Genomic DNA, 47,656 nt, shown 5'->3' on the forward strand with positions numbered 1-47,656 from the left:
GATAAAGTGAAACTTTAATCAGTGGGTTTTAGGGAATTTCCCTTCAGTCAAAAAAACGCTCCATGTCTATTAGGAATCTCAAGCAGTTGAAATACTTACTTGGACTCACTAATAAGACTGGAGCGAGCTAATGATTTATTTTACAATTATATTCAAAATTTCAAAGTGACTTTAGCTTTCTTCCTCAACAGTAACTTCTTCATAAATGCTGTATTGATCTTTACCAGCATTTTTCGATTGATATAATGCCTTATCTGCACGCTCAAATAAGCTTCTTTCCGACTCATTTGGATGACTGCAAATGGCACCGCCCATACTGACTGAAAGTACAGACCATTTATCATCAGAAATTGTATCCGCATACTTCAAGTGATGAATTTTCTCCAAAATAGAATGCGCTAATCTTTCCATATATTCATCTTTCGTATCATACAAAACAATTGCGAATTCATCTCCACCAAATCTAACAACAAAGCCATTTTTCCCTACTTCTTGTTTTAAAATTCTAGCTGTTTCAATCAGGATCTTGTCACCTTCAACATGTCCAAATCGATCATTTACTTGTTTGAAATTATCTAAATCTAACAGCAATAAACCAGGTTGATTCGTCTTCCTTCTTCTTAATAAATTGCCCATTTTTCTAATATAGGTAGCACGATTGTAAACATTTGTTAATGGATCATATGTTGCGAGATGAATCGTTTTGGAAAGGAGTTTGTTGATGACTAATAGCATGACGAAAGAAGTTACTAAGGCAATACCCAGTAACAGTCTAAACTGCTTTGTATTTTTAGTTAGCGCTCTAATTTCTGTGAAATTACCGTATTTTACATATACAACTCTTTTAGAGGATGCTCCCCGAACCGTTTCTGCTTTATATGGTAAAAAACGGTACCTTTCAATATAGCCGTTTTTAAACTTCTTTTGATATTCCGTTGGCTTCATCGTTTTTTTCGCTAGCTCAAAATGCTCTTGAAATATTTCCGATTGATCTTTTACAGTTTTACGAGATTTAGAATCATCAAAGAAAATCCCTCCCGCACTTATCGTTTGTACTTCCAACAAATCAGCATATTTATCAATTAGATAGTCAGCAGTCTTTACGAAGTTAAAAGTTTGGAATACAGGATCTTCAAGTAAGTCTATACCTACCTCGAACAAATATTTTTTGTCAGGTGTTGCTAAATAACCAAATTTTCGATATCCCCCAGTAGTTGTTGAAATATCTATACCATCAGCATAGTATTCCCCGCTTACTCGACGCTTGTCTAGTAAAGTAGAAAAACTTGTACAGCATTGAGAAAAATTTAAACCTTTATCTTTTTCAAAAGTTGTATAAATTACGGTATTTGATTGATCGAGTATGTACACATCCATTCCATGCTCGTTTTTTATTTTCTGCAAATCCCACTTTGCTATATGTGGGTTTTCCTCATAATTTGTAATTAGTTTTCGTAGTACTGCTTCCATTTTCTCAGAGAGATTTTTATCAAAATAATAATGTGCATTATCTACCGTTTGCATATCTGTCAGAATGTGATTTTCAATTAATGTTCTATTCATGACTTCTTGTTTTTCGATATCCGCCGTAAGTATTTGCCTATTGAAATAAAAAATTACAGTAACAAGTATTAATGCAAAGGCAATTAAAGATATTAATAATTTAATTCTTAGGTTTTTCATTAACGTGACCTCTACTTATTTTCACCATCATTTTTTCGAAACATTTAGTGATTTTTAGACTAAATAGCCTTTCACCAAAGGTTACATCAATTATACAGTTACTGGTATAAGTATGTATATAAAAAATACCTCGATACTAATCATCGTTAGCATCGAGGTATTCTTTAATCCCTATTTTGTAAGCAGGCTAGCTCTTCAGCCGTTAATTCTCGATATTCACCTAAATCTAGACTGTCATCTAACTTTAGATTGCCCATTGATAGACGTTTTAAATAGGTTACACGTTTTCCAACAGCCTCAAACATACGCTTCACCTGATGAAACTTACCTTCTTGGATCGTTAACTCAATTTCTGATTGTTGAGCAGATTTTAATATGATGAGCTCTCCTGGTTTGGTTACATAACCATCATCTAGCTCAACACCTTGAGCAAATTTCTCACAATCTTCCTCAGTCACAATTCCTTCTATTTGTGCATAATAAACCTTCGGCACATGTTTTTTAGGAGACAATAAATTATGTGCTAACGTACCATCATTTGTTATTAGCAATAATCCCTCTGTATCTTTATCTAGGCGACCCACAGGAAAAGGCTGGAAATGCTGATGTAAGGGGGCTAACAAATCAATGACGGTTTCATCTCGTAAATCCTCCGTTGCAGAAATAACGCCAGGAGGCTTATTCATCATAAAGTATACAAATTCTGTATAGTTCACACGTTCACCAAATACAGAAACCTCCTGCTTTTCAGGATCAACATGTAATGCTGCATCCTTCGCATATGCACCATCTACTGTCACTGCTTTTTGCTTTAGAAGCTGCTTAACTTCCTTGCGTGACCCGTAGCCCATATTCGACAGTAATTTATCTAATCGCATTAGTACCTCCTATTTAAAACCCAGTTTGTTCGTTATTCTTGTCAATCGTTCACCAAGAAGCTTTTGTGCTAAGCCTAGGCGTAAAGACAAAAAGCCATATACTGCTACACCTACTCCAGCACAAATAACAGAATAAACTAATGCTGAGAATTTACTACCTACTGGCCCCATTAATAACTCTAAAAGTATATGAACGATGAATACACTTGCCGCCATTGCCGCTGTCAGAAGAGAAATGAGCATGACACGACGAATAACCATTTCTGATCTATAGTTCAGTGTTTGTCGTAGCACAAGTATATTAATGATAATTGAAACACTATAGCCAATAGCTGTGGCAAGAAGTGCACCATCTGCCTCCATTAAACGAATTAAAGGAATGTTAATCGCTAGCTTGACTAAAATCCCAGATAATAAGCTGAGGACAATCCACTTTTGGAAATCAATGCCCTGTAAAAGAGCTGCTGTCACTTGGAATAATGCAAACAAAATAGCAATAGGAGCATAATGAGCTAAAATCATAGCCCCCATCTCACTTTCAGAATAGAGCATAAAATATATTTCATTCGATAACAATGAAATCCCAACTACCGCTGGCAATGTAATAAAAATCAATATCTGATATGTCTTATCCATTGCATGTCGTAGCGATAAATATTCACCTTGCGTAAAATATTTTGTAATCGTCGGTACTAGCGCCATTGAAAAACCTGTAGCTAACATTACTGGAATAATAACAACTTTATGTGTTGTAAAGTTAATCATTGATAAATACTTATCCGTCACTTCCGCTAAGCCTATAGATGCCATAGCTCCATTAAACGTAAGCATATCCACTAATTGGAATAACGGATTAGCAACACCTACAAACACCATCGGAATCGAATACGTAATGACTTCTTTATATATGTTAGACATTGGTAACTGTGTAGTTGTAACACTTTGACTGCGCAATAAATCAAATTCAGGTTGATATTTTTTCCAATAATAATAGAGTACTAGCAACCCGCCAATTGCTCCAATAAAGGCAGCAAACACCGCAAAGGAAACTGCTGTTTCTGGTTTCCCATTAAAAACTATCACAACTAAGAATGAACCACCCAATAACACAACAATTCGAACAATTTGCTCTACTAACTGAGAAACTGCTGTAGGTTCCATTTTGTCATAGCCTTGGAAAAATCCACGCCAAAGACTCATAAATGGCACAACAATTAACGCAAAGCTAACCCAGCGAATAACTGAGGCAATTTGCTCTACCGAAAATGCCTGTTCATCACTTTTAATAACAAGACCGGCTATTGGTGTAGCTAATATAAAGAGAACAATAAACGCCGCTAACCCAGTACACATCATAATAAGTATGCCTGATTTCATAAGCTTACGGCCTGATTGATAATCACCTATTGCATTGTATTTAGATACAAACTTGGATACCGCAATTGGCGCACCCGAGATGGCTATTGCTAGCATAATCGAGTAGGGAATATATGCATATTGATAAAGGGCTACATTCTCCTCACCCACAATCGCATAAAAAGGAAAAATATAAATTAATCCGAGTATCTTCGATAAAAACATTCCCATCGTTAATATCGCAGTACCTTTCATTAAATTGGACATTGTACCCATCCATTCATCGTAAAGTCAATATTTTCAATATCGTAACACTTAGAAAAAACTATAAAATATTTGCCGATCAATTATGCCTCGGCATAATTGCTTCCGGAATCGGCTTTGAGATGTTTCACAACAACTTGCAAACGCTACCAGATAAAAAAGCTTACTTTCACTGTTAAAACTACAGGACTACATTAACAAAATTCAGAAAACAACAAGAAAACATTTCCTGACAAAATAATCAATTATGCCCCTGCATAATTGCGTCCGGAATCGGCTTTGTGCTTAGGCCTGCGTGATGCAGGTCAGTTAGCCGTTATCGCATGGATGCGATGATATTAGGCTAACATCCTATATTGAACTCCTTTCCGATTCTGTGACATCCGCCGGAGGCTTTAACTTCTTTGAGCGGGTGTTTGGACACCCACTGCAAAGTAGCTTAAATCCGCATTCATCTCACCACCTATAGAGGTGGGAGACTTCGCTGAAAGAAGTTATATAAGTAAACCAACTGTAATCTTAACATATTTACTAGGTAAACAGACGCATAAATACATTAAAAAGTTCTAGCACTCCATAAAAAATAGCAGTTATGTCCTCCCAAAGGAAAGTAGAAAGTTCAAAATAATCGGTGGAGATTACGAAAACCCCCACCGATTAAAGCTACCTCTATATTACATATCTACGAAAAATTGTTTATACCATACTAAGAACACATAGACTGTCCAAATATAACGTCCACGATTTGCTTTTCCTTCATAGTGCTCATCTAGATAGCCTACTAATTGTTTTGTATCAAAGAATTCATTGGCAAAGTCAGTTGTAAACATTTCTTTTACCAGTTTATAATACTTTTCTTCACGTAGCCAGTGACGAATTGGCACTGGGAAACCAAGCTTTGGACGTTTTGCCCATTCTTCAGGTAATTCCTGATGCGCCGCTTGTCGAAGAACATATTTCGTATCAATGTCATTTACGCGATATTTTGATGGAATGTCTTTCGCTAATTCCATTACTTCTTTATCTAAAAATGGTACACGTAATTCAATTGAATGAGCCATACTCATTTTATCCGCTTTTAATAAAATATCGCCTGGCATCCAAAGATTTAAATCAAGATACTGCATTTTAGTAACATCATCGTCGCCTGGAACTTCATCGTAAATACGTTTTGTAATCGATTTTACAGATGGACCATTTTTATAGTCTGGTTTCAAGACATTTAATGCATCTTCTTCATCCCATACGACCGCTTCCCCAATGAAACGCTCTTCTACTGTTTGACCACCTTTAACAAGGAAGTGCGTATATTGATTTTTAGGTAGCGCCTCTGCTATACCACGTAATGCTTTACGAATACCAAATGGAACTTTTTCATATTTTTGCATTTTGCCAGAATTTTGGTACCATGAGTAGCCACCGAAAATTTCATCCGCACCTTCACCTGAAAGTACTACTGTTACATCCTTCGATGCTAACTCAGAAAGGAAGTAAAGCGGTACAGAAGATGGATTCGATTGCGGCTCGTCCATATGCCACTGAATTTTTGGTAATGCTTCAAAGCACTCATCTGCCGAAATATATTTACGCTCATTTTGAATATCTAATGTATCCGATAAATCTTTTGCTAAATTTGTTTCATTAAACATATCCTCATAATCAGAGAAACCAACAGAGAAGGATTTATCAGGGCGTAATAATGAAGTAATATAACTTGAATCAATACCACCTGATAAGAAAGAACCGACCTTTACATCACTTATTTGATGCGCATCTACTGATTCTTTTACTGTCGTACGAATGTCTTCTACATATTTTTCAATTGGAGCTTCTTTAGCATGGAATTTTTTATCCCAATACTGCACAATTTTCTTTTGTCCATTTTCAATAAGCATATAGTGTGCCGGTTGTAATTTGTACACACCTTTAAAGAACGTTTCGTCCATTGAAGAATATTGGAACGTCAAATAAGGACGTAGCGCATTTTTATTTAACTCTTTAATAAATGATGGATGTGGTAAAAATGATTTAATTTCCGAACCGAAAATAAACGTACCATCTGTTGTGTTTTCTGTGTAATACAGTGGCTTAATACCAAAGCCATCACGAGCGATGAATTGTAAATCATTCTTTTTATCCCAAATACAGAATGCGAACATTCCGCGTAACTTTTTGACAAAGTCTACACCATATTCCACATAACCATAAATAATAACTTCACTATCAGAGTGTGTTTTAAAGTTGTGACCTTTTTCAATCAAATCAGCACGAAGCTCTTGGAAGTTAAAGATCTCTCCATTAAATACGAGAACGATGTTACCATCCGCACTGTACAACGGCTGATTTGCCACGTCTGATAAGTCGATAATACTTAATCGACGGAATCCTAACGTTACTTTATCGTCACTGTGAATCCCACCGCTGTCTGGTCCACGGTGAATAATTGTATTCATCATATTTTCGATCGTTTGATGATGATCGATCACATTTGTTCCATTAATATAGCCTATAAATCCGCACATTCTATTTTTCACCTCATAATTTAGTGCATAACCTTTACCATAATAGCATGAAAAGACATTCATTTCATACCGACAATACATATAAAGTAAAACTTTCATCAGTGAATTTATTCCACACCGATTATTCGTTCAACCAACGAGCACTTTATCTCACTTAAAATCACTACAATTTACATCTTCTGCCCTTCACTGAAAGATTTGGATGACATTGTATTAAAACTTATGTCATGTGTATAAGTTGATTGTAGTGGAGGCTGGGCGACTCCTTGGGGATCAGCGTCATAGATGAGACCCTGGAGCGAGCATCGCGAGTGAAGCGGCTCATCGGACGCCCCCAGGAAGCTCTGCTCTGCGCGAAAGCGAAGCGTCAGCGGCAAAGCGCCCAGCCGGAACGAAAATCAACCCTACGCTATGATGACGAGCTTTACATGAAAGTAGAAGATAAGAAATTATAAAATACTTTTGTCGTATTTTCAATGTGAAAGAAGCCCCTCTATATAGACTTCATGTATAATAGGAAAGATTCCTAATTTGAAAAGAAAGTGAGTTTTTAAATATATGTACGATGTTATCGTTATCGGTGGTGGCCCATCCGGTTTAATGGCTGCTATCGCTGCTGGAGAACGTAAAAAGAAAGTATTATTACTAGAAAAAGGAACAAAGCTCGGCAAAAAATTGGCCATTTCAGGCGGTGGTCGCTGTAATGTCACAAATCGTTTGTCTGTTGAAGAAATCGTCAAGCACATACCTGGAAATGGTCGTTTTCTTTACAGCCCATTCACGGTTTACAATAACGAAGATATAATTGCATTTTTCGAAGGACTTGGTGTGGCATTAAAAGAGGAGGATCATGGACGTATGTTTCCTGTATCTAACCGCGCGCAAGATGTTGTAGATGCACTTATTCGTCAACTTCAGAGACTACACGTGGAAGTACGCTTAAACACACCCGTTAATAAGATGTTAATGGATGAGGAAAAAATTCTTGGGGTACGTCTTACAGATGGCACAGAAATTCGTAGTGAGGCCGTAATCGTTGCCGTTGGTGGGAAAGCTGTTCCACAAACAGGCTCAACGGGAGATGGTTATCCATGGGCAGAGCGTGCCGGCCATACCATTACAACGCTTTTCCCTACTGAGGTTCCTGTTCTATCAAAAGAAGATTTTATTCAAGCACGTGAGCTACAAGGACTTGCGTTACGTGATGTCGCTGTCTCAGTTTTAAACAAAAAGGGCAAGGCGCTCGTAACACATCAAATGGACATGCTCTTTACTCATTTTGGGATAAGCGGTCCTGCAGTTTTACGCTGTAGTCAATTTATCGTGAAAGAATTAATGAAAACAGGTTACGAGCCTGTGACAATGCGTATTCAAACACTTGTTGATTATAATGAGGAAACGTGCCTGCAATATTTAAACAGACTCATTAAAGAAGATCCAAAAAAAGCGGTGAAAAATGTTTGGAAAGGTATTGCGCCCGAACGCTGGCTACTATTTTTATGTGAGCGTGCAGATATCGATGTGCAACTGACAGGTACTGAATTATCACAGGAAAAAATCCGCAACTTAGCTAGATTACTCGTCAATTTCACAATGACAGTTAGTGGTACACAATCCCTTGAAAAAGCATTTGTCACTGGTGGTGGCGTCTCTGTTAAAGAGATTGAACCAAAGACAATGGCTTCAAAGAAAAAAGATGGTTTATTTTTCTGTGGAGAAATCCTTGATATTCATGGCTACACAGGTGGCTATAATATTACGTCTGCACTCGTTACAGGACGTATTGCAGGGATGAGCGCAGGAATGTAGTTTACTCTGTATCTCGGACTATTAGCGATTTTAATCACATTAAAAAAAAGATAAAGTATGATTCTTCAGCAAAGCGAGGGGTTGATTTCCGTTCCGACTGAGCGCTTTGTCGCTGCCGCTTCGCTTTCGCGCAGATAAAACATTTGTTGTTGCTGTCGCTACGCTTTCGCACAGAGCGAGTAGCCTGGAACGGAAATCACCTCATTAAATGCGCAACAACATTCACAAAGATTTCCTTGAACACTTTGTTTTTCCGCATTATTAAAAAGCGTGTCCTGAAATACGGACACGCTTTTTTAGCCTTCTTTTGACATATATACTTCCTCATATGGTTGAATGATGACAAAACCTTCACCAGAAAACGCCATTTGAATGGATTCACCACTACCTCGACCGATAAATGTTCGGAAGCTAATATCTGTTTTAAACTCGGGAGACAAATTACCTGACCACGCTACTGTGGCATGTGGATCAGTATAGACCGTTTCACCAGGCTTCACTAACAAGGTTAACGGTTCGAAATGAGTTGTAATAGCTACCTTCCCTCTTCCTTGTAAGGTTACATTAAACAACCCACCTGACATGACTCCTGCCATTTTACGCATTAAATGAATATCCCAATCAATACTAGGCTCAAATGCGAGTAAATCATTACCGTTTACACAAATACCTTCATCCTTTAGATCGAAGACCGTTATTTTTTTCCCTTGATCGGCTAAATAAAGTCGCCCCTTACCTTTTGCTTTCATAAGTTGTGTACCTTCGCCAGTTAATGCCTTTTTAAACATTTTACCTAAGCCATGCTCCAACACACGCTCACGCTCAAACTTAATATCTCCTACGTAAGAAATCATCGCGCCCATTTTCGACCAAACCTCGCCATTTAGGTTGACCTCTAATACACGCTCAGTTTCTAACTCGAAATATTCATTTTCGTTGTCGTCCTGCTGTGTTTTATTAATAAACTCGTTTAAAGAAAATTTCCCCATATCACATTGCCTCCTTATTTATTTTATATACGTTTTAATTTTCGAAAAGATTCAATCAAATTAATGAAGGGATAAAAACGAACGATTGAATGATCTGTTGAATCTTTTATTCATGTAACCGCAAAAAAATGAAATGGTAACCTATTTATGCTTTTATTCTTTATCGTTTCGTTCAAGACGAAAAAGCTTCAAAACATTAGTTTGTGGCCACCAACTTGCTAATTAGTTTATAAACCTCGCATTTGCTTTTCGTTACAAAATTTCTCTTTTAGTAGCGAATTCACTTTATTTCCCATAATGATATTGACAGCAGACATCAACTGTTATACATTAAACAGAGATTAATCAAGTGTTATATAACAACAACTGCAAAAAAAGACCATACAAGCGTCATGTGCGAAATGACACTCATATGGCCCTTACTTTCAAGTGCGAATTGAAAGTAAAATTATCGTGTAGCGGAGACGTCTCCAACCTTTTGAGAAGCTTCTTTTAATGCTGTTTGTTTACGTACATCTGCACGTAAAGTTAATGAAATAATTAATGAAGCTGCAATTAACCCTGTAAACACATAGAACACAGGAATATAGCTACCATAAGAATTTTTAATAGTGCTCACTAAAAGTGGACCAAAAATACCACCTAAAGACCAAGTCGTTAATAAATAACCATGAATAACTCCAAGTTGTTTCGTACCGAATAAATCACTTGCAAATGCAGGTAGATTCGAGAAACCTCCACCATAGCAACTAACTACTAAGAAAATAAGTGCTTGGAAAATAATAACGTTTGTAGTATGTGGTAAGACGATAAATGTAACTAGCTGTGCGATAAAGAAAATTACAAAGACGTTCGAACGACCAATATAGTCGGACACAGCAGCCCATATTAAACGACCACCACCATTAAATAATCCCATTATTCCTACCATTGCTGCGGCTCCCGCAACTGATAACCCTACAATTTCTTGAGCCATTGGAGATGCAACAGAAATCATCATAATACCTGCTGTTACGTTTACTAAATGCATCGACCAAAGCATCCAGAAATGCTTAGTTTTTACAGCTTCACGTGCTGACATGACAGCTAAATCTTTTTTCACTACTTCTTTACCATTATCTGCAGCAGCCTTCATATTCGCTGGCATATAACCAGGTTTAGGCGGTGCTATATATGAAGCCCCTAAAATCATTAACGTGAAATAACTTGCCCCTAAAATAAAGTACGTTGTAGAAATACCAACAGCCTCCATTAAGTTAGCTGCGACTGGCGCTGTAATAAGTGCTCCTGAACCAAATCCAAGTACAGCCATACCTGTTGCTAATCCGCGGCGATCCGGGAACCATTTTACTAATGTCGATACAGGCGCAATATAACCAATACCCATACCCAATCCACTTAGTAAACCATATGTTAACCAGTACAATGTTACGGAATCCATCGAAATCGCTACACCTGCACCAGCTTGTCCTGCCCCAAATAGAACAGCTGCTATCATAGCAGATTTACGCGGCCCCATTTTTTCTACTAAGTTACCAAATAATGCTGCCGAAAAACCAGCAAGCCCCATCATTATTGTGAAGGCAACCGTTACGTTTGTTTCACTCCATCCCATTTCTGTGACAATCGGTAGTTTGTATACACTGTATGCATATGCTCCACCGATTGAAAGGTGAATAGCGATTGCTGATAATGCAATTAACCATCTATTTTTATTCATAATTTCTCTTTTCTCCCCTCTTTTGCTACCTGTGAAAGTTTTATGAACGTCTCTGTAAAACAATTTACCACTTAGAATTATTCAAATGCAAGATGTTTTTTAAAAAAATATTATTTCTGCAAAAAGTATTTTATTTTTTACCCCAATATTCTTATAATGAAAACCCTAGAGTCTCTAAGCAAATAGATGTTTATTAAACAAAAACCACAACATTTTTTAGCTATTATTATTTTTCTACTCTATTATCCAATTTCACATTAATTATATTAGTATAATTAATTTTGTGCATATTTTCACATGCAATCTATGTATATTCCACTTTTTCTAACGCTTATTATTTCTTCGCATTTCTTTAAAGGGGTATGAACAAATATCCATTAAGTAGAAATATTACGTACAAAAGAGAATTACATAACCAAAACAAACAAATATCTTTCACACAAAAGAAAATTCAAAAATCATATTAAATGATTCGTTTAACTTTTAATGGATATTCAATTAAATATATACAATACACACTGTGCATGCTTCAAAACGAATAATCATTACCTATTCATTTTTATTATTCAAATATATATTTTTTCTTTTAGAAAGAATCCTACACATTCTTTTTAGCTATAGCTAGTTATGCTTTTTAAACTTAAAGACAACTAAACCAATAAGTTATAACAAAAGATTTGCTATAGCGCACAAGTAAAAACAACACTTTTTACCCAAATATTGATAAGTTAAATAAACATCAATTATGGATTGTTTATGTAAATACCACCACATTCTTCATTTGATTTGATACCTCAATTATCGCCTGGTTCCTTTTACGGAGATATACATCCGATTAAAGACAGTCATTTCGGGACGATGTCATTACATCTTTCGAAATGAAGTTCTCCATTAATCTAGTCATGTATAAAAAAGAGATGCTCTGGAATAAACCGAGCATCTCTTTCCTTTTTATATAAAATAAATGATAAATACAATTATTAGTAGCACTAATACAATAAATGAACCTATCGTTACATAATGTCTTTTTTCTTTACGCCCATAATAATAGTCAATCACAATAGCACTCATCATGAAGACTACTAAAAATGCACAAATTGCGGCTGTATATAAAAACCAACCATAAATATTATATAAAATTAAAGTCCCGCCTTGTATAAACTTAGCAATATACGTTGTACGTTGATGACCTGTATTAATATATTTTGGCTCCTTTGGAATGCTAAACTTTTTTCGAATAGCTTTTTCGATAAGCCACACTAACAAGAAAGCAATTATAAAAAAAGCAAACATCTCGCCGAAACCAATATCTTTTTTATCTTTTACCATAAAGGCAATAAATGCTGACGCAATGTCGTCATCTTCCACCTTGTAAAAGATATTTGTATGACGATCACTAAAAGCTAACTGCTCATCGTTTCTGAATATTTTTAGCTGAACAACCTGCCCATTGTCAAACTCCACCCATATATCTCGAAATGCATAATAATCATTATCCTTTTTCGAAACAACTGCCTTTTGAATCGTATTAGCAATCAGCTTTGTTTCCGAATCTTTTTTATAAACCTGTTGTCCTAAGATCCAGCCAGCTCTTCCAGCCTTAAAGGTATCTTCTTCCCAATTATAAGTACTCGTAAACTGTTTAACCTCATGTTGGGCTAGCTCAACAAACGTAGCACGTTTAGATGTATCTACTTGCTTCCATGGACCAATTACAATCAAAAAGAGGAGCGTCACGACAGCTCCAATGATAATCGCTGGATATTGCCATCTACGAGGTTGTTTATCTTGCTGAACTACATTGTGCAAAATACGCTCCTGCAATTGTTGTGTGAAACGTGGTGCCTCTCCAAGCTCTTTATCCAGTTTATCCTTAAAAGATGTCATCTTCTAGCACCTCCCAATGGTTTTTGTCCAGTTTTTCCTGCAACATTTGTCTAGCTCTACGTAGTCTTGTTTTTACTGTATTCTCTGTACACCCAAGAACCTCTGCTATCTCTCGAACCTTTAATTCTTGATAATAATAAAGAATGATAACTTCTCGATAGATGATTGGAAGCTCAAACAAAGCTGCTGTTAAAATTCTCCGCTCATCCTTTTCAAGCAAATTTGTTTCAGGCGATCGTTTACTGACTCCAATGTGCAGCTTTTCAAATAAAATATGACGCTTATTTTTCCAGCTTCGTAAATAGTCATGACTTTTATGTACTGTTATTTTTACTAAATATGTTTTTAGTGAGGATCGTTGTTCAAAGCGCTCCTGCTGCTGATAATAGGCAAAAAATACGTCCTGAACGATTTCTTCTGCAATAGCCCAGTCTTTAACATATAGATAAGCTACTCGAAGACAATATTCACCATGCTCATCCATAACCCTTGCTAAATGCTCACTCAAACAAACACCTCCTATTCATTCTATAGTCGTATCGAAATCTCAGTTGGTTTCAGTATAAAAGAAAAAAAGTGCCCAAATATTGGACACTTTTAACATTATTATTTAACGACGATATTTACAAGCTTGCCTGGAATGACAATTATTTTTACTAAGTTTTTGCCTTCCATATACTCTTGTACTTTGTCATCTGCAAGTGCTACTTTTTCGATTTCTTCTTTTGAAGCATCTTTTGCTACGATGATTTTTGCACGTACTTTACCGGCCACTTGTACTGCGACTTCCACTTCATCATCAACAAGTTTAGACTCATCATATGTTGGCCATTCCTTATATGAAAGTGTTTCATCATGGCCTAGTATCTGCCATAACTCTTCAGCAACGTGTGGAACCATTGGAGCTAGCATTTTCACAAAGCCTTCAGCGTATGCTGTTGGAATAACATCCGCTTTGTAGCAATCATTGATGAATACCATCATTTGCGAAATAGCTGTATTGAAGCGAATACCTTCGTAATCCTCTGTCACTTTTTTCACAGTTTGATGATATGATTTTTCAAGTGTTTTGTCATCGGAAGCTTGAACTTTCGCAGCGATTGTTCCATCTTCATTGACAAATAGACGCCAAATACGATCTAAGAAGCGACGTGCCCCGTCCAAGCCATTTGTTGACCATGCAACAGATGCTTCAAGTGGACCCATGAACATTTCATATAGACGTAAAGTGTCCGCACCGTGTGAAGAAATGATTTCATCCGGATTCACGACATTGCCCTTTGATTTAGACATTTTTTCATTACCTTCACCTAGAATCATCCCTTGGTTAAATAATTTGTGGAATGGCTCTTTCGTGTGTACAACACCTAAATCGTATAATACTTTGTGCCAGAAGCGAGCGTATAGTAAGTGTAATACTGCGTGCTCTGCCCCACCGATATAAATATCGACTGGTAACCAGCGTTTCAGTAATTCAGGGTCCGCGATTGCTTCTGTATTTGTTGGGTCAATATAACGTATGAAATACCAGCTAGAACCTGCCCATTGTGGCATCGTATTCGTTTCGCGACGACCTTTCTTGCCAGTCTCAGGATCAACAACATTTACCCATTCAGCAATGTTCGCTAACGGAGATTCACCCGTACCTGAAGGACGAATATTATCTGTTTTTGGTAACACTAATGGTAATTCTGATTCCGGTACTGGCGTTGTTGTACCATCTTCCCAGTGAATCATAGGGATTGGCTCACCCCAGTAACGTTGACGAGAGAATAACCAATCGCGCAGACGGTAAGAGATTTTCTTCTCCCCTACGCCTTTTTCCTCAAGCCATTGAATTGCCTTAGCAATACCATCCTCTTTGTTTAAACCATCAAGGAAGTCAGAGTTAATATGTTTACCATCCCCCGTGAATGCTTCTTTGCTAATGTCTCCACCTTCAAGGACAGGAACAATTTCTAAACCAAATTCTGTTGCGAATTCATAGTCGCGCTCATCATGTGCTGGAACCGCCATGATAGCACCTGTACCATATGATACTAGTACGTAGTCTGCGACCCAAATCGGCATTTTTTTACCGTTAATCGGATTAACTGCATAGGCACCGGTAAATACACCTGTTTTTTCTTTCGCTAAATCTGTACGCTCTAAATCAGATTTCAATTTTACTTTATCTAAATAAGCTTCAACTGCTTGACGTTGTTCAGCAGTTGTAATTTGCTCCACTAATTTATGCTCAGGTGCAATAACACAGTATGTAGCACCAAATAATGTATCAGGACGAGTTGTAAACACTGTGAAGTTTTCATCTGTTCCATCAATACTAAATGTTACTTCTGCACCTTCCGAACGACCAATCCAGTTACGTTGCATATCCTTAATAGACTCTGGCCAATCAACTTCTTCTAAGTCATCGATTAAACGATCAGCATAGGCAGTAATTTTAAGCATCCACTGCTTCATCGGACGACGTTCTACAGGGTGACCACCACGCTCTGACTTTCCATCAATAACTTCTTCATTTGCAAGTACTGTTCCAAGTGCTGGACACCAGTTTACAGCTACTTCATCTACATAAGCTAAACCTTTTTTATAAAGTTGGATAAAGATCCATTGTGTCCATTTATAGTATTCTGGATCTGTTGTGTTAATTTCACGATCCCAGTCATAGCTAAAACCTAACTCTTGGATTTGACGCTTAAATGTTGCAATATTTTTCGCTGTAAATTCTGCTGGGTCATTTCCTGTATCAAGTGCATATTGCTCTGCAGGTAAACCGAATGCATCCCAGCCCATAGGATGTAGGACATTATAGCCTTGCATACGCTTGAAGCGTGAAAGGATATCTGTCGCTGTGTAGCCCTCTGGATGTCCTACATGAAGACCAGCACCAGATGGGTATGGGAACATGTCTAACGCATAAAATTTTGGTTTTTCTGTTTCGTTTTCAGTTTTAAACGTTTTATGATCAGCCCAATATTGCTGCCACTTTTTTTCGATTTGTAGATGATTAAAACTCATTATATTTCCTCCTTTGAATGTGCCATGCTCTTCAACTTAAGAATTGACAAAATATTTAAAAAACAAAAAACTCGTCCCTTTCTTCATTAGAAAGGGACGAGAGAATTCGTATCTCCCGCGGTACCACCCACATTAGTGATTACACTCGGCTTTAGCTTCCTTAACGCGGAAGGAACGGCACGCGTTATTTCACGCGGGCAGACTCAGAAGGCGAGTTCAATTTGCTTTCCTACTAGCTCCCACCAACCGCTAGCTCTCTAAAAAGAACCACAAATTTACTATTCCTCATCGCTGTCTTACATGTATTGCATTTATTCTAATGGAAAGTACTGAAAAGCACAAGACTTTGTTTACATACTACCCATTTTTGAACAATTAAATCCCTATGAAGGTAGCAATATCCGAATTAAGTTGTGTCCATAGAGCTCGCATTATTTTAAACTACAAGAAAGCTCTGTAAAAATAACTCCTAGCGCATAAGCACCGGCATCTGGATAACCTAGGCTTCTTTCACCAACTGTTCCAGCGCGACCCATTCGAGCAACGATTTCTTTTGTATATTCTGCTCCTTTAACAGCAGCCTCTGCACCTTTCTCAAAAGCTGTTTTAAAATTCGCACCAGTTGCAGCACTTTCTAACCAGGCATTTACACAAGGTACAAGCGCATCTACAAGCGTTTTATCGCCTACCTCTGCCCCTCTTCCGAAAGAGCGCTCACCGACAGACTGTATACCTTTCAGCGTAGCTTGTAACATTTCAGCAAATTCTCCGACTGTTAATTCCATTTTCCCCTCTACTGCTTTACCAGCAGCTCGGAAAGCCCCGCCCCAAATTGGACCAGAAGCTCCTCCGCAATGTTCCATAATTATCATAGAACATGCATCAAGGAAAGTCCCAATATTTAAATGTTCCTGATTTAGAATCGAGCTCCACCCTCGTTTTAATTCCTTAAATCCTTTAGAAACACTCATTCCGAAATCGCCGTCACCTGCGTGGGTATCCAATTCGCAGAAAGGCACCTCGTTCTTGATAATAATCTCGCTCATTTTATCTATAAGATAAATCATATTATTTAATGTGATTACCTCATTCTTGATGCTAGCGTGTTCTTCCTCTGTTTCCGTCTCAAAGAAAACTTGTTTCTCTTCTACGTAATCATTAATATCTACGTATTCTACACTTTCAACCGGACCATCTACCTTAAATGCAGGTGTATTACATTTTTTCGATAGTAGTGTTTTCAGTTCATCATCTAGTTTCATTACTGTTAGAGAGATCCCTGCCATATCAATACTCGTCATGTAATTGCCGACAAACGTTCTATTGATTCGTATATTTCTTTTACTCAGCTCTCTAGTAACTGCATTATTAAACAGATAAAGTTCTTGAAGAGGTGTACCGCCAAATCCATTTACTAGAACAGCAATTTCAGCATCTTCATCTAGTTCTAAATCTTTCATAAGGTCATTTGTCATACGTAAAGCTAATTCATCTGCAGCCATCATTTTTTCCCGTTTTCTCCCTGGCTCCCCGTGAATACCGACGCCATATTCCATCTCATCTTCGCCCAATTTGAAAGTAGGTGATCCACTAGCCGGAACTGTACAGGAAGTTAGTGCTAGACCAATTGTTCGAACATTTACCGCTGCTTTTTCCGCTACAGCTTTGACTTGCATCAAATCCATACCTTCTTCTGCGGCCGCTCCAGCAATTTTATGTACTAACACAACTCCCGCAACGCCGCGGCGTCCTACTGTATAAAGGCTATCTTCTACTGCAATATCATCATCTACGCGGACATACTCTACTTGAATGCCATCCTCCATAGCTAAGTTAGCGCCATTTTTAAAATTCATTATATCTCCGCTGTAATTCTTAATAATGAGCAGTGTACCTTTTTTGCTGGCTGTTGCTTTAATTGCTTGATATACCTGTATTTGTGAAGGAGAGGCAAACACGTCACCGCATACCGCAGCATCCAGCATCCCTTTTCCTACTAACCCCGCATGTGCCGGTTCATGTCCACTACCGCCACCGCTAATTAACGTTACCTTATTTTCATTCATTTCTTTTTTCTTAATTACTTTATATTTTTTTAACAACTCAAGTTCCGGATGAGCCATAACTATCCCATTGCACATTTCCATAACGAGTGTTTCAGGTTGATTCATAATTTTTTTCATCTTTTAATCCTCCCCTGTAAGTTTTGTCACATTCTTCACTGCCTATTCGTATCCACACTTCTATAAGTATTCATAGGAGTTTCCTGCTATGATACACACCCTTCGAAATATATTTGAAAACGCTTTCTATTTACTATGTAAAGTGAAAGCTCTTGTGACAAAATGAATAATTTGTCTAAAGATACTAACTTCATTTATGTATTAAAAGTTGCAGGGATATAAAGTGAAACTTTAATAGGTGAGGTGTTTCTGCACCCCACCTATTATTAGTCTTCACCAATCGGGCAATTAGGGGCAGTTATTTTATTTACTGCCCCTTGTTGCGGGATAAAGTGAAACTTTAATAGGTGGGGTGTTTTTCTGCACCCCACCTATTATTAGTCTTCACCAATCGGGCAATTAGGGGCAGTTATTTTTATTTACTGCCCGTTATTGCGGGATAACTCCTGACATTCACGGAAAGCGAAATGCTTACAGCCTATACATTTATTTGTATCTAAATAACTTAAAGCTTTATTAATTGCTTCTCCTGTATGCACATAGAAATTATCTTCACCAATTTCATCATATAAGCCATTGTGCTGTAGTACCCTCTTTAATTCATCTTGTACACCTGTAACTAAAATAGTGCCGCCCTGTTCTTTAAAATTCTGGATGACATTACCAAAATATGACTCGCCTGTCGAATCCATAAAGGGTACTTTACTCATTCGTAAGATCAAAACTTTTTGTTGTTGCTGAATGGAACTTACAATTGCCTGCTCAAAAGTTTGAGCTGCGCCAAAGAAAAGCGGACCCTCAATTGTGTAAATACTAATTTGTGGACAGTCTCGTTTTTGATGAACAACATGCGATTGTACCTTTCCACTCTCTTTCGAATGATCCGGTAATACCTTTGTTACTACAAGCTTTTCGCTCATACGCTTTGCAAATAATACGACTGCTAACACGAGCCCAACTTCTACAGCTAATGTTAAGCTTGTAAAAACAGTAAGAAGAAACGTAATGATTAAAACGAGAGAATCTCCTGATTTTAATTTAACGATATGCGCAAAATGCTTTTGCTCACTCATATTCCAAGCTACAACCATTAGAACTGGCGCCATACTTGCTAATGGAATATGTGACGCAAAGGGCGCTAGTAATAATAAAGTGACTAATACAAATACACCATGGATAACACCTGATATCGGTGATACTGCACCTGTTTTTATATTTGTTGCAGTACGGGCAATAGCCCCCGTTGCAGGAATCCCTCCAAAGAAAGGAGTGACTATATTAGCAATTCCTTGACCAACAAGTTCTCGATTACTATTATGTTTTGTATTTGTCATTCCATCCGCTACCACTGCAGATAGAAGTGATTCAATTCCACCTAGCATGGCAATTACAAAGGCTGGCCCAATAAGTAGCTGAATACGCTCTAATGTGATATCTGGAATTGCAAAATGCGGTAATGTATTTGGAATTTGACCATAGGCTGTTGCTATTGTGGCAACTTGTCCAGAAAAAAAGAACGTTGCAACTAGTGTAGAAACAACAATGCCTGCTAACGCCCCTGGAACTTTGGGTAAAACTTTCGGTGTTATTAAAATAACGATAAGACTAATGATCGCCGTTAAAATACTATAAAAGTTTGTCGTACCAATATGCATAATAATTTCTTTTACATTATCAATAAAATACTCATGTCTTTTAATATTTGTTAAGCCTAGGAAATTAGCAATTTGACCTGTAAAAATAATAACAGCTATTCCTGCTGTAAAACCTATCGTCACGGGACGGGGAATAAATTTTATTAATGAGCCAAGTTTAAACATACCCATTAAACACAAAATAATCCCCGCCATTAATCCAGCGATAAGTAAGTTTTCATAGCCATACGAAATGACTATCCCTAACAAAATTGGCACAAACGCACCTGTAGGTCCCCCAATTTGAAACTTCGAACCACCAAAAAGAGAAATAAGTATTCCAGCAATAAAAGCTGTATATATTCCATACTCAGGCTTAACACCTGACGCAATGGCAAAGGACATTGCCAGTGGTATTGCTACAATACCGACAATAGTCCCTGAGATTAAATCTTTCTTCAAATGATGAACAGAATATCCTTCATATCGCCCTGTAAACAGTGCCTTCATCTATAAATCTTCCCTTCAAAATAATAAGCAAAGTAAATGTTTCATAAGGACCCTAGCTTACTAATTTACATATCCTCTTCATTATTTTCGTTAATAGTCATTTCTTCTAATCTTGTAATTGTATTTATTAAGTGATTGTTGAAAATTTCTTTTGCGACGCCAAGTAACTCTCCAATCATCGGATCACTTAAAGAATAGTAAACTTTTTTCCCCTCTTTCGTTCCATACACAATATTTTTGCCTCGTAATACACTTAATTGCTGAGAAACAGCTGAGCCCTCTTTTTCTAAGCAGCTTTGAATTTCATTGACATTTTTCTTACCATCTACTAGTAATTCCAATATTCTAATTCGTAATGGATGTGCTAAAGCTTTAAAAAAATCTGCCTTAAACTGCTGCAAGCTCTCTTCCACATAAATCCCTCCATGGAACTTCATTTTCATATATTCAAATATTTGAATATGTATGATTGATTGTACGCTACTATAGGCTAACTTTCAATATCAAACATTAAAAAACGAACAAAAAACGTGTTTCCCACACAGTTTTTGCTCGTTTTGAAAATATTTTTGTTAAATTTATCTATTAATCTGTCACCGTTTTATGCTTTCGTAAAGGATAATCATAGATAAGGCATGGAATAATCGCAAACAATACTATAATTACTAAAATTAATACGAGTACAATCATGCCAAACTGATCCACCATAATACCACCAAATAGAGGTCCAATCATACGACCAGTTGTTGCTGCACTATTAATAATCCCTTGATAAAAGCCCTGACGCCCTTTAGGTGCAAGCTGATTGGCGATAGTAGGTAAAGCAGGCGTATAAAACATTTCACCAAAAGTTAGCACAACCATTGCTGCTCCAAACATTTTAAAATCACTTGCAAATGCAATGATGCCAAAGGATATTGCGATAAGGGTTACACCAAATACTAATTGACGCTTCAATTTATTTTCCCAACGTTTCACTAGCGGCGCAATTAGCGGTTGCCCCAAAACGATAAGTAGGCCATTAATTGTCCAAAGTAAACTGTACTGTTTCAATCCTAATCCTAGATCTTGTGTATAGGAAGAAATAGTCGCACTCCATTGTGAATAAGCTAGCCAGCATAGTACAGAGGATGCACTTATAATTAATAACGCATAAAACGGTGCTTTATTAATGATTCGTTTACTTTCACTCACGACATTTTTCGGTGCAATGCTTCCCTCTTCTAATCGTTTAAACGTAAAAAACGCTATAAAAAAGAACAAAATATACATGGCTAAGTTGACCTTGAAGACGTAGTCAAATTGGTAATCCGCAACAACGCCGGCAAGCGCAGGACCAATTGCCACTCCTACATTTTGAGCTAAATAAATTGCATTAAAGGCCTTGCGTCCGCCCTCAGGCCAAGCAGTTCCAGCTAGCGCAAACATTCCAGGGAATACAATACCCCCACTAAAGCCAAGCACCGTTAAAATCCACACATAATGTGGCCAGCCGTGCCAAATCGTTAAAGCTATTAATGAGGCAATCGTCAAAAGAATGCCAATCATTGTTGATTTATAGCCACCTATTCTATCAAATAAATAACCACCTAAGAGATTCCCTATAACGCCGGCAGCAGAGTTCAACATCAACACAAAGCCAGCCATCGCAAGTGACTTCCCTAAATAATCATGCATATATATGGCGGTTAAAGGCCATAAAAATGAGTTGCCCGTCGTGTTCACAAGCATTCCAATAATTAAAAACCAAACACTTTTCGGCATAGAATGACCTCCGTTATTTCGCTACTCTAAATAGTTAGTTTATGTTGAAACATACAAAAGCACAAGAAAAATAATTTTACTCTTTTTACATATGCTTTAGAATATTTTTTGTGTAGTTTTTTGGTCCTCTTCACGATTTACTCCGGTCTATATACTTTTCGTTTGCCTTCTCTCATCATTCGCTCAGTACATTCACATATTATTAAATTCTTCCCTCATGACGGAACCATCGACACGTGATAAAATATAGTGTTAGAGGAGTGAAATAAATGACAGAGACAAACTTTCCTTTTCCTTCAGAAGGGAAAAGATATTATACATGGAATCGCTATTTACGTGAGCAATTTGGACATAAAGTTTTTAAAGTAGCACTAGACGCAGGCTTTGACTGCCCAAATCGTGATGGTACAGTTGCCTTTGGTGGTTGTACGTTTTGTAGTGCTGCAGGTTCAGGTGATTTTGCGGGTAACAAAGTTGATCCTATCGAGGTGCAATTTGCTGAAATACGTGACAAAATGCATCAAAAATGGAAGGATGGCAAATACATGGCTTACTTCCAAGCGTACACAAATACACATGCACCGCTACCAGTATTAAAAGAAAAATTTGAAGCTGCCTTAGCCCAAGAAGGTGTTGTTGGATTATCCATCGCAACGCGCCCAGATTGTCTGCCAGATGATGTAGTTGAATATTTAGCTGAATTAAATGAACGTACCTATTTATGGATTGAGTTAGGACTTCAAACTGTGCATGAAAAAACAGCCAATCTTATTAACCGTGCCCACGATTATGCAACATATGTGGAAGGTGTTGGAAAGCTAAGAAAGCATGGTATTCGCGTATGCTCGCACATTATTAATGGTCTCCCTCTTGAAGACAATGACATGATGATGGAAACTGCTCGTGAAGTCGCAAAGCTTGATGTGCAAGGTATTAAAATTCATTTACTACATCTTTTAAAAGGGACACCAATGGTTAAGCAATACGAAAAAGGAATGTTAGAATTTTTAGATCAAGACGTATATACAAAGCTTGTAGCCGATCAACTTGAAATTCTACCACCAGATATGGTTATTCACCGTATCACAGGGGATGGACCAATTGATTTAATGATTGGACCGATGTGGAGTGTAAATAAATGGGAAGTATTAAATGGCATCGATGCTGAGCTTGAACGTCGCGGCAGCTGGCAAGGGAAATTTTATAAAGCTGAGGATGCCAAATGAAGCTACAACGTGTTATACAATATGCCCAGCAACTAATAAAGGATACCGTTGAAGAGGGCGACACTGTAGTGGATGCCACAGCTGGAAATGGCCACGACACATTGTTTCTAGCACAACTTGTCGGCGATGAAGGTCAAGTGTACGCCTTTGATGTTCAAAAGAGCGCTGTTGATGCCACTCTCCATCGCCTTTTAGATAATGGCTTAGAGCATCGTGCACTTGTTTTACATAGAGGGCATGAAGAAGTAGTCAACTATGTACACAAGCCAGTAGCTGCTGCAATTTTTAATCTTGGTTATTTGCCTGGTAGTAATCACGACATCATTACACAGCCGAATACTACGATACAAGCAATTGATGATTTGCTAAAGATGCTAAAAATCGGTGGTCTTATTGTCCTTGTCATTTATCATGGTCATCCGGGTGGAAAAGAAGAACGAGATGCTGTGATAGAATATGTCAGTCAACTTCCCCAAAAATATGTACATGTATTAAAATACGAGTTTTTAAATCAACAAAATGATCCACCTTTTGTAATTGCTTTAGAAAAAATGAAAGATTATTCGTTAAGTTAGTTAGATAATTGTATATTACTATTTATTTTACGCCTGATTCCAATAGCGCATTGGAATCAGGCTTTTTAATCAAAAAAGAAATAACCTCAGATGGCATGGGGAAGGCAAAATAAAAAAAGCTATCTAATAGAATCTTTCAATCTATTAGATAGCTTCTTATATTAGTATCTATTTATTTTTACGTTTTTCATTATAATCAACCCAGAAATCTGCACCTTTAATTCCTAGTTTACGAGGATCAAAAACAGGATCTTTTCCTTCTTTTTTCTGTTTCTCATAATCCTTTAATGCGACTATAGCAGGCTTCATAATAATTAAAATTGCTATAACGTTAATCCAAACCATTAAGCCCAATCCAACATCCCCCATAGCCCAAGCAAGATCGGAAGTGCGGATTGTACCGTAAAACGCAGAAATTAAAATTGCAAATTTAGCCAGCCATATGACAACTTTTTCTGTAGTTCCTGAGAATAGATAAGCCACATTTGTTTCGGCAATGTAGTAGTATGCCATAATTGTCGTAAAAGCAAAGAAGAATAATGCAATCGCTACGAATGGACCACCAAAACCTGGTAATGAAGAGTCAACTGCATATTGTGTGTACGCTGCACCTTCTTTAATACTTTTCGCAAATGTTATTTGTTCTTCTCCAGTTAATCCACCTTTATTGAAATCACCAACATAAACATATGAATCAGCGCCATCTGCAGCTTTTTCATCGTGTACATTATACATACCAGTAAATAAAATCATAAATGCTGTAGCTGAACAGATTAATAGAGTATCAATATACACAGAAGCTGCTTGAACGATACCTTGTTTAGCAGGGTGTGATACTTCTGCTGCCGCTGCCGGATGCGCACCTGTACCTTGACCGGCTTCATTTGAATAAATTCCACGTTTAACACCCCATGCAATAGCAGAGCCAATAACACCACCAAAGATTTCATGCGCACCAAATGCGCTAGAAAAAATTAATGAAAATACAGCTGGTACTTCTTTAATATTCATCGCAATAATGACGATGGCCATCAGAATATAGGCTAATGCCATAAATGGTACAATAATCTGTGCAGCATTGGCAATCCATTTAATACCACCAATAATAATAGTACCTAATAATACAACAATAATAAGTCCTGTAATCCAAGTCTTAACATCGAAAGCGTTTTCAACAGCTGTCGCAATTGCATTCGATTGAACACCCGGCATCAATATTAACATAGCAGCTAATGCGGCAACAGCAAAAATAACTGCAAACCACTTTTGCCCCATTCCTTTTTCTATGTAAAAAGCTGGACCACCACGATATTCTGTATCTTTCTCTTCTTTATAAATTTGAGCTAACGTCGACTCGACATAAGCAGTTGCCGCACCGATAAAGGCGATTGCCCACATCCAAAAAACAGCACCAGGTCCCCCCATCCCGATTGCTGTAGCTGTACCGGCAATATTACCTGTACCTACTCGACCAGATAATGCAATAGACATTGCTTGGAAAGATGAAATCCCCTTATCCGATTTTTCGCCTTTAAACATTAAAACAAACATATCTTTAATGTGTCTTACTTGTAGGAACCTCGTAATGATTGAAAAAAAGAGCCCAATTAACAAAATGCCATAAATAAACCACGGTCCCCATAAAATATCATTCATTTTCCCAACGATTGTTTCCATTTTACCCCTCCAATTTAAAAATAATACTTTAGGTCATTATAGTATTACACTTTTCAGAAAATTACAACATTATATTCGAGTAACAAAAAGTTAGTAATTTTCTAGTTAATTGGAGAGGTTATTCACTACTTAATTATATAGCCAATGTTTCGAAGAGCATTATTAATAAAATCACGTATATAGACAAAAATCTCGTCTCGCTCTACTTCATGAAATAGATTATGGTAACAGTTTACCCATTCTTTAAATTGAAACTCTGTAAAGTCCTGCTGATGAAGCCAATTACGAGCTTGTTTAGTTTCAGTAATATTATCTTTTCCAGCTGTCATAACTAACATAGGCATGTTTGGGAATTCAGCCGTAGGCAATAACACTAAATTGCGCATCATTTGCTGTAACTCTCGATACCATTTCACTGAAACAACTGACGAAAAAGGAACCTCATCCTTCATCTCATCTCTACCTTCTAAACTGCGCGTTAGTGATTCTAAAGTAATTTCATGGGTCAGCTTCACATTTGCAGTCAGGGCACTTAAACTAGTTAAAGCATTTGATAGTTTGCCTGGCAATAGCTTTAAATGAAGCCAAGGTGAGGTTAAAATAATTCCTGCGCATTCATATTTTCGTTTTTGCATGGTATGTAGTAATAGTGTCGCACCAAGCCCATGTCCTATTAAAAAGACAGGTAAATTATACGAAAATGCATTCTCGATTAAATGCCTTGTATATTTGTTGTATTCTTTAAAATCTTCATCGTGAACACTTGAATACCCTTTATTTACTCCATGATTAGGTAAATCCCCCATGACTATGTGGAAGCCTTCCAATCTTAATTTTTCTATAAGCCATGCATACCAGCGGTGATTTTCATATGCACCATGAAGAATAGCAACCACAGCCTTTGCTTGTCCATCAGCTTCCCATTTCCACATTTCACATAGTCCTCCTAAAAAAATAATTACACAATGATTATAACGGAATATCTAGCTCATTTTAATTTAATATTTCCATCAAGTTGCGTATTTGTTACGATAATATTACATCATAGAAAGAAAAGAGGCGATTCTCATGATCTATCCATTTAAAGGTAAAACACCCAATATTGATCCATCTGTATTTATTGCCGATTATGCAACCGTAACTGGTGACGTTACAATAGGTGCTGAAACAACAATTTGGTTTAACACGGTTATTCGAGGGGATGTATCACCGACAGTTATCGGAAAAAGAGTTAGTATTCAAGACCTCTGTTGCTTACATCAAAGCCCTAAATATCCACTAATTATTGAAGATGAGGTAACAGTCGGACATCAAGTAACTTTACATAGCTGTACAATTCGAAAAAAAGCCTTAATTGGTATGGGCTCTATCGTATTAGACGGAGCGGAGATTGGAGAGGGTGCATTCATTGGGGCGGGTAGCCTTGTACCTCCAGGCAAAGTCATTCCTCCAAATAGCTTAGCATTAGGGCGTCCCGCAAAAGTTGTAAGAGAATTAAACGATGAAGATAAAGAAGATATGGAACGCATCATACGTGAATATGTAGAAAAAGGTCAATACTATAAATCTCTTCAACCAAAAAATAAATAGTTATTTCAACTAAATCAAAGCAGCTCCTCGTTTGCTTGGACAACCGAGCCATACACGATTATGATAAGGAGCTTATTTTTTTCGCTGAAAGAAGTTAAAAACAACGAAAGGGGCATTAGCATGTTGAGCCCCTTTCTGTAATAGTATATTAAAATATTTTTTCAGCTACTTTATTACTTTAGCTGAATAGTTTATAAACCTGCTTTTTCTTGTAATGCGTCAGCTTTGTCTGTTTGTTCCCAAGGTACATTTAAGTCTGTACGACCGAAGTGACCATATGCTGCAGTTTGCTTATAAATTGGGCGACGTAGGTCAAGCATTTTAATAATCCCCGCTGGGCGTAGGTCAAATAGCTCACGTACCCATTTTACAATTTCACTTTCTGTAACTTTTCCTGTCCCGAAAGTATCAACTGCAATAGATACGGGTTGAGCAACACCAATCGCATAAGCTAGTTGTACTTCAGCGCGATCTGCTAAACCAGCTGCTACGATATTTTTCGCCACATAGCGTGCTGCATATGCCGCTGAACGGTCTACCTTAGTTGCATCCTTACCAGAGAAAGCACCTCCACCATGACGTGCATAGCCACCGTATGTATCAACGATGATTTTACGTCCAGTTAGACCAGCGTCTCCTTTTGGACCACCAATTACGAATCGGCCAGTTGGGTTAATGAAATATTTAGTCTCAGCATCTAATAATTCACTTGGAACAACTGGGGCAATAACGAATTCTTTTAAGTCTGCTTGAATTTGCTCAAGTGTAGCTTCTTCGTCATGCTGTGTAGAAATGACAATCGTATCAACACGCACTGGTACATTGTTTTCATCATACTCAATTGTTACTTGTGTTTTTCCGTCTGGACGTAAATATGCTAGTTCACCAGATTTGCGTACTTCCGTTAAACGACGAGCCAATTTATGCGCTAAACTAATTGGTAATGGCATAAGCTCTGGTGTTTCGTTACATGCATAACCGAACATTAAACCTTGGTCACCTGCGCCAATTGCTTCAATGTCAGCGTCAGTCATAGAGCCTTCACGCGCCTCTAAGGCTTGGTCAACACCTTGAGCAATATCAGGTGATTGCTCACCAATAGCAACAAGTACTGCTAGGTTTTCTGCATCAAAACCATATTTCCCACGTGTATAACCGATTTCTGCTACAGTATCACGAACGATACCTTTAATGTCTACATAAGTAGAAGTAGTAATTTCTCCTGCTACTAATACTAAGCCAGTTGTTACTGTTGTTTCACACGCTACACGTGCGTTTGGATCTTCTGTTAAAATGGCATCTAAAATGGCATCCGAGATTTGATCACAAATTTTGTCTGGATGTCCTTCTGTTACACTCTCTGATGTAAACAATCGACGGTTTGTCATTTGATTTTCCTCCTATTACTTTTACAAATAATATTTGCGAATTAATACGGTACTCATTACCCATGTCAAGCCCGCTCCTATAGATTGAACTCTAAAGCCGTTGTTGTAGCTGTTGCTGTCGTTTCACTTTCGCACAAAAAACAACTGTTGCTGTCGTTTCACTTTCACACAAAAAACAACTACTGCTTTTAACACGAGGTTTTCGAAAGATCCGTCATTATAATAAGGAAAGGACTATATACTTACCTTTACATTCGTTTTTAACAATAAAAAAATCCTTTTCTCACGCTTACTTAACATGAGGAAAGGAATAATGACTTCGTAACCTTTCACTCTTATCGTTCAAGGGGTTTCCCCTTGCATCAGATTGGCACCAGCGCATGTCGTGAAATAGTTCATGCAGGTTGCCGGGTTTCATAGGGCCTGACCCTCCACCAGCTCGGGATAAGAGTATCCGTTCAATATCTCATAATACGTAAAAGGTCGAACGTTGTCAAATTTTTTTCACTTCTTTCAGCGAGTGTCCCAACACCCACTGAAATAGAGGAACTCAGACTAAGTACACCACGACCTGTGGCATTACCGAAATGACCGACATCGTGTCGGCCCTCGTGTTGTTGTTGCTGTCGCACAGATAAAACCGTGTTGCTGTCGCTTCGCTTACGCGCAAAAAACATCTGCTGGCCTAAGCACAAAGCCGACTCCGAATCCAACTATGCCGAGGTACAATTGATTGTATTCATATAAGATAGTATGGAATTATAATGAAACTTTTTTGGATTATGCTGTAAATTTAAACAAAATAATCCCTACTCTCCACCTCACATCATGTGTTAACATATGTGTATCCCTTTACAGCACATTTTGTAGCGAAAGCAAAGCGTCAGCTACAGAACATGTGGTGGATGAATATGATTGTAGCCCCTATTCAATCGAAGACAAGCTCCAACGAATAAAAAACAAGCTAAAACTTCACATCCTGTGCGAACCTCATGTTAGCCAAAAGCTTCTAAACACAATTTTGCTGTGTCGAAAGTGATTGTCTGATCACTTATTATAAATAGGGTAAAAAGCATTATTAAAACGAATTAATTTACTTTTTGTCGTTTTCTTGAAAAGTAATAAAATCTGAAAAATAATTTCTTAATTAGTATAGATTATTAAACCAATTGTGTTATACTATTTTTGAAATTAAGAAAATCTCCCTCAGACTCAAGGGAATACTATAAAAAAGGATGGTATTTAATCGATGAATTCAGTAGAAATTGCAAACGAACTGAAGGAATTATTAAGCGGCAGTAACATTAATGTTCAACTTTCAGTACCACAATTAGCTGAAAAAGCTACTTCTCGTGGTGAAGCTATGTTAACAGTAGATGGCGCAGTTCGTGCAGAAACTGGCAAATACACTGGTCGTTCACCTAAAGATAAATATACGGTAGAAGAAGAGAGTACAAAAGATAAAATTGACTGGGGAAAAGTTAACCGACCAATTTCTTCTGAAGTGTTCGATAACTTATATGTAAAAGTAGTAAAATATTTAAAAGAACGTGACGAATTATTCGTATTCAAAGGCTTTGCTGGTGCTGACAAAGATTCTCAATTAAGCATCCAAGTAATCAATGAATATGCTTGGCACAATCTGTTCGCTCATCAATTATTTATCCGTCCAACTAAAGAAGAATTAGCTTCTCATGTTGCTGACTTCACAGTTATCTCAGCTCCTAATTTTAAAGCAGACCCTGCCATTGATGGCACTGCTTCTGAAACATTCATCATTGTATCACTTGAAAAGAAAATTATCCTAATCGGTGGTACTGAATACGCTGGTGAAATCAAAAAGTCTATTTTCGGTATTATGAACTACTTATTACCACAACAAGGCATCCTTTCAATGCACTGCTCATCTAACGTTGGTGAAGCTGGTGATGTTGCATTATTCTTCGGTTTATCTGGTACTGGTAAAACTACTTTATCAGCGGATCCTGACCGTAAACTTATCGGTGACGATGAACACGGTTGGTCTGATAACGGTGTATTCAACATTGAGGGCGGTTGCTACGCAAAAACAATTAACCTTTCTGCTGAAAAAGAACCAGAAATCTACAACGCAATCCGCTTCGGTTCTGTTTTAGAAAACGTAGCTGTTGATCCAGAAACTCGAGTTTGTGACTATGATGACGGTTCATTAACAGAAAATACACGTGTAGCTTATCCAATTCAATACATTGAAAATATTGTTGATCCATCTGTTGCAGGTCACCCAAAAACAATCATCTTCTTAACAGCTGATGCATTTGGTGTATTACCTCCAATCAGTAAATTAACAAAAGAGCAAGCAATGTACCACTTCCTAAGCGGTTTCACATCTAAACTTGCTGGTACAGAACGTGGTGTAACAGAGCCAGAACCAGTATTCTCAACTTGCTTCGGTTCTCCATTCCTTCCACTTCCAGCAACAGTTTATGCTGAAATGTTAGGTCAAAAAATTGACGAGCACGGTGCACAAGTATTCTTAGTGAACACTGGTTGGACTGGTGGCGAATATGGTACTGGTAGTCGTATGAAGCTTTCTTACACACGTACAATGGTGCGCGCTGCAATTGATGGTAAATTAACTGATGTTGAAACAATTCAAGATTCAGTATTCGGTTTAAACATTCCAACTGCTATTGAGGGTGTACCAACTGAAGTGCTTAATCCTCGTGATGCATGGGCAGACAAAGCTGCTTATGATAAAAAAGCTACTGAACTTGCTGGTTTATTCAACGAAAACTTCAAGAAATTCTCAAATGTTTCTGAAGCTATCACTAAACTAGGTGGTCCATTAAAATAACTTACTAAGCAAAGGGAACGATTTCAATCGTTCCCTTTTTTGTTGTTGAAAGACTATTATACTTTGGCAAAACGAGGGGTTGATTTTCGTTCCGACTGGGTGCTTTCCTGGGGGCGTCGGGGCAACAGGATGTTGGTCACGAAGGCGTTATCACAGGACGTGATGGTTTTAGCCTTCGTTCCTCTATCGCTAATCCCCAAGGAGTCGCCCAGTCTCCACTCCAATAAATACTTCACTTTGCATATATTTTCTTACACGTTTCTTCAATTAAATAAATGTTCTCTGTGCGAAAGCGAAGGGTTAGCCACAGATGTTTTTTGTGCTAAAGCAAAGTGTCAGCAACAACAGATGTACAATCTCTTTCTATGTTATAAGTCTATTCCGATCGATTATGGTGAGTAGCATAACTTTCACCTTTAACATTAATTTATATTTATAAAAGTTCTACGTTGTTGCTGATTGGGGTGGAAGGCTACTCGACTCCCGTGGGAAAGCGAGACAGGTGAGACCCTGCACGGAGCATAGCGGAGGAAGCGGCTCGACGCTCGCCCACAGGAAAGCGAGTAGCCTGGAACGGAAATCACCCACCTTTAAAATGCCACAACAATCACAAAGATTTACTTAACTATTTTGTTTTTTCAACACTATAAAAGGAAACGATTAGAGTCGTTCCCTTTTTTATTTTCCCCTATTTTAGAAAAGTCCACTTTTCATATTGTTAACTTTGTGTATAATTCATAATAGTAGTTTTAGGGGGAAATATATGAAAAGAAAGTATAAAGTGATTATTACCATTGTCAGTCTTCTAATAGTATTGTTTGTTGGAGCTGGATTTTTTGCAGGGAATTATTTTTATAATCTCGCCTTAAATCCTACTACAGATAAATCAGCCGTGCTTGATGCGCCGATCAATTCAATTGCTGTTAATCCTAAGGAAGCTAAAGAAAAAGAAGAGAGTGAAAAGTGGTTTAAAGAGACGTCTCAAGATTCTTATGTACAGTCTTTTGATGATTTGAAATTACATGCCTACACGCTTAAAAATACAAACGAAACAAATAAATGGGCAATTGTTTTCCATGGCTATTCATCTGATGGCTCACAAATGTCAAAGTATGCTAAGCATTTTTACGATACCGGCTACAACGTTCTCATACCAGATGCAAGAGCTCATGGAAAAAGTGAGGGTGACTATATTGGGATGGGCTGGCACGATCGACTTGATGTAGTCTCGTGGATTAATAATGTGACCTATTCTGATAAAAACGCAGAAATTATTTTGTATGGTATTTCCATGGGAGGCGCTACAGTGATGATGGCCTCAGGAGAGGATCTACCTAACAATGTTAAGGCTATTATTGAGGATTGCGGTTATTCCTCAGTTTGGGATGAATTCTCCTACCAATTGCAAGAAATCTTTCATTTACCGGTCTTTCCTATTATGCACTTCTCTTCAATTGTTACGAAAGTAAGAGCTGACTATACGCTTGGCGAAGCTAATACTGTTGAGCAAGTTGCCAAATCGAAAACGCCGATGCTATTCATTCATGGAAGTAATGATACATTTGTTCCATCATATATGCTAAATGAAGTATATGAGGCTGCCAATGTGCCGAAGGAGAAAATGATAGTTGAAGGTGCTGGACATGGCGGTGCAGAAAACATTGCTGGTGATTCTTACTGGAAAACTATTAATAACTTTTTAGCAAAATACGTCGAATAAGTATCCTTTTTTCAACCGTTCAGGTGCTTGTTAAATAGCACCTGAACGTTTTTTTGAGTCAACCCGAGCAATTCTTTGGTCTACCCTGAGCACTTTTGCAAGAGGTAATCATAGAGTTAATTCTCTAAATACAGTATGCCACTTTCGTTTATTACTCTAAATTATCAGAAATAAATACTTTGAAAACCTTGAAGTATTTGTAAATCAATGTTATCCGCCTTTGTCCTTTGAATGATAAAATCTAATCCTTTTTTTGTGTTATCTGCAAATTTAGGCAATGCCTCAAGAGTATCTGTTAAAGGTTTGTTGAAGTCGTCCCAATGTATTGGAATAATGAGTTTCGGATGTACTTTCTGAACAGTTTGCTCATAATACATGTTTTGAAAATCTTGATCCTGAGCACCTAATACTCCTATTCCTAAAAATAATACATCAGCTCGAATACCATCTAATGCCCCTTCTATATAGTTAGCACTTGGTTTAACAAAGAAGGTTTTATGATGATGCGTAATCAAGAAATCGTATGAAGAATCTTCATGATAATCTAGGGCTTTTGCTGGTTGTTTAAGTGGCTCTTTTATTTTTTCTCCTTCGTCAAAGGTTGGTGAATGTTTTGATTGAAGGGCAGTAACGGTAAAATCACCAAACTGCATAGCCTTATTTACTTCGTATACAGACATCTGTTTCGTGTTTATACCATTACCAAGTCCTATATTAATTGCTGATTCTGAACCATATACATGTGTACCAGTTTGTTTAGCGATATAAGCTAAATCTAACGCATGATCATAATGTGTATGAGCTATAAACAACCCCTGAAGTTTATTATGATCAATCCCTATTTTATTAAAGACTTTATTTACAGTATTTGTATCTGTTTTTACATTGCTGAAGGGCAACATTTTTAATAAGGGCGGCCTAGAAATAAAACCGTCAATCATTAATTGTGTGTTGCCATCATCAAATAATAAAGATGATGTTCCTAAAAATGTGACCTTTACCTCACCTTGATTTAATGTTTTTTGCGTTGTATTCGAAGTATAGTATTCCTTGTATTGCTGAATATCTGCTGAAGGTGTTAAAAACTTATAATAAACAAAAGTGGAAGCGATTATCATCAATACTAATCCTACGATAATAATCTTAAGTCTTTTACTTATTTCGTATTTCAAAGAATACTCTCCCCTCTAAACATAAGATATTAATCTAAAAGAAGATTATTTAAGTACACCTCTCCTTTAGGCTGGAAACATTAACTTCGTGAGTCCAACCGAGTCGGCACATTAGAATCGTTACATCCCTTGAAACTAATAGGAAGACAGACCTGAATATTTTATTGACGTTTCATCCATTCGCAAAGTGCATGTACTGTTTCTCTATTTTTTGCCGGTGGATACTGATGAGCGTAGCGATGATCATACCATGTCTCATAGGTTTTATTGGCATCCTTTAAATAAAATTCTAACTGTCTTGCATGTTCAATATCTACATTTTCATCAAGATAGCCATGAATAATAAGGACAGGAGCTGTCATATGCTCTACCTCAAAAAGTGGTGTACGAGCATCATAAGCCTCTGGTACACGATTAGGCGTCCCTCCAATAACACGTTTCATCATCCGGCGCATATCTGTTCGCTCCCAATATGTAGCTGTTGCATCAGATACTCCTGCCCATGTCACAACAGATGTAATATCTCTACGTAAGATTGCAGTCCAAAGTGCCATAATACCGCCACGTGAAAAACCATAAACATGAATATGATCATTACAGAACTGTTTTAGCACGTCTACTGCGTATACAGCGTCATAACGATCAGCTCCTGCAAACTCATCTCGACCTTCTCCACCTCGATTGCCACGGTAATATGGGGCAAAAACGATAAAGCCTTGAGCTGCAAACTGAGCGACACGCGAAGGTCTAACCATACCAATGCTTTGCATGCCTCCTCGTAAATATAAAAAGCCATCATATGTACCTTCTGCCTTAGGTTCCGCTAATAATCCCTTCACACGTAGACCCTGTGACATATACGTGATTTCCGTTAAACGAATAGCTGGATTGGGCGAAGGATAAGGACGTTTTCCAACGATCTTACCATTGGTCATAATGTTTCAACTCCTCCAGCATTTTCTTCATTCCTTCATCCTTCATATGAAAGCTTAAATTTGGATGATGAGTAAATTCTTCATCTGTTAGCCAAGCCATCCCTGAAGTTTCTAAATCAAAATCAATGTCCTCCTGCCCCGCAAACTGTGCAGTAAAGACCGTTTTACAAAATAAAATGTCATCATGAACGGCATATTCAGCAAACCATCTAAGGTTTTTCACATGAACACCAGTCTCTTCGAATACTTCCCTAATCGCTGCCTGCTCCAATGTTTCCCCAGGTTCTTGCTTTCCACCTGGAACCTCTACGCCACGGCGTTTATGAATCGTACATAACCACTTATTTTCATGCTTTAATAAAACAAGTACATGCTTAGGCTCAACGTCCAGTTCGCCTCTTTTAAAACTTAAATCCACTCGTAAACCATTTAAATCTGTAAATGAGAACATGCTCATCAACTCCTTATTTTCTTGTTTCATACACTGAGTCCAATCATTTACTAATAAAGATTGGCACTCTTCGGCGTTATGGTGACGGTCTTTTATTTTCACTATAGTGTAATCATGCAGCTACAATCAACAAATAAAATCACTACTTTTCAACTCCTATATTTACATACTGTCAATATAATGTCATTAGGATTGATTTTCACGATTAAGATTATATTCGTATTTTTACTGCTAGATGCTAGTGCTCGAAATGAGAGTTCACCTCTTAGATAAAATCCATTAAGTTGATCAAGGCTTTTCATTTTACCAACTTAATATAATAGTAGTTTTCAAAATTAGCTTTCATTAATTTTTCAATAAAAAAGGCTGTTTTCGTAAACTTTGTTGCTTTTATACAAACTCTAAACGATTTTGTTTTAATTATTAGAAAATATTAATAGTGTGGATTTTTTTTGGATGACTACGTTTTAAAATAGTAATATAATATTTCAGATATAAATAATTTCAGAAAATGATATGGAACAATTATATTTCTAGAACAAATAATACTTAGAAGGAACAAAATTAATGAACAAAAATTTCAAAAAACTTAATACGATTGCTCTAATAGTAATTTGGGCTTTGTATTGTATTTCGTTAAAGTTACCTGTTATTTCAAGCCCCGGCTGGGGTGAAAGTAGAGGACTCATTATATTGTTAATGGGTTGGCTAGGTTTCGTTCTAGAGTTATCGTCGACGGCTTATGTTAGTTGGTATGCAAACCTGTTTTTCATTTACATTTCGATTCAAACGTTTAGAGGGAAAAAAACTAGTATTAGTCATTTATTTATGTTGTTACTGGCTTCTGGAGCATTTTTTCCAATGAAAATGTTGCGAGATGAGGCAGGGGGTTCGTATGTTACGATAAGTCATAACCTTGGCTTTTATTTTTGGATCTCGGCAATAGTGTTATTATCTGCTTTGGTATTTATTAACTTGATTATGAGTCGAAATAGAAATAATTGAAGGCAATTTTTATTCTGGTATACTTTTTGATACGCAGATATAAGTATTTTCCTCCACTTGTTTTTCTATAAGATTAGACGTTTATCTAGTTCGAAGAAGCAACAATCTCTGCGAAAACAGCCATAAAAAAAGATCACTGAAGTTTTCAGTGACCCTACCTTTTAGGCACGTTTATTGAAGTAAGGAAGTTGTTCCACAAATGCCTTCGTATCCGCATCCCCATATTCATGAACAAGTGCATAGATTTTTTTTAATCGCAAATCAATTTCATCATTTTCTCTATCAAGATGATATTGTATATATGGCAATTGCGCACGCCATGCATTCGCTATTTCTAACATCTGCATTTGCTGAAAAATCTTTTCAAAGACATCTAATGCTTGGCGATCTATATTGAGTTCAAAGTTCCACGGTCCCGCATATGGATTAGTATAATACGTTCTATTGGCAAGTGAAAAATATACACGCTGACGCTCCATCCCAAAACACTCCTTTTTCCATAGTATGGAGGTAATCGTGTTGTTTTATTCGCTGGAATGTCAAACTTCCTTCACAACTAAGGTAGATGATCTAATTTATAATAGGAAGTAAGCAATAAGGAACGGAGTGAATGCCATGAGTTTAATCACACTCTTAATTGTAGCAGCAATCATCGTTGTTTTAGTAACGATCGCGACTATTATTAGTGTCAATCGTGCGTATGCTTTTAAACATACAGTTGACGAAAAACCTCAGCAAAGCTTTCATCGAGATGATGACTAGTTCAATTTGTACATTTTTTTAAGAGATTCTTTTATAATAGTATTAACAAATAGAATTTGGAGTGAACGCAATGGGAGTACCATTACCAATAATCATTATGATCGCAATGATGATGCTTATGTTTGGCGTTTCTGTCATTGTCCTGTTGAAGAAAAAAAGCAATTTCTTTACACAAACTATCGATGCTAAACCTAAGCAATTCAACACTCAACAAGAGGACAAAAAAATATGAAATATCCCTTTATATGGCTCATTAAGTTTTACAGAAAATTTATATCACCCATGACACCGCCATCCTGTCGCTTCCATCCTACATGCTCTTCCTATGGACTTGAAGCTTTTCAAAAACACGGTGCCATTAAAGGATTCTATTTAACGATTAAACGTATATCAAAATGCCAACCATTCCATCCGGGTGGCTTTGATCCAGTACCTGAAAAATGGCCTTCGAAAAAGAATTAATTTTCGAGGGTCATTTTTTCTTGTACTTTTTTCAGATGTGCGTTATTATAGAAAATGTTCAAAACAAATCGTAATGATTACTATTTTAAAGAGGTATACTATAAGATGAAAAAATTATTTTTGTTATTTTTAGTTGCAGTTCTTGCCTTATTCACTGCTGCCTGTGGGGATAAATCATCAACATCCAAACAGTCAGAGACAAAGGATAAATTAACTATTTACACAACTGTCTATCCATTAAGTTATTTTGCACAACGAATTGGTGGCGATTTTGTAGAGGTTTCTTCTATTTACCCTGCTGGCGCGAATGAACACACATTTGAGCCAACACAAAAAGATATGATGAACTTAGCAGATGCTGATATATTTTTCTATATCGGCTTAGGGCTAGAGGGCTTTGTTGAAAATGCAAAAAAGACTCTAGCTAATGAAGATGTAGCAATGGTGGCAACAGCAGATCAGGTTTCAGATGAAAAATTAGCGATGAGTACAGGTCACACACATGATGATGAAGAGGAAGCACATCACGATCATGAAGAAGGACACGGACATGATGATCATGATCACGGTAATGTAGATCCACATGTTTGGCTATCACCAACGATCAGTCAAGACTTAGCACTTTCTATTAAAAACACTTTAGTTGAAAAAATGCCAGAACAAAAAGCTACATTTACAGCTAACTACGAGGCATTAGTAAAAGAACTACAAGATTTAGACAACGAATTTAAAGCAATGTCTGATAAAGCGCCAGAAAAAACGTTCTTCGTATCACATGCAGCATTTGGCTATATCGCAGGACAATACGGCTTAAAGCAAGTACCAATAGCTGGTTTAAACTCGCAAAATGAGCCTTCTCAAAAAGAACTTACGACGATTGTTGATAAAGCAAATGATTTGCATATTCACTACATTTTATTCGAGCAAAATGTCTCTTCTAAATTAGCCGAGGTTATCCAAAAAGAAGTTGGAGCAGAATCTCTTGTCTTGCATAATTTAAGCGTTTTAACAACGGATGATGTGAAGAAAAATGAAACTTACTTCACCCTTATGAAAAGAAATATTAAAACTTTAAATACTGCTTTAAACGATTACAAATAAATGTATTAGGAGGTGCCCCGAAAATCGTATGGGGCACCTCCTTTATTATGACGTACTTTTCTTGTGGCATTCGTTTTTCCGCTCTATCAACATTTATTAGCCCTTTTCTCTTATGCTCAGTATTTTGTATTATCTTTCGGTGAGCCCTTACTTGGACTACATTACTTTCTAAAATGATTGGTTCCCATTCATTTAGATGTACCTGAACACTCTTTTCACTTTTATTACCTTTCAAAAGCACTGTAGGCTGTTCTATTAATGGCTTTACTATTTGTTTATTTTTACTTAAAACGGACTGCCCTTTATCAAAAGTAAACTGACTATCCATCATTGGTTTTGTAAGAACTTCAATCTTTGTTGTTTCTTGTAAATCGATAGAGGTTTCGCTTGTAGCAGCAGGGAAACTCGAATAGTCCCAAGAGTGGTCTTGTACTAATTGGCGATCAGAAACTAAAAAATAATTATAACGTACCTCACCCTTCAGATCAGGCAACGGATCATCCCAAGTAACATCGATATGATACCATGCATTATCAAGCTTTACTAAGACCCAGGCGTGTAGTTGTTCCCCTACTTTTCCTGGCACATATTGTACCTCAAAGCCTTGCATCTCTAGCATTCGATAAAGCACTAGAGCATATGCCTGACAAACTCCCTTCTTTTCTGTAAGCAATGTGTAGGGAGAATATGGACTTCCTTCGGTTTCCTTTGAATATTCAGCAGATAGGACGATAAAATCATGTGCAGCTTGTATTTTTTGCAATTCACTTAATCCATGCATAGGTGCAATAATATTCGTCAAAGTCTGTTCTACAAACGCTTCCTCTTGCTGTGAAATATGATAGGTAAACTCAAATCTAATGACAATATTATTGGCATAGCCTTCATATTTCCATTTAAAACTAGAAATATTGGCGTAAATATATGGATCTTGAATAGCATGTTTAATAAGCTCTGATAGTTCATCTTTTATTTCCGTCGTATTACCAGTATAACGAATGTCAAATTCAGTAGTTAATTGCATGACTTGGTTTTGAATTTGATATTGTAGTGATTCTATTGAATTGGCTGTTGCAATGTTATTTTGTTCATAGTTTGCGAATACTTGCACATGACTCATTTGTAGAACAAATAATATAATGACAACATTATATATATATTTTCTCATATGAGTCATTCTCCTTTACTAACTAGTTTATGCCAGTCATTTCTTATTATGTTAATGAATGATTAATTTAATCCTAAAAGTTTACTAAAATGACTCTTAAAATGAATAAAAGAAGCCTTCATTATATGAAGGCTTCTTTTATAGGGAAAAACGATTATTTCTATGAAAATAAGATGTGGCACTTCGGCAAAACGAGTGGTTGATTTCCGTTCCGACTGTGCGCTTTGTTGTTGCTGTCGCTACGCTTTCGCACAGATAAAACAATTGCTGACGCTTCGCTTTCGCACAGAGCAAAGCTTCCTGGGGGCGTCCGATGAGCCGCTTCGCTTCGCTCCAGGTTCTCGGGCCAACAGATGTTTTCTGCGCGAAAGCGTAGTGCTAACGAAGCGGCAGCAGCACTGATGTTGGTCACGAAGGCGTTATCACAGGATGTGATGCATTTAGCCTTCGTTCCTCTATTGCTGATCCCCGAGGAGTCGCCCAGTCTCCACTCCAATCAACTAAAAAGGATTTTGTCTGTGCAAAAGTGAGGCGCCACAGCATTTATAAAGATTTCCTGGATCATTTTTTTATTCGTTCATTAATTTTCTGCGAAGTAGCTTATTGGCGCCGTTTCGTGGAAGCTCGTCCGTAACAATAATCTCTTTTGGTTGTTTATATTTTGCAAGCTTCTTTTGACAAAATGCTTGTATTTGCTCTACCTGAACATGTTCTTTTAATACAACAAAGGCGATTGGTACTTGTCCCCATTCATCGTCATCGATGCCGCATACTCCCGCTTCCTTTACAGCAGGATGTGTAAGTAGCACATTTTCGATTTCAGCAGGATAAATATTTTCGCCACCTGAAATAATTAAATCAGCCCGACGATCAATAACAAATAAATAACCCTCTTCATCTATATAGCCAATATCCCCTGTATGGAGCCAGCCATCAATCGTTGCACCTTTTTGGGCAAAACGACCAATGTACCCTGGTGTAACATGTGGACCACGTATGCAAATCTCTCCTTCACCATTGTCATTCGGCTCAGCAATACGAATTTGATTAAAAAATAATGGTTTTCCCGCTGAACCAATTTTTTTCATCGCATCTTCATTCGCTAATGTTGCAGTTTGCGACGAAGTTTCAGTCATACCATATGTTTGAGCTACAGCTAAATGTAATGCATGCGCTCTCTTTAAATAATCCACCGGTACAGGTCCACCACCTGCTAGCATCATTTTAAATTTCGGTGAAGCTTGCGCATTTTTCTGTTCAAGGGTATGTAGAATCCTTTCCAACGTGACCGCGACTACAGACATATGTGTAACCTCGCCATCCATGATATTTTGGGAAATGGCTTCTGCATCAAATTGATCATATAAATGCACTTTATTACCGTATAACAGTGAACGCACTAAAATAGAAAAGCCGCTAATATGAAAAAGCGGTACAGCACATAACCAAGTATCATCCGCATGCAAGCCTATATTTAACACTGAGGCCGTTGCACTTGCCTGATGATTTCCTACTGTTTGACAAACGCCCTTCGGAAAACCAGTCGTACCAGATGTGTACATAATCGATGTTGTTTGGTTTAAAGACCATTCTTTCGTAATATCAATAGCCGTTTCTGTACTTTTTTCTATAGTAGAAAATAAATAATAAGACGTATGTGATGGTAATTTTTCTATATCCTCATCTGCAATTAATACTGCCATAGCCTTAGAATCCTCTAGCTGATAGGCAATTTCATCCTGTGTTAGCCTACGATTTAGCATGACCATTTCACATTGTAAATGCATACATGCATACATCATAATGACAAGAGAAGGCTTACTCGGCCCCATTATTGCAATACGGTCTCCTTGCTTAATATCCAGTGCTGTAAGTTGACGGGCACGTTTTAAAGATAATTCGTTTAATTCTTGAAATGTCCAAGTCTGCCCATTATATGTTAAACCGTTTCGTAAAGGCGTTAAATACGCTCTCTGTAAAATCCAATTTAGATACAACTTGTTATTCCTCCAATCTGCCTTAATCTTACCGTTTCATCGCATTATCCATCAGTTGGACATGGAGTCCCGTCACTCTGACAAGTCTATCCGTCTTACCAGTTTAGATATACAAAAAGCTCGTATCTCATTAAGATACGAGCCGTTCATCGCTTCAAATCATCAAGGGAATCTTGGGAATTGACCGAAATCTGGTTGACGTTTTTCTTTAAATGCGTCACGACCTTCTTTAGCTTCATCAGTTGTGTAATAAAGAAGCGTAGCGTCGCCAGCCATTTGTTGAAGACCTGCTAAACCGTCTGTATCTGCATTCATTGCTGCTTTTAAGAAGCGTAGAGCAGTTGGAGACATTTGTAGCATTTCTTCACACCATTGTACAGTTTCATCTTCTAATTGCTCATAAGGAACAACTGTGTTAACTAATCCCATATCAAGTGCTTGCTGTGCATCATATTGACGGCAAAGGAACCAAATTTCACGCGCCTTTTTATGACCGATAATACGCGCAAGATAGCCTGAGCCATACCCAGCATCGAATGAACCAACTTTTGGTCCAGTTTGTCCAAAGCGAGCGTTGTCAGCAGCAATTGTTAAGTCACAGACAACGTGTAATACGTGTCCTCCACCGATTGCATAGCCTGCAACCATCGCTACTACAGGTTTTGGAATAACACGGATTAAACGTTGTAAATCAAGAACGTTTAGACGTGGGATCTCATCTTCACCAACGTAGCCGCCATGACCGCGTACTTTTTGGTCTCCACCAGAACAGAAGGCATGCTCACCTTCACCAGTTAAAATGATAGCTCCAACATTTTTATCATCACGTGCACGTGAAAAAGCATCGATCATTTCCATTACCGTTTTTGGTCGGAATGCGTTGCGCACTTCTGGACGGTTAATCGTAATTTTTGCGATACCGTTATAGAACTCATACTTAATGTCTTCATAAGTATGTAAACTAGTCCATTGACGTGTCATTGAATTGCCTCCTAATAATTAAATTCGTCTCGTTCAAAATCGAGGCGATAACGTAAAAATAACATTACGATCAATTATGCCTCGGCATAATTGCGTCTGGAATCGGCTTTGTGCAAGCACAAAGAATTCCTTTCCGATTCCGTGACATCCGCCGGAGGCTTTAACTTCTTTCATTGGTGTTGAAAGAAGTTAAATACTCCTCTACTATTGTAGCAAACTCAGCGGAATTTTCCACATGAATTGCATGTCCTGCGTCATTTACTGTCATATGCTTGGCATTTTTTAATAACGCTTTCATTTCCAGTGCTATCTTACAAAATTTCTCATCAAGTGAACCTGTAATTAAAAGCACAGGGAATTCAATTTTCTCCAATGACATCCAATTTGGTGGTTGACTTCCAGTACCAATGCCTCGTAAGCTACCTGCCAAGCCTTCCTCCTTCTGAGAAATTCGCTCGAACCTAATCGCTTCTTGCACATTGTCTGGCAAACGCATTTGAGATTCAAACAAAGGAATGTTCTCCCATGCATTGACAAATGACAACAAACCATTACTAATTATTTTTTCAGCGAGAGCGTTGTCCCTCTCACAACGTTCAGAACGTTCCTTTACAGTTCGTAAACCTGGCGAAGCACTTTCTAAAATTAGCTTATTAATGCGTTCAGGGTAGGAGATTGCATACGATAATGCAACTCTTCCTCCCATCGAATAGCCTAGCAGCGTAAATTTCTTAAGCTCTAACTGGCAAAAAACTTCCTCTAAATCTTGGATTTGCTCTTGCATAGAGAAACGACTAATTTGCTGAGGTATAGCCGTTTGACCATGTCCAATTAAATCAATGGCAATAACACGTACACTAGGTAGAGTTTTCGCTAAATTTCGCCATGTAGCCGTACTACCTGTAAAACCATGTAATGCAACGAGCGTTTGCTCCGCTTCTTCATTCCAGATTTCTACGTTCGTTTCAAGCCCTCGAACCATTAGCTTTGCCATGCTTTTAACCCCGCATTAATGCGATTCCACAGTGCCCGATGCGCATATACATTTTCTTCTCGGTTCGTGAAAATTTCGATTAAGCGTATTGGTCGTTTTTTGACCGTTGTGAACTTTACTGATAGCTCTGAAATATCCTCTACGCGTATATAGTCCATATCGTACATATTGGCAATATCACGGAATTTAAGGGCAGTTGGCGTGCCAAATAAATCTTCATAATGTGCCTCGACTGTAGATTGTGGTAAATATGAGAAAATACCGCCGCCATCATTATTCATAACGATAATTGTCAGGTTGCATTCCTGGTATCTTGAAGCAATAAGCCCGTTGACATCATGTAAAAAGGCTAAATCGCCAATAAGCAAGTAGGTTTCGCGGTTATTTCCTTGACTAAAGCCCATTGCAGTCGATACGACGCCATCAATACCATTCGTTCCACGATTCGCAACAATGCGGAGATCCTTCGGTGTCGCCATTAAAAACGTATCAATATCACGCACTGGCATACTGCTACTAACAAAAATATCACTGCCATTAGGAATCATTTTTAGTAATCGACTTACCATTGCTCCCTCATCAATCGCACCATCAGAATAGTGTTCAATATACTCTAGTGCTATATCATTAGCATCTTGCCACTCAGCTAAATACGCTGCTTCTAGTGCCGTTTCAGAGATTTTTAATTGCGTGATCCACTCACCAATACTTGCATGAACAAAATGAGTAGACACACCTGTAGCATCACGGAACATCGGATCTTCATCGACAACAATATAAGCATCCGGCTGAGACTTAGTAATAAATTGCATAATAAATTTAGAAACAGGCTGTGCTCCTAAACGTAGTACCGTATCTGGTTTAACTAATGCTTTAAAATCTTCGCTTTTCATAATTGCATCGTATGTTGTGACAATATATGGCAGGCAATCCTCTGGGACAGACGAGCGCATATTAGATAGACTCTCGACAATGACCGGCCATTTTAATTGGCGAACAAACTCCCACATAATTGATAAATCTGTACCAAGTGCTAGCTCACCAATAATAACGAAACCTCTTTTAGTTGCACGTAAAATCTCCGATAGCTCTTGTTGAGTCGCCATTGAAGGTATTAACTGACCCATACTACTGTGCTTAAATGTCGCTTCTGGAAGTTCCTCTCGAAAATCAATCAACAAAGGCTCTCTAAACGGTACATTAATATGCACTGGTCCAAATGGTGCGCTCATTGCAATCGCCACTGCACGGGCAATATGGCGCTCTATAAACGGCAATGTTGGTGCTGCATCATCTGCCAACGGGAAATCCACGCTCCATTTAACTTGCGTACCATATAAATTCGGCTGATTAATAGCCTGTGGTGCACCCACCTCTCGCAATTCATGTGGACGATCAGCTGTAATTACAATTAACGGTACACGAGCATAGCTTGCCTCAACAATGGCAGGAAAATAGTTTGCCGCAGCTGTTCCCGATGTGCATAGAAGAACAACAGGTTTTGCGGTAGCCTTTGCAATTCCTAACGCAAAAAAGGCAGCAGATCGCTCATCAACCTGACGATACATATGGAGCTGTTTCGTTGAAGCAAATGCATAAGCTAAAGGTGTAGAACGTGAGCCAGGGCTGACAACAACGTTTTCAACACCAGCTTGCACTAGTGACGCTACCATTTTATAAACATAATCCGTTAACATTTCTCGTTCACTCATGTAATTGTCCTCCTAGCGCACGAAGCATTGGACGGAATTTCACTAATGTTTCCTCATATTCAGATTGTGGCTCTGAATCTGCTACTATACCGCCACCAGCATATAAATAAGCTTTATCCTTAAGTAAAGCAGCCGAACGAATGGCCACTGCAAATTCCCCATTGCCTTCAGCATCTACCCAACCAATTGGAGCTGCGTAAAGTCCGCGATTCATAGGCTCATACTTACGTATAGCTGCCATTGCCTCTTTCCTTGGCACACCACCTAAAGCTGGCGTTGGATGCAAAGACTTTGTCAGTTGTAATATGGTTGCCTCATTATTCAACTGACCTTCAACAGGTGTATATAAATGTTGTATATCTCTAATCTTTAGTAAGCGAGGGCTATCTGGTACGTTCATCTCCACACAATTTTTACGGAATGTTTCCGCAATCATATCGACAACATATTGATGCTCGCCACCGTTTTTCGAATCATTTAATAAGCTTTGTCCATAGGCTTCATCTTCCTCAGCTGTCTTACCACGTTTAATAGAACCTGCCACACAAGATGAAAAGGCGCGGCCCTTTTCTACTTTTACAAGACGTTCAGGGGACGCACCAAAGAACAATAATTCTTGACGCTCTAAACCAAATAAATAGCTCTCTGGCTGCTCATGAATAATTTGTGATAGTACTTGTGGTGAAGAAACTTCTTCTTTAAATTGCAATGCTAGTGAGCGTGCAATAACAACTTTATCTGCCTTCTTTTGCTTAATCAATGCTGTTACTTGGTCAATCGACGCTAAATATGGCTCCTTATATGGCTCAAAATAACTTGTGATTTCAGGCTTTGAATACGTTTTCACTTCTTTTACCTGAGCAGCATGAATTAAATGATCTCGCTCTTTACGTAACGCATCAAACTGAGACTCTGCCTGCCCATTTTTTGAAATAAGATGGATACTTACAAACGCTTTGTCATCACGTATGACAAGCTGATATGTTGCGAGCGCAAAAAAAGCCTCCGGAAAGTCTGTCCACTCCCCAGCAACATCATTTTGTGGATCGAATGTAAATCCGCCAAACAAAATTGGCTGTAGCTCACTTTGTCCCTTAACACAGTTTTTCGTTAAACTTTTCCATTCTGCTTCTATTGCATCGTAGCGATCATTTTTGGCGTTATTTTGAATCGTATAGGCATGTCCTAGTCCTACTAATGTCATTGTTTTTTCTCTATTTTGCCAATAAAATCGTTCACCTTTATAATGCTCCTCGCCCGCCGCATAAAATGCGAGCGCCGATAAGCGACTTACCTCAATTGTTTCCATATAAAAATGAAGGCTTTGGCCCAAAGAGTCCACTTCTACCTCTGTGGCTTGGTACCACTTCTGTTGCATGAAAATTACCTCCGTTGTTGCAATGTACATAATAAATGACGCACGGTATGTTTTGTACTCGTTCTAACTTTCAATATAAATTTTAACTGCTTTGGCTTTTCTATAACACAAATTGACCAAACCTTTGCATAATAAAGTGAGCGTTTGTACTTTTACCACATCATATTTCCTTTGATCAATTATGCCTCGGCATAATTGCGTCCGGAATCGACTTTGTGCTTAGGCCTGCACGAGGGCCGACACGATGTCGGTCATTTCGGTAATGCCACAGGACGTGGCGTTTTTACCGATGCAGGTCAGTTAGCC

Annotated in this window: 38 protein-coding genes, 1 riboswitch and 1 other annotated feature; of the genes, 11 read left to right on the plus strand and 27 right to left on the minus strand. The window is 37.8% G+C overall.

What is annotated here, in order from left to right; translation table 11 throughout:
• Positions 1 to 171: 171 nt before the first annotated feature.
• The 4 genes from ACQKMI_RS03595 to asnB all read right to left on the minus strand — a co-directional run bounded on the left by ACQKMI_RS03595 (position 172) and on the right by asnB (position 6,703).
• Positions 172 to 1,683, minus strand: a complete 1,512-nt coding sequence (locus ACQKMI_RS03595) for a GGDEF domain-containing protein (RefSeq protein ID WP_427487276.1) — start codon at positions 1,681 to 1,683, stop codon at positions 172 to 174.
• A 164-nt stretch (positions 1,684 to 1,847) separates the two neighbouring features.
• Complete coding sequence (locus tag ACQKMI_RS03600; protein ID WP_427487277.1) at positions 1,848 to 2,561, minus strand: pseudouridine synthase; 714 nt, start codon at positions 2,559 to 2,561, stop codon at positions 1,848 to 1,850.
• A 9-nt stretch (positions 2,562 to 2,570) separates the two neighbouring features.
• On the minus strand, positions 2,571 to 4,184 hold the full coding sequence (locus tag ACQKMI_RS03605) for a putative polysaccharide biosynthesis protein (RefSeq protein WP_427487278.1): 1,614 nt from the start codon (positions 4,182 to 4,184) through the stop codon (positions 2,571 to 2,573).
• A 671-nt stretch (positions 4,185 to 4,855) separates the two neighbouring features.
• Positions 4,856 to 6,703, minus strand: coding sequence for an asparagine synthase (glutamine-hydrolyzing) (gene asnB, locus ACQKMI_RS03610; RefSeq protein ID WP_427487344.1), 1,848 nt, complete (start codon positions 6,701 to 6,703; stop codon positions 4,856 to 4,858).
• A 558-nt stretch (positions 6,704 to 7,261) separates the two neighbouring features.
• Between asnB and ACQKMI_RS03615 the strand changes: the two genes are divergently transcribed.
• Positions 7,262 to 8,512 (plus strand): NAD(P)/FAD-dependent oxidoreductase, encoded by a 1,251-nt coding sequence (locus tag ACQKMI_RS03615; RefSeq protein ID WP_427487279.1) that lies wholly within the window; start codon positions 7,262 to 7,264, stop codon positions 8,510 to 8,512.
• 296 nt (positions 8,513 to 8,808) lie between these two features.
• On the opposite strand, the gene ACQKMI_RS03620 is transcribed toward ACQKMI_RS03615, so the two are convergent.
• From ACQKMI_RS03620 to ACQKMI_RS03660, 9 genes are all read right to left on the minus strand, one after another.
• Positions 8,809 to 9,501 carry an AIM24 family protein gene (locus ACQKMI_RS03620; protein WP_323651341.1) on the minus strand — a complete coding sequence of 231 codons (693 nt, stop codon included), beginning with the start codon at positions 9,499 to 9,501 and terminating at the stop codon, positions 8,809 to 8,811.
• Positions 9,502 to 9,949: 448 nt separating this feature from the next.
• Entirely contained in the window at positions 9,950 to 11,221 is a 1,272-nt protein-coding gene (locus tag ACQKMI_RS03625; RefSeq protein WP_427487280.1) for an L-lactate MFS transporter, read from the minus strand.
• Between the two features lie 951 nt (positions 11,222 to 12,172).
• Positions 12,173 to 13,108 carry a DUF4181 domain-containing protein gene (locus ACQKMI_RS03630; RefSeq protein WP_427487281.1) on the minus strand — a complete coding sequence of 312 codons (936 nt, stop codon included), beginning with the start codon at positions 13,106 to 13,108 and terminating at the stop codon, positions 12,173 to 12,175.
• Positions 13,095 to 13,616, minus strand: a complete 522-nt coding sequence (locus tag ACQKMI_RS03635; protein ID WP_427487283.1) for a sigma-70 family RNA polymerase sigma factor — start codon at positions 13,614 to 13,616, stop codon at positions 13,095 to 13,097. The genes ACQKMI_RS03630 and ACQKMI_RS03635 overlap by 14 nt, the downstream gene beginning before the upstream one ends.
• Before the next feature lie 98 nt (positions 13,617 to 13,714).
• Positions 13,715 to 16,129, minus strand: coding sequence for a leucine--tRNA ligase (gene leuS, locus ACQKMI_RS03640; RefSeq protein WP_427487284.1), 2,415 nt, complete (start codon positions 16,127 to 16,129; stop codon positions 13,715 to 13,717).
• 89 nt (positions 16,130 to 16,218) lie between these two features.
• Positions 16,219 to 16,430, minus strand: a binding site (T-box leader).
• A gap of 130 nt (positions 16,431 to 16,560) precedes the next feature.
• Positions 16,561 to 18,312: a dihydroxyacetone kinase subunit DhaK gene (gene dhaK / locus ACQKMI_RS03645; RefSeq protein ID WP_427487285.1), complete on the minus strand. Its 1,752-nt coding sequence runs from the start codon at positions 18,310 to 18,312 to the stop codon at positions 16,561 to 16,563.
• 419 nt (positions 18,313 to 18,731) lie between these two features.
• Entirely contained in the window at positions 18,732 to 20,456 is a 1,725-nt protein-coding gene (locus tag ACQKMI_RS03650; protein WP_427487286.1) for a SulP family inorganic anion transporter, read from the minus strand.
• Between the two features lie 65 nt (positions 20,457 to 20,521).
• On the minus strand, positions 20,522 to 20,869 hold the full coding sequence (locus ACQKMI_RS03655) for a metalloregulator ArsR/SmtB family transcription factor (RefSeq protein ID WP_323651334.1): 348 nt from the start codon (positions 20,867 to 20,869) through the stop codon (positions 20,522 to 20,524).
• Between the two features lie 172 nt (positions 20,870 to 21,041).
• Positions 21,042 to 22,220, minus strand: coding sequence for an MDR family MFS transporter (locus ACQKMI_RS03660; protein ID WP_427487288.1), 1,179 nt, complete (start codon positions 22,218 to 22,220; stop codon positions 21,042 to 21,044).
• Positions 22,221 to 22,489: 269 nt separating this feature from the next.
• Here ACQKMI_RS03660 and ACQKMI_RS03665 point away from each other — a divergent pair, with 269 nt between their 5' ends.
• Entirely contained in the window at positions 22,490 to 23,446 is a 957-nt protein-coding gene (locus ACQKMI_RS03665) for a TIGR01212 family radical SAM protein (RefSeq protein ID WP_427487290.1), read from the plus strand.
• Positions 23,443 to 24,021: a tRNA (mnm(5)s(2)U34)-methyltransferase gene (locus tag ACQKMI_RS03670; protein WP_323651331.1), complete on the plus strand. Its 579-nt coding sequence runs from the start codon at positions 23,443 to 23,445 to the stop codon at positions 24,019 to 24,021. The genes ACQKMI_RS03665 and ACQKMI_RS03670 overlap by 4 nt, the downstream gene beginning before the upstream one ends.
• 168 nt (positions 24,022 to 24,189) lie before the next feature.
• On the opposite strand, the gene ACQKMI_RS03675 is transcribed toward ACQKMI_RS03670, so the two are convergent.
• Together ACQKMI_RS03675 and ACQKMI_RS03680 are read right to left on the minus strand one after the other, a co-directional pair.
• The gene (locus ACQKMI_RS03675; RefSeq protein WP_427487292.1) at positions 24,190 to 25,698 is read right to left on the minus strand and encodes an alanine/glycine:cation symporter family protein; all 1,509 of its coding nucleotides are present in this window, start codon (positions 25,696 to 25,698) and stop codon (positions 24,190 to 24,192) included.
• A gap of 125 nt (positions 25,699 to 25,823) precedes the next feature.
• Positions 25,824 to 26,630, minus strand: a complete 807-nt coding sequence (locus ACQKMI_RS03680) for an alpha/beta hydrolase (protein ID WP_427487294.1) — start codon at positions 26,628 to 26,630, stop codon at positions 25,824 to 25,826.
• A gap of 136 nt (positions 26,631 to 26,766) precedes the next feature.
• Here ACQKMI_RS03680 and ACQKMI_RS03685 point away from each other — a divergent pair, with 136 nt between their 5' ends.
• Complete coding sequence (locus tag ACQKMI_RS03685; protein WP_323651328.1) at positions 26,767 to 27,288, plus strand: gamma carbonic anhydrase family protein; 522 nt, start codon at positions 26,767 to 26,769, stop codon at positions 27,286 to 27,288.
• Positions 27,289 to 27,479: 191 nt separating this feature from the next.
• Here the strand turns inward: ACQKMI_RS03685 and metK are convergent, their stop codons facing one another.
• Positions 27,480 to 28,676, minus strand: a complete 1,197-nt coding sequence (gene metK / locus ACQKMI_RS03690; RefSeq protein ID WP_427414708.1) for a methionine adenosyltransferase — start codon at positions 28,674 to 28,676, stop codon at positions 27,480 to 27,482.
• 332 nt (positions 28,677 to 29,008) lie between these two features.
• A riboswitch (SAM riboswitch) is annotated at positions 29,009 to 29,127 on the minus strand.
• 7 nt (positions 29,128 to 29,134) lie between these two features.
• Positions 29,135 to 29,353, minus strand: coding sequence for a hypothetical protein (locus ACQKMI_RS03695; RefSeq protein ID WP_427487296.1), 219 nt, complete (start codon positions 29,351 to 29,353; stop codon positions 29,135 to 29,137).
• Between the two features lie 572 nt (positions 29,354 to 29,925).
• On the opposite strand from ACQKMI_RS03695, the gene pckA reads away from it, so the two are divergent.
• Together pckA and ACQKMI_RS03705 are read left to right on the plus strand one after the other, a co-directional pair.
• Complete coding sequence (pckA, locus tag ACQKMI_RS03700) at positions 29,926 to 31,512, plus strand: phosphoenolpyruvate carboxykinase (ATP) (RefSeq protein ID WP_427487298.1); 1,587 nt, start codon at positions 29,926 to 29,928, stop codon at positions 31,510 to 31,512.
• A gap of 763 nt (positions 31,513 to 32,275) precedes the next feature.
• Entirely contained in the window at positions 32,276 to 33,232 is a 957-nt protein-coding gene (locus tag ACQKMI_RS03705) for an alpha/beta hydrolase (RefSeq protein ID WP_427487300.1), read from the plus strand.
• Between the two features lie 164 nt (positions 33,233 to 33,396).
• Here ACQKMI_RS03705 and ACQKMI_RS03710 read toward each other — a convergent pair whose 3' ends face one another.
• From ACQKMI_RS03710 to ACQKMI_RS03720, 3 genes are all read right to left on the minus strand, one after another.
• The gene (locus tag ACQKMI_RS03710; RefSeq protein ID WP_427487345.1) at positions 33,397 to 34,350 is read right to left on the minus strand and encodes an MBL fold metallo-hydrolase; all 954 of its coding nucleotides are present in this window, start codon (positions 34,348 to 34,350) and stop codon (positions 33,397 to 33,399) included.
• Between the two features lie 215 nt (positions 34,351 to 34,565).
• Complete coding sequence (locus ACQKMI_RS03715) at positions 34,566 to 35,342, minus strand: alpha/beta hydrolase family protein (protein WP_427487346.1); 777 nt, start codon at positions 35,340 to 35,342, stop codon at positions 34,566 to 34,568.
• Positions 35,326 to 35,790: an NUDIX domain-containing protein gene (locus ACQKMI_RS03720; protein ID WP_427487302.1), complete on the minus strand. Its 465-nt coding sequence runs from the start codon at positions 35,788 to 35,790 to the stop codon at positions 35,326 to 35,328. Before ACQKMI_RS03720 ends, ACQKMI_RS03715 begins: the two co-directional genes overlap by 17 nt.
• A 567-nt stretch (positions 35,791 to 36,357) precedes the next feature.
• Between ACQKMI_RS03720 and ACQKMI_RS03725 the strand changes: the two genes are divergently transcribed.
• Complete coding sequence (locus ACQKMI_RS03725) at positions 36,358 to 36,795, plus strand: hypothetical protein (protein WP_427487304.1); 438 nt, start codon at positions 36,358 to 36,360, stop codon at positions 36,793 to 36,795.
• Between the two features lie 161 nt (positions 36,796 to 36,956).
• On the opposite strand, the gene ACQKMI_RS03730 is transcribed toward ACQKMI_RS03725, so the two are convergent.
• Complete coding sequence (locus ACQKMI_RS03730) at positions 36,957 to 37,274, minus strand: transposase (protein ID WP_427487305.1); 318 nt, start codon at positions 37,272 to 37,274, stop codon at positions 36,957 to 36,959.
• 136 nt (positions 37,275 to 37,410) lie between these two features.
• Between ACQKMI_RS03730 and ytzI the strand changes: the two genes are divergently transcribed.
• The 4 genes from ytzI (at position 37,411) to ACQKMI_RS03750 (ending at position 39,120) form a co-directional block, all read left to right on the plus strand.
• Positions 37,411 to 37,557: a YtzI protein gene (gene ytzI, locus ACQKMI_RS03735; protein ID WP_427487307.1), complete on the plus strand. Its 147-nt coding sequence runs from the start codon at positions 37,411 to 37,413 to the stop codon at positions 37,555 to 37,557.
• Between the two features lie 70 nt (positions 37,558 to 37,627).
• Positions 37,628 to 37,789 (plus strand): hypothetical protein, encoded by a 162-nt coding sequence (locus tag ACQKMI_RS03740; protein WP_427487308.1) that lies wholly within the window; start codon positions 37,628 to 37,630, stop codon positions 37,787 to 37,789.
• On the plus strand, positions 37,786 to 38,019 hold the full coding sequence (gene yidD, locus ACQKMI_RS03745; protein WP_053485074.1) for a membrane protein insertion efficiency factor YidD: 234 nt from the start codon (positions 37,786 to 37,788) through the stop codon (positions 38,017 to 38,019). Before ACQKMI_RS03740 ends, yidD begins: the two co-directional genes overlap by 4 nt.
• Positions 38,020 to 38,124: 105 nt before the next feature.
• A complete protein-coding gene (locus ACQKMI_RS03750; RefSeq protein ID WP_427487310.1) occupies positions 38,125 to 39,120 on the plus strand; it encodes a metal ABC transporter solute-binding protein, Zn/Mn family in 996 nt (331 codons plus the stop codon).
• Here ACQKMI_RS03750 and ACQKMI_RS03755 read toward each other — a convergent pair.
• From ACQKMI_RS03755 to ACQKMI_RS03780, 6 genes are all read right to left on the minus strand, one after another.
• Positions 39,083 to 40,288: a transglutaminase domain-containing protein gene (locus ACQKMI_RS03755; RefSeq protein WP_427487312.1), complete on the minus strand. Its 1,206-nt coding sequence runs from the start codon at positions 40,286 to 40,288 to the stop codon at positions 39,083 to 39,085. The genes ACQKMI_RS03750 and ACQKMI_RS03755 overlap by 38 nt on opposite strands.
• Before the next feature lie 569 nt (positions 40,289 to 40,857).
• The gene (locus tag ACQKMI_RS03760; protein WP_427487314.1) at positions 40,858 to 42,285 is read right to left on the minus strand and encodes an o-succinylbenzoate--CoA ligase; all 1,428 of its coding nucleotides are present in this window, start codon (positions 42,283 to 42,285) and stop codon (positions 40,858 to 40,860) included.
• 162 nt (positions 42,286 to 42,447) lie between these two features.
• Complete coding sequence (gene menB / locus ACQKMI_RS03765) at positions 42,448 to 43,266, minus strand: 1,4-dihydroxy-2-naphthoyl-CoA synthase (protein ID WP_049667407.1); 819 nt, start codon at positions 43,264 to 43,266, stop codon at positions 42,448 to 42,450.
• Positions 43,267 to 43,426: 160 nt separating this feature from the next.
• Positions 43,427 to 44,260, minus strand: a complete 834-nt coding sequence (gene menH, locus ACQKMI_RS03770) for a 2-succinyl-6-hydroxy-2,4-cyclohexadiene-1-carboxylate synthase (protein ID WP_427487316.1) — start codon at positions 44,258 to 44,260, stop codon at positions 43,427 to 43,429.
• A complete protein-coding gene (gene menD, locus ACQKMI_RS03775; RefSeq protein ID WP_427487317.1) occupies positions 44,248 to 45,972 on the minus strand; it encodes a 2-succinyl-5-enolpyruvyl-6-hydroxy-3-cyclohexene-1-carboxylic-acid synthase in 1,725 nt (574 codons plus the stop codon). The genes menH and menD overlap by 13 nt, the downstream gene beginning before the upstream one ends.
• Entirely contained in the window at positions 45,965 to 47,350 is a 1,386-nt protein-coding gene (locus ACQKMI_RS03780) for an isochorismate synthase (RefSeq protein ID WP_427487319.1), read from the minus strand. Before ACQKMI_RS03780 ends, menD begins: the two co-directional genes overlap by 8 nt.
• Positions 47,351 to 47,656: the final 306 nt, after the last annotated feature.

Origin of the sequence: Lysinibacillus sp. NPDC097214, from assembly GCF_050277945.1 — a bacterium.
Classification (GTDB): domain Bacteria; phylum Bacillota; class Bacilli; order Bacillales_A; family Planococcaceae; genus Lysinibacillus; species Lysinibacillus xylanilyticus_B.

Coding starts and splice junctions, on each gene's coding strand:
- ACQKMI_RS03710 (WP_427487345.1), bottom strand. CDS start 34,350: ATGATAATCGCTTCCACTTTTGTTTATTATAAGTTTTTAACACCTTCA.
- ACQKMI_RS03600 (WP_427487277.1), bottom strand. CDS start 2,561: ATGCGATTAGATAAATTACTGTCGAATATGGGCTACGGGTCACGCAAG.
- asnB (WP_427487344.1), bottom strand. CDS start 6,703: ATGTGCGGATTTATAGGCTATATTAATGGAACAAATGTGATCGATCAT.
- pckA (WP_427487298.1), top strand. CDS start 29,926: ATGAATTCAGTAGAAATTGCAAACGAACTGAAGGAATTATTAAGCGGC.
- menH (WP_427487316.1), bottom strand. CDS start 44,260: ATGGCAAAGCTAATGGTTCGAGGGCTTGAAACGAACGTAGAAATCTGG.
- yidD (WP_053485074.1), top strand. CDS start 37,786: ATGAAATATCCCTTTATATGGCTCATTAAGTTTTACAGAAAATTTATA.
- dhaK (WP_427487285.1), bottom strand. CDS start 18,312: ATGAAAAAAATTATGAATCAACCTGAAACACTCGTTATGGAAATGTGC.
- menD (WP_427487317.1), bottom strand. CDS start 45,972: ATGAGTGAACGAGAAATGTTAACGGATTATGTTTATAAAATGGTAGCG.
- ACQKMI_RS03680 (WP_427487294.1), bottom strand. CDS start 26,630: ATGTGGAAATGGGAAGCTGATGGACAAGCAAAGGCTGTGGTTGCTATT.
- ACQKMI_RS03665 (WP_427487290.1), top strand. CDS start 22,490: ATGACAGAGACAAACTTTCCTTTTCCTTCAGAAGGGAAAAGATATTAT.
- ACQKMI_RS03660 (WP_427487288.1), bottom strand. CDS start 22,220: ATGCCGAAAAGTGTTTGGTTTTTAATTATTGGAATGCTTGTGAACACG.
- ACQKMI_RS03685 (WP_323651328.1), top strand. CDS start 26,767: ATGATCTATCCATTTAAAGGTAAAACACCCAATATTGATCCATCTGTA.
- ACQKMI_RS03705 (WP_427487300.1), top strand. CDS start 32,276: ATGAAAAGAAAGTATAAAGTGATTATTACCATTGTCAGTCTTCTAATA.
- metK (WP_427414708.1), bottom strand. CDS start 28,676: ATGACAAACCGTCGATTGTTTACATCAGAGAGTGTAACAGAAGGACAT.
- ACQKMI_RS03780 (WP_427487319.1), bottom strand. CDS start 47,350: ATGCAACAGAAGTGGTACCAAGCCACAGAGGTAGAAGTGGACTCTTTG.
- ACQKMI_RS03605 (WP_427487278.1), bottom strand. CDS start 4,184: ATGTCCAATTTAATGAAAGGTACTGCGATATTAACGATGGGAATGTTT.
- ACQKMI_RS03755 (WP_427487312.1), bottom strand. CDS start 40,288: ATGAGAAAATATATATATAATGTTGTCATTATATTATTTGTTCTACAA.
- ACQKMI_RS03620 (WP_323651341.1), bottom strand. CDS start 9,501: ATGGGGAAATTTTCTTTAAACGAGTTTATTAATAAAACACAGCAGGAC.
- ACQKMI_RS03625 (WP_427487280.1), bottom strand. CDS start 11,221: ATGAATAAAAATAGATGGTTAATTGCATTATCAGCAATCGCTATTCAC.
- ACQKMI_RS03650 (WP_427487286.1), bottom strand. CDS start 20,456: ATGAAGGCACTGTTTACAGGGCGATATGAAGGATATTCTGTTCATCAT.
- ACQKMI_RS03740 (WP_427487308.1), top strand. CDS start 37,628: ATGGGAGTACCATTACCAATAATCATTATGATCGCAATGATGATGCTT.
- ACQKMI_RS03730 (WP_427487305.1), bottom strand. CDS start 37,274: ATGGAGCGTCAGCGTGTATATTTTTCACTTGCCAATAGAACGTATTAT.
- ACQKMI_RS03670 (WP_323651331.1), top strand. CDS start 23,443: ATGAAGCTACAACGTGTTATACAATATGCCCAGCAACTAATAAAGGAT.
- menB (WP_049667407.1), bottom strand. CDS start 43,266: ATGACACGTCAATGGACTAGTTTACATACTTATGAAGACATTAAGTAT.
- ACQKMI_RS03695 (WP_427487296.1), bottom strand. CDS start 29,353: ATGTTTTTTGCGCGTAAGCGAAGCGACAGCAACACGGTTTTATCTGTG.
- ACQKMI_RS03720 (WP_427487302.1), bottom strand. CDS start 35,790: ATGTTCTCATTTACAGATTTAAATGGTTTACGAGTGGATTTAAGTTTT.
- ytzI (WP_427487307.1), top strand. CDS start 37,411: ATGAGTTTAATCACACTCTTAATTGTAGCAGCAATCATCGTTGTTTTA.
- ACQKMI_RS03630 (WP_427487281.1), bottom strand. CDS start 13,108: ATGACATCTTTTAAGGATAAACTGGATAAAGAGCTTGGAGAGGCACCA.
- ACQKMI_RS03750 (WP_427487310.1), top strand. CDS start 38,125: ATGAAAAAATTATTTTTGTTATTTTTAGTTGCAGTTCTTGCCTTATTC.
- ACQKMI_RS03615 (WP_427487279.1), top strand. CDS start 7,262: ATGTACGATGTTATCGTTATCGGTGGTGGCCCATCCGGTTTAATGGCT.
- leuS (WP_427487284.1), bottom strand. CDS start 16,129: ATGAGTTTTAATCATCTACAAATCGAAAAAAAGTGGCAGCAATATTGG.
- ACQKMI_RS03725 (WP_427487304.1), top strand. CDS start 36,358: ATGAACAAAAATTTCAAAAAACTTAATACGATTGCTCTAATAGTAATT.
- ACQKMI_RS03675 (WP_427487292.1), bottom strand. CDS start 25,698: ATGGAAACAATCGTTGGGAAAATGAATGATATTTTATGGGGACCGTGG.
- ACQKMI_RS03595 (WP_427487276.1), bottom strand. CDS start 1,683: ATGAAAAACCTAAGAATTAAATTATTAATATCTTTAATTGCCTTTGCA.